General features: G+C 60.4%; 42 protein-coding genes, 8 tRNA genes, 2 pseudogenes and 1 riboswitch. Of the genes and pseudogenes, 40 read left to right on the top strand and 12 right to left on the bottom strand.

The genetic code is table 11. The features are described 5' to 3' along the window. Positions 1 to 78 precede the first annotated feature (78 nt). The 4 genes from chrA (at position 79) to DK870_RS24780 (ending at position 3,540) form a co-directional block, all read left to right on the top strand. Entirely contained in the window at positions 79 to 1,437 is a 1,359-nt protein-coding gene (chrA, locus tag DK870_RS24795) for a chromate efflux transporter (RefSeq protein ID WP_161549947.1), read from the top strand. Positions 1,438 to 1,492: 55 nt separating this feature from the next. Beyond that, a complete protein-coding gene (locus tag DK870_RS24790) occupies positions 1,493 to 2,056 on the top strand; it encodes a nucleotidyltransferase family protein (protein ID WP_161550025.1) in 564 nt (187 codons plus the stop codon). A 72-nt stretch (positions 2,057 to 2,128) separates the two neighbouring features. Continuing rightward, complete coding sequence (locus tag DK870_RS24785; protein WP_060755810.1) at positions 2,129 to 2,569, top strand: TspO/MBR family protein; 441 nt, start codon at positions 2,129 to 2,131, stop codon at positions 2,567 to 2,569. After that, positions 2,569 to 3,540, top strand: a complete 972-nt coding sequence (locus DK870_RS24780; protein WP_161549946.1) for an alpha/beta hydrolase — start codon at positions 2,569 to 2,571, stop codon at positions 3,538 to 3,540. The genes DK870_RS24785 and DK870_RS24780 overlap by 1 nt, the downstream gene beginning before the upstream one ends. Here DK870_RS24780 and DK870_RS24775 read toward each other — a convergent pair. From DK870_RS24775 to DK870_RS24760, 4 genes are all read right to left on the bottom strand, one after another. Further along, the gene (locus tag DK870_RS24775) at positions 3,486 to 4,250 is read right to left on the bottom strand and encodes an ABC transporter ATP-binding protein (protein ID WP_104994341.1); all 765 of its coding nucleotides are present in this window, start codon (positions 4,248 to 4,250) and stop codon (positions 3,486 to 3,488) included. The two genes, DK870_RS24780 and DK870_RS24775, sit on opposite strands and share 55 nt — an antisense overlap. Further along, positions 4,247 to 5,251, bottom strand: a complete 1,005-nt coding sequence (locus tag DK870_RS24770) for an iron ABC transporter permease (protein WP_161549944.1) — start codon at positions 5,249 to 5,251, stop codon at positions 4,247 to 4,249. Before DK870_RS24770 ends, DK870_RS24775 begins: the two co-directional genes overlap by 4 nt. Next, a complete protein-coding gene (locus DK870_RS24765; protein ID WP_161549942.1) occupies positions 5,248 to 6,258 on the bottom strand; it encodes an ABC transporter substrate-binding protein in 1,011 nt (336 codons plus the stop codon). The genes DK870_RS24770 and DK870_RS24765 overlap by 4 nt, the downstream gene beginning before the upstream one ends. A 117-nt stretch (positions 6,259 to 6,375) precedes the next feature. After that, a riboswitch (cobalamin riboswitch) is annotated at positions 6,376 to 6,571 on the bottom strand. Between the two features lie 36 nt (positions 6,572 to 6,607). Continuing rightward, on the bottom strand, positions 6,608 to 7,552 hold the full coding sequence (locus tag DK870_RS24760) for a DNA/RNA non-specific endonuclease (RefSeq protein ID WP_161549940.1): 945 nt from the start codon (positions 7,550 to 7,552) through the stop codon (positions 6,608 to 6,610). A 130-nt stretch (positions 7,553 to 7,682) separates the two neighbouring features. On the opposite strand from DK870_RS24760, the gene DK870_RS24755 reads away from it, so the two are divergent. Both DK870_RS24755 and DK870_RS24750 read left to right on the top strand, forming a co-directional pair. Then, complete coding sequence (locus DK870_RS24755) at positions 7,683 to 8,744, top strand: M4 family metallopeptidase (RefSeq protein WP_060755804.1); 1,062 nt, start codon at positions 7,683 to 7,685, stop codon at positions 8,742 to 8,744. 14 nt (positions 8,745 to 8,758) lie between these two features. Beyond that, on the top strand, positions 8,759 to 9,064 hold the full coding sequence (locus DK870_RS24750) for a protealysin inhibitor emfourin (protein WP_060755803.1): 306 nt from the start codon (positions 8,759 to 8,761) through the stop codon (positions 9,062 to 9,064). Positions 9,065 to 9,145: 81 nt separating this feature from the next. Here the strand turns inward: DK870_RS24750 and DK870_RS24745 are convergent. Continuing rightward, positions 9,146 to 10,528, bottom strand: a pseudogene (locus DK870_RS24745) (aldehyde dehydrogenase family protein). A 103-nt stretch (positions 10,529 to 10,631) separates the two neighbouring features. Between DK870_RS24745 and DK870_RS24740 the strand changes: the two are divergent. Then, entirely contained in the window at positions 10,632 to 11,504 is an 873-nt protein-coding gene (locus DK870_RS24740; protein WP_161549938.1) for a LysR family transcriptional regulator, read from the top strand. A gap of 207 nt (positions 11,505 to 11,711) precedes the next feature. Here the strand turns inward: DK870_RS24740 and DK870_RS24735 are convergent, their stop codons facing one another. Both DK870_RS24735 and DK870_RS24730 read right to left on the bottom strand, forming a co-directional pair. Beyond that, on the bottom strand, positions 11,712 to 11,924 hold the full coding sequence (locus tag DK870_RS24735) for a hypothetical protein (RefSeq protein WP_060755801.1): 213 nt from the start codon (positions 11,922 to 11,924) through the stop codon (positions 11,712 to 11,714). A 101-nt stretch (positions 11,925 to 12,025) separates the two neighbouring features. Beyond that, complete coding sequence (locus DK870_RS24730) at positions 12,026 to 13,222, bottom strand: amino acid aminotransferase (protein WP_161549937.1); 1,197 nt, start codon at positions 13,220 to 13,222, stop codon at positions 12,026 to 12,028. Positions 13,223 to 13,566: 344 nt separating this feature from the next. On the opposite strand from DK870_RS24730, the gene uvrB reads away from it, so the two are divergent. The 11 genes from uvrB to DK870_RS24675 all read left to right on the top strand — a co-directional run bounded on the left by uvrB (position 13,567) and on the right by DK870_RS24675 (position 22,367). Beyond that, a complete protein-coding gene (uvrB, locus tag DK870_RS24725; protein ID WP_060755799.1) occupies positions 13,567 to 15,582 on the top strand; it encodes an excinuclease ABC subunit UvrB in 2,016 nt (671 codons plus the stop codon). Between the two features lie 194 nt (positions 15,583 to 15,776). Then, positions 15,777 to 17,258 carry a glutamate--tRNA ligase gene (gene gltX / locus DK870_RS24720; RefSeq protein WP_060755798.1) on the top strand — a complete coding sequence of 494 codons (1,482 nt, stop codon included), beginning with the start codon at positions 15,777 to 15,779 and terminating at the stop codon, positions 17,256 to 17,258. Between the two features lie 147 nt (positions 17,259 to 17,405). Beyond that, positions 17,406 to 17,481, top strand: a tRNA-Ala gene (locus tag DK870_RS24715). A 77-nt stretch (positions 17,482 to 17,558) separates the two neighbouring features. Next, positions 17,559 to 17,634, top strand: a tRNA-Glu gene (locus DK870_RS24710). 50 nt (positions 17,635 to 17,684) lie between these two features. After that, positions 17,685 to 17,760, top strand: a tRNA-Ala gene (locus DK870_RS24705). Positions 17,761 to 17,838: 78 nt separating this feature from the next. After that, a tRNA-Glu gene (locus DK870_RS24700) sits at positions 17,839 to 17,914 on the top strand. Between the two features lie 182 nt (positions 17,915 to 18,096). After that, a complete protein-coding gene (locus tag DK870_RS24695; protein WP_060755797.1) occupies positions 18,097 to 18,636 on the top strand; it encodes a TetR/AcrR family transcriptional regulator in 540 nt (179 codons plus the stop codon). A gap of 20 nt (positions 18,637 to 18,656) precedes the next feature. Beyond that, a complete protein-coding gene (locus DK870_RS24690) occupies positions 18,657 to 19,490 on the top strand; it encodes an alpha/beta fold hydrolase (protein ID WP_161549934.1) in 834 nt (277 codons plus the stop codon). Between the two features lie 40 nt (positions 19,491 to 19,530). Further along, entirely contained in the window at positions 19,531 to 19,965 is a 435-nt protein-coding gene (locus DK870_RS24685; RefSeq protein ID WP_060755795.1) for a thioesterase family protein, read from the top strand. A gap of 55 nt (positions 19,966 to 20,020) precedes the next feature. Continuing rightward, a complete protein-coding gene (locus DK870_RS24680; protein WP_060755794.1) occupies positions 20,021 to 20,983 on the top strand; it encodes a tRNA-dihydrouridine synthase in 963 nt (320 codons plus the stop codon). A gap of 214 nt (positions 20,984 to 21,197) precedes the next feature. Further along, a complete protein-coding gene (locus tag DK870_RS24675) occupies positions 21,198 to 22,367 on the top strand; it encodes a hypothetical protein (RefSeq protein ID WP_372241707.1) in 1,170 nt (389 codons plus the stop codon). 12 nt (positions 22,368 to 22,379) lie between these two features. On the opposite strand, the gene DK870_RS24670 is transcribed toward DK870_RS24675, so the two are convergent. Both DK870_RS24670 and DK870_RS24665 read right to left on the bottom strand, forming a co-directional pair. Next, positions 22,380 to 25,658: an EAL domain-containing protein gene (locus DK870_RS24670; RefSeq protein WP_161549931.1), complete on the bottom strand. Its 3,279-nt coding sequence runs from the start codon at positions 25,656 to 25,658 to the stop codon at positions 22,380 to 22,382. Between the two features lie 66 nt (positions 25,659 to 25,724). Further along, on the bottom strand, positions 25,725 to 26,615 hold the full coding sequence (locus DK870_RS24665; protein WP_104994330.1) for a LysR family transcriptional regulator: 891 nt from the start codon (positions 26,613 to 26,615) through the stop codon (positions 25,725 to 25,727). 147 nt (positions 26,616 to 26,762) lie between these two features. On the opposite strand from DK870_RS24665, the gene leuC reads away from it, so the two are divergent. The 19 genes from leuC (at position 26,763) to DK870_RS24570 (ending at position 45,745) form a co-directional block, all read left to right on the top strand. Further along, positions 26,763 to 28,181 (top strand): 3-isopropylmalate dehydratase large subunit, encoded by a 1,419-nt coding sequence (gene leuC, locus DK870_RS24660; protein ID WP_161549929.1) that lies wholly within the window; start codon positions 26,763 to 26,765, stop codon positions 28,179 to 28,181. Between the two features lie 10 nt (positions 28,182 to 28,191). Next, positions 28,192 to 28,836, top strand: a complete 645-nt coding sequence (gene leuD, locus DK870_RS24655) for a 3-isopropylmalate dehydratase small subunit (protein ID WP_090369791.1) — start codon at positions 28,192 to 28,194, stop codon at positions 28,834 to 28,836. A gap of 139 nt (positions 28,837 to 28,975) precedes the next feature. Beyond that, positions 28,976 to 29,740 carry a class I SAM-dependent methyltransferase gene (locus DK870_RS24650; RefSeq protein ID WP_104994328.1) on the top strand — a complete coding sequence of 255 codons (765 nt, stop codon included), beginning with the start codon at positions 28,976 to 28,978 and terminating at the stop codon, positions 29,738 to 29,740. A gap of 53 nt (positions 29,741 to 29,793) precedes the next feature. Then, the gene (gene leuB, locus DK870_RS24645) at positions 29,794 to 30,876 is read left to right on the top strand and encodes a 3-isopropylmalate dehydrogenase (protein ID WP_060755787.1); all 1,083 of its coding nucleotides are present in this window, start codon (positions 29,794 to 29,796) and stop codon (positions 30,874 to 30,876) included. Between the two features lie 64 nt (positions 30,877 to 30,940). Next, positions 30,941 to 32,053, top strand: coding sequence for an aspartate-semialdehyde dehydrogenase (gene asd, locus DK870_RS24640; RefSeq protein ID WP_025856452.1), 1,113 nt, complete (start codon positions 30,941 to 30,943; stop codon positions 32,051 to 32,053). 238 nt (positions 32,054 to 32,291) lie between these two features. After that, on the top strand, positions 32,292 to 33,302 hold the full coding sequence (locus DK870_RS24635) for an aspartate-semialdehyde dehydrogenase (RefSeq protein WP_161549927.1): 1,011 nt from the start codon (positions 32,292 to 32,294) through the stop codon (positions 33,300 to 33,302). Between the two features lie 162 nt (positions 33,303 to 33,464). Beyond that, entirely contained in the window at positions 33,465 to 36,041 is a 2,577-nt protein-coding gene (locus DK870_RS24630) for a FimV/HubP family polar landmark protein (protein ID WP_161549925.1), read from the top strand. A gap of 148 nt (positions 36,042 to 36,189) precedes the next feature. Next, positions 36,190 to 37,014: a tRNA pseudouridine(38-40) synthase TruA gene (gene truA, locus DK870_RS24625; protein WP_060755784.1), complete on the top strand. Its 825-nt coding sequence runs from the start codon at positions 36,190 to 36,192 to the stop codon at positions 37,012 to 37,014. A gap of 63 nt (positions 37,015 to 37,077) precedes the next feature. Next, complete coding sequence (locus DK870_RS24620) at positions 37,078 to 37,710, top strand: phosphoribosylanthranilate isomerase (protein ID WP_161549923.1); 633 nt, start codon at positions 37,078 to 37,080, stop codon at positions 37,708 to 37,710. 244 nt (positions 37,711 to 37,954) lie between these two features. After that, positions 37,955 to 38,875: an acetyl-CoA carboxylase, carboxyltransferase subunit beta gene (gene accD, locus DK870_RS24615; RefSeq protein WP_161549921.1), complete on the top strand. Its 921-nt coding sequence runs from the start codon at positions 37,955 to 37,957 to the stop codon at positions 38,873 to 38,875. Then, the gene (gene folC, locus DK870_RS24610; protein WP_161549920.1) at positions 38,872 to 40,179 is read left to right on the top strand and encodes a bifunctional tetrahydrofolate synthase/dihydrofolate synthase; all 1,308 of its coding nucleotides are present in this window, start codon (positions 38,872 to 38,874) and stop codon (positions 40,177 to 40,179) included. Before accD ends, folC begins: the two co-directional genes overlap by 4 nt. Further along, positions 40,163 to 40,846 (top strand): SPOR domain-containing protein, encoded by a 684-nt coding sequence (locus DK870_RS24605; protein ID WP_104994322.1) that lies wholly within the window; start codon positions 40,163 to 40,165, stop codon positions 40,844 to 40,846. Before folC ends, DK870_RS24605 begins: the two co-directional genes overlap by 17 nt. A 245-nt stretch (positions 40,847 to 41,091) precedes the next feature. Further along, positions 41,092 to 41,649 (top strand): CvpA family protein, encoded by a 558-nt coding sequence (locus DK870_RS24600; RefSeq protein ID WP_060755779.1) that lies wholly within the window; start codon positions 41,092 to 41,094, stop codon positions 41,647 to 41,649. A 41-nt stretch (positions 41,650 to 41,690) separates the two neighbouring features. Continuing rightward, entirely contained in the window at positions 41,691 to 43,196 is a 1,506-nt protein-coding gene (gene purF / locus DK870_RS24595; protein WP_017737850.1) for an amidophosphoribosyltransferase, read from the top strand. A gap of 65 nt (positions 43,197 to 43,261) precedes the next feature. Continuing rightward, a complete protein-coding gene (locus tag DK870_RS24590; protein ID WP_060755778.1) occupies positions 43,262 to 44,473 on the top strand; it encodes an O-succinylhomoserine sulfhydrylase in 1,212 nt (403 codons plus the stop codon). 11 nt (positions 44,474 to 44,484) lie between these two features. After that, entirely contained in the window at positions 44,485 to 45,249 is a 765-nt protein-coding gene (locus DK870_RS24585) for an SDR family oxidoreductase (protein ID WP_161549918.1), read from the top strand. 107 nt (positions 45,250 to 45,356) lie between these two features. Then, positions 45,357 to 45,432: transfer RNA gene (locus tag DK870_RS24580), tRNA-Val, on the top strand. Positions 45,433 to 45,487: 55 nt separating this feature from the next. After that, positions 45,488 to 45,564 (top strand) — tRNA-Asp (locus DK870_RS24575). A 104-nt stretch (positions 45,565 to 45,668) separates the two neighbouring features. Beyond that, positions 45,669 to 45,745: transfer RNA gene (locus DK870_RS24570), tRNA-Asp, on the top strand. A 156-nt stretch (positions 45,746 to 45,901) separates the two neighbouring features. On the opposite strand, the gene DK870_RS24565 is transcribed toward DK870_RS24570, so the two are convergent. Then, complete coding sequence (locus DK870_RS24565) at positions 45,902 to 47,185, bottom strand: FAD-binding oxidoreductase (RefSeq protein ID WP_060755776.1); 1,284 nt, start codon at positions 47,183 to 47,185, stop codon at positions 45,902 to 45,904. 184 nt (positions 47,186 to 47,369) lie between these two features. On the opposite strand from DK870_RS24565, the gene DK870_RS24560 reads away from it, so the two are divergent. Beyond that, positions 47,370 to 47,446, top strand: a tRNA-Val gene (locus DK870_RS24560). 1,135 nt (positions 47,447 to 48,581) lie between these two features. On the opposite strand, the pseudogene DK870_RS24555 reads toward DK870_RS24560, so the two are convergent. Beyond that, a pseudogene (locus tag DK870_RS24555) lies at positions 48,582 to 48,770 on the bottom strand (IS3 family transposase); the annotation flags it as partial. A gap of 936 nt (positions 48,771 to 49,706) precedes the next feature. Next, positions 49,707 to 50,402, bottom strand: coding sequence for a class I SAM-dependent methyltransferase (locus DK870_RS24550; RefSeq protein ID WP_256679913.1), 696 nt, complete (start codon positions 50,400 to 50,402; stop codon positions 49,707 to 49,709). A gap of 459 nt (positions 50,403 to 50,861) precedes the next feature. On the opposite strand from DK870_RS24550, the gene DK870_RS24545 reads away from it, so the two are divergent. Continuing rightward, complete coding sequence (locus tag DK870_RS24545; protein WP_218580638.1) at positions 50,862 to 52,163, top strand: NtaA/DmoA family FMN-dependent monooxygenase; 1,302 nt, start codon at positions 50,862 to 50,864, stop codon at positions 52,161 to 52,163. 5 nt (positions 52,164 to 52,168) lie between these two features. Further along, positions 52,169 to 57,671, top strand: a 5,503-nt coding sequence (locus tag DK870_RS24540; RefSeq protein WP_161549913.1) for a non-ribosomal peptide synthetase, incomplete at its 3' end; no start/stop codon positions are given.

The following is a 57,671-nucleotide window of genomic DNA, read 5'->3' as shown; positions in this document are numbered from 1 at the left end:
GTTTCTTGCTCTGTCACGTATCATTTCAGGACTGCCCCTATATTCCCCTCGACGGTTTTGTGAAAGAGGAACAGCGCAATGAGCAAGGTAGCGGGACCCGTGGGTGAAGAAGCGTTGTCGAGGCCGCAGGCGGTCAGTTTGCGGGAGTCTTTCTGGTTCTGGTTGAAGTTGGGCTTCATCAGTTTCGGCGGGCCTGCGGGGCAGATCTCGATCATGCATCAGGAACTGGTCGAGCGGCGCCGTTGGATATCCGAGCGCAGGTTCTTGCATGCGCTCAACTATTGCATGTTGCTGCCTGGGCCGGAGGCTCAGCAGTTGGCGACTTACATCGGCTGGCTGATGCATCGAACCTGGGGCGGGGTGGTCGCGGGTGGGCTGTTCGTGCTGCCTTCGCTGGTTATCCTGATCGCTTTGTCATGGCTATATGTTGCGTTCGGCGAAGTGCCGGTGGTAGCGGGCCTCTTTTATGGCATCAAGCCTGCCGTGACCGCCATCGTTGTGCAGGCAGCCCACAGGATCGGCTCGCGAGCGCTGAAGAACCATTGGCTATGGGCGATAGCGGCCGCTTCATTCAGCGCAATTTTCGCGTTTAATGTCCCATTCCCGTTGATTGTCCTGGGGGCGGCATTGATCGGTTATGTCGGGGGACGCCTGGCACCCGAGAAATTCAGAACAGGGGGGCATAGTGCCGCCAAGAGAACGTTTGGCCCGGCCTTGATCGATGACGACACCCCGTCCCCAGAGCATGCCCGGTTCAGTTGGTTGAAATTGGCATCGCTCGCTCTGCTTGGCGTTGCACTGTGGGCATTGCCAATGGCTGTTTTGATCCTGTCGTTTGGCTGGCAGGGCACGTTGACCCAGATGGGCTGGTTCTTTACCAAGGCTGCGCTGTTAACGTTTGGCGGTGCCTACGCGGTGCTCCCTTATGTCTACCAAGGAGCGGTGGGGCACTATGGCTGGCTGACCCCGACACAGATGATTGACGGGCTGGCGCTAGGGGAAACCACGCCCGGGCCGCTGATCATGGTGGTGGCCTTCGTCGGCTTCGTCGGCGCCTACGTCTCGCAGGTGTTTGGCGCCGATCAAATGTTTCTGGCTGGGGCTGTCGCCGCGTCTCTGGTGACATGGTTCACCTTTCTGCCCTCATTTCTGTTCATTCTTGCCGGTGGCCCGCTGGTGGAGTCGACCCACAACGAACTCAGGTTCACCGCACCATTGACCGCCATTACCGCTGCCGTGGTTGGCGTGATCCTGAACCTGGCGTGCTTCTTCGGGTATCACGTGCTGTGGCCAAAGGGTTTCAGCGCTAGCCTTGATTGGCCTTCCGCGTTGATCGCACTGATGGCGGCGGTCGCACTGTTTTATTTCAAGCGCGGAGTGATTCAGGTGTTGATCGCTTGCGCGCTGGTCGGTTTGGCTGTGCATCTGTTGCGCTAAGAGTCGTGGCCCTGTTGTACAGTTGGCCGCTGGAAAACGATTGAAAGGGATGACCATGACATTGACCGTCAAAACCCTGCTCGACCTGGCCATGGCCAACCCTATCAACGCCGAAATCACCGCGCGCCTGCCTGACCTCGGGGTGGACCAGTGTTTCCTCACGGCGGGCTGTCTGTTCCAGGCGGTGTGGAATCATCAGGCGAAGCTGCCTGCTGACAAGGGCGTCAAGGACTACGACGTTTTTTATTTCGATACGGACTTGTCCTACGAGGCCGAGGATGCGGTGATCCGTTCGGCCGAAGTGCTGTTCCAGGACCTGGGCGTCAACGTTGAGGTGAAGAATCAGGCGCGGGTGCACCTTTGGTACGCGCAGCGGTTCGGTCGGCCTTATCCGCAGTTGCACACGGCCAGGCAGGGGATTGATCGTTACCTGGTGGCGGGCACGTGCATCGGCCTGGAGATTGCGACGGGCGAGGTGTATGCGCCGTACGGGTTGGAGGATGTGGCGCAGGGGGTGTTGCGTATCAACCCGCGGCATCCGGAGCCGGCATTGTTTGCGCAGAAGGCCAGGAGTTACCAGGCGCGTTGGCCTTGGTTGAGGATTGTGGCGCCTGCTTAGCTTGGGTACGCCAGTGAACTTTTACCCGAGTGCGGTACGTCCAAGCATGAAATGCCCAGCCAAGGACCGACCATGACTTTTTTCATCTTCCTGCTCGCCTGCATCGCCGCTGCCAGTACCGGCTTACTTTTCAAGCCCGGCGCCTGGTACGAATCCCTGGTCAAACCCAGCTTCACGCCGCCCAATTGGCTGTTTCCGGTCGCGTGGACCCTTATCTACCTGCTGCTGGCCTGGGCCGGTTATCGTCTCAGCCTGATTCCCGGCAGCCAAATCGTCCTGGCCTTGTGGGCGGCGCAGATTGCCTTGAATACGCTGTGGACGCCGGTGTTCTTCGGTGCCCATCGGATCCTCGCCGGGATGCTGATTATCGCGGTGCTGTGGGTGACCGTGGCGGCGATGGTGGTGTTGGCGGTGCGCCTGGACCTGATCACCGGCCTGATGCTGTTCCCTTACCTGGCGTGGCTGTGTGTGGCGGCGGCGCTGAACTTCTCGATCCTGCGCAATAACCGCTGATGGCGCCTAAACCCTGGTCCGCCAGTGAGCCTGAACTGGCCCAGATGCGCCGCTTCAACCAGAAACTCGCCTGGATGCCACGCTTTAAAATCCGCAATCGCGTGACGCCGCGTTTGATCCAGGCGTTGTTGCGGGTCAGTCAAAAGCTCAAGCAGGCCCCCGAGGCTGAAACCCGGCTCATCGGGACGGTGCCCGTGCGTATCCTGCGCCCACGCGGCCAACCCAAGGGCGTGGTGCTGGATATCCACGGCGGCGGCTGGGTCATCGGCAATGCGCAGATGGATGACGACCTCAACCTGGGCATGGTCAACGCCTGCGACGTGGCAGTGGTGTCGGTGGACTATCGGCTGGCGCTGGACACGCCGCTCGAGGGCCTGCTGGACGACTGCCTGGCGGCTGCCCGTTGGTTGTTGGAGGACTGCGCGGAGTTCGCCGGCTTGCCGGTGATCGTCGTCGGTGAGTCGGCGGGTGGGCACCTGGCGGCAGCGACGTTACTGGCGCTCAAGCAGTGGCCGCACTTGCTCCCGCGGGTCAGCGGGGCGGTGTTGTATTACGGCGTTTATGATTTGACCGGTACGCCGAGCGTGCGCACGGCGGGGCCGCAGACCTTGTTGCTGGACGGGCCGGGGATGGTTGCAGCGCTGCGTATGCTGACGCCGGGGTTGACTGATGATGAGCGCCGCCAGCCGCGATGGTCGCCGTTATATGGCGATTTCGCAGGGTTGCCGCCGGCGTTGATGTTTGTCGGCGAGTTGGACCCGCTCAAAGATGACACCTTATTGATCGCCGAGCGATGGCCTGGCGCTGAGGCGTATCTGCTGCCGGAGGCGGCGCATGGGTTTATCCATTTTCCCGTGGATATGGCGCGGGACGTGCTCGGCTACGCTCGCCAATGGATAGTCAACCGAATGGGCCATCAACTGGGGCGCAACCGCAGTATCTGCGCGCCATCGAACGGGTCTGTCAGGTAATGCGCCTGCACCCCGAAGGTCTGCTGTAACCGTTGCGGCGTCAGCACTTGCAGCGGTTTGCCCAACGCCACCAATCGGCCGTGATCCAGCACGGCCAGGCGATCACAGGTCAGTGCCTGATTAAGATCATGCAATGCAATCAAGGTGGTCACGGGCAGCGCCTGCACGCCTTTGAGGATCGCCAGTTGATGCTGGATATCCAGGTGGTTGGTGGGCTCGTCCAGCAACAGGATCTGCGGCCGTTGCGCCAGGGCGCGGGCGATGTGCACGCGCTGGCGTTCACCGCCCGAGAGGCTGCGCCAGGCACGCTGGCTGAGGTGCGTGGCGTCGACGTCATGCAAGGCTTGGGTGACGATGGCGTGGTCTTCGCTGGACCATGGGCTCAACGCCGACAGCCACGGCGTGCGGCCCAGGGCCACAGCGTCGAACACGCGGATCGCGTCGTCGGTGTCGGCCTGTTGCTCCACCACCGCCAGCTGTTGGGCGATGGCACGGCGCGACAGTTCATTCAGGCGTTGGCCGCCCAAGCGTACTTCGCCGCTGGCCGGCGTGCGCAAACCGGCAAGCAGTTTGAGCAAGGTGGATTTGCCGGAACCGTTCGGCCCGACGATGCCCAGGGTTTCGCCCCGTTGAACATCCAGATGGATATCGCGCAGCAACTCGGCATCACGCACCTTGAAGCCCAGGCCGTTGCAGCTCAGCACACTCATCGCGCGTTCCTCCGACCGATCAGGATCAGCGCAAACACAGGCGCGCCGACCAGCGCAGTGACCACGCCGACCGGAATCACCTGGCCCTTGATCAAGGTCCGCGACAGCACATCGGCGGCGATCAGAAACAGCGCGCCTCCCAGCGCACTGGCCGGCAGCAGACGCGAATGCCCGGTGCCGAGCAGCAGGCGCACCGCATGGGGAATTACCAGCCCCACAAAACCGATGGAGCCGACAATCGACACCATCACCGCCGTCACCAGTGCCGCACAGCCCACCAACAGGAACTGCACACGCCGTACCGGGATGCCGAGGGATGCCGCCGAGTCGGTGCCGAAGGTAAACGCATCCAGCGCACGGCGATGCCACAGGCACACCGCCAGGCCCAGGACCGCCACCGGCACCGCCAGCCCTACCGAGGGCCAGCGTACGCCGCTGAGGTTGCCCAGCAGCCAGAACAGGATGCCCCGGGCCTGTTCGGAGCTGGCCGACTTGGTGATCAGGAAGGCGGTGAGGGCATTGAACAGCTGCGAACCGGCAATGCCGGCGAGGATGATCTGCCCGGTACCGCTGGCCGCACCGCTGGCGCGCGCCAGCAGAATCACCAGGGCAAACGCCGCCATGGCGCCGGCAAAGGCGCCGGCCGACAGCGAAATCAACCCGCCGCCCACGCCGATCAACGCCACCAGCACGGCACCGGTCGAGGCGCCGGCGCTGATGCCCAGCAGGTATGGGTCGGCCAATGGGTTACGCAGCAATGACTGCAAGATTACCCCGCACGTCGCCAGCCCCGCACCGCAGGCGGCGGCGACCAGGGTGCGGGTCAGGCGGTAGTTCCACACCACGCCTTCATCGATCGGGTCCAGTGCGTAGCCGGCCGCCCACAGTTTGTTGGCGAGTACCTGCAACACCACTTGCGGTTCGATGGCGGTTTCACCAATGGCCACGCCGGCGAGGATCGCGAGCAGTAGCAGGATGAGGGCGAGCAAGGGACGGATCATTTCGGCAGGTCGTAGCCGTCGATGGCACCGGCCAGTTGTTCCAGGCCATCGAACGTGCGCAGGCTGGCTTGCAGGGCCAGGGCGTCAATAATGATGATGCGGTTGTTTTTCACCGCGTCCATGTTGCGGGTCACCGGGTCGGTGCGCAGGAACGCGAGTTTCTTTTCATGGTCGTCGGCCGGGTAGCGGCGGCGGTCCATGCGGGCGATCACCAGGAAGGTCGGGTTGGCCTTGGCCAGGGTTTCCCAGCCGACAGCAGGCCACTCTTCATCGGACTGCACCACGTTGGTCAGGCCCAGGGTGTCCAGCATGAATTGCGGAACGCCCTTATGCCCGGCCACGTAGGGGTCGCTGGCCATTTCGGCGCTGGAGAACCAGACCAATGCACTGGCCTGTTTGAGCCCTTTGCTTTGCGCGGTGGCAACGGATTTTGCCAGGCGTGCCTTGAGCTCATCGTTCACTTGTTGGCCGCGCGCCTGCACGTCGAAGATCTCGGCCAGTTGGCGGATGCTTTTATACACGGTGTCGATACGGAAAGGCTCCAGCCGCGTCCCGTCGGCGCCCACCAGGTTGTCCTTGCCTTCGCAATCGGAGGGCAGCACGTAGGTGGGAATCTTCAGTTCAGCAAATTGCTCGCGGGTGCCGACCACACCTTGCGAGCCGACCACCCATTCCAGCTCAGCGGCCACCAGTTGCGGGCGCTTGGCGATCACGGCTTCGAAACTCGGCTCGTTGTTGGCCAGGCGCTCGACCTTGTCGTTCTGCACCTTGAACCGGGGCAGCACATCGTTGAACCACAGCGAGGTGCCGACCACTTTATCCGCCACACCCAGGGTGTAGAGCATTTCGGTGGCGGCCTGGCCGATGGTCACACTGCGCGCGGGGGCCTGTTGAAAGGTGACGGGGTTGCCACAGTTTTCCACGGTCAGTGGGTACTGGGTGGGGGCGGCTTGGGCCAGGGCACAGAAGCCAAGACTGGTGAGCAGTGCGCTAAAGCGTGGCAGCATGGGGCAATCTCCGTTTTAACCGTACAAGTAGCTGGGGAGGTACGGTCGTGGAAATACAGCCATTAACGCTGCCGATGGGGCAGGGCAAGGATGTCCTTCCCGGACACCCCGCCGGTTAGTGATCGAGCTTGGGCCGGCAGGTCTCCTGACTGATGCGTCGTCGCCAGGCTCCGGCCTTCCCGGACAAGGTCCAGTGGCATCCAGGAGCAGGCTCAGCACCTACAGTTGCGGGGGCAGTTCCGATTGACGCGGGTGGACCGCGCTTCGGATTCCCTATTAGTCCCGTTTGGGAACCGGCGCGGTATGGTAGTTGATTAGAGCGAGGTGAAATAGCCCAAGGTGGGCCTGCTCACAGACGAATGTCCTCAGGGCCCTGGATCAGCGCTTCGATACGCGTGCCGGTGGCGCGTTCTTCGTTGCTGAAACCGTCGTAGTCGGCCAGGTTGGCGAAGCGGATGCCGGTCAGGCGTTCTATCTGGATCACGCTGCGCTGGTAGGTCCTGAGCTGGCCGAACACCAGGTCGAGCTGCCCCAGTTCGCGGATTTGGTCGATCATGTAGGCGCTGGCGGACGGTTTGCCGTCGTCGTTGAGGTAGGCGACCACTTTCCAGAAGGCCTTGGGGATTTGCACGCCGCGGTATACGCGGTCATCGTCGGCGTACACCGGGCCGGTAAATACCGTGGCCCTGGCTTTCCAGCGTTGCGTGTTGTCCAGAATGTAGTCTTCGAGTTCCAGCCAGGTTTTCTGGTTGAACCCGCTCATCTGCGGCGAGCAGTTGGTGAAATGGAAGGTGTCGAGGTTGGCGGTTTGCGCCACGTCACCCCAATTGGGATCTTGGCGGCGGACCAGATGGCCGCGATCCAGGCCATTGTTGGCATAAAGCGCGTCGCCTACCTGTGCTTCGATAGGCAAGCGACCGTCATAGGCCCAGCTGTCGTTGCTGCGAATAATCTCCACGTGCTGGTTGCCGTCAATGTTGACGCCGACATACAGCGCGAGCCGTTTCGAGCGCGACATGGTAATCGAGAAGTGCGTGTAGTCCAGGCGCTCACCACCCCCCTTCAAGACCTGTACATCTTCCGCCAAGGCCCCTTCAGCCGTGGGCCAGGGCACCACGAAACTGCCGAGGAAATCCTCTGCGTAGCCGTGTCGGTCCTTCAGGTCGTTGGCCGAGGTGACGCGGGGCGTCGCCGCCCGTGCCTCCAGCAGCGTGGGGCTCGCAGTGATCAATGGGCGCAGGTCAGCGAGCCGTGGGCGGTACGACAGGTCAATCTTGGCTTTACGTGCGGGCATCGGTAAGTCCTCCTTGGATAAACACGACTGCAACATAGGTTAATGACAATTGATGACACGCGTTAACCCCTGGGGGCTATCCTGAAACGGTTACCCGGACGTTCACCCCATGCCAACAAGGAGCCAGTTCATGTGTGATCACCCTTTGCGTAACCCGGTTTTTTGCCTGATCCCGCCCTATATGCTCGACCAGATCGCGCGCAACGGCGACAAGGCGCAGCGGGACGTCGCGTTGCGTACCCGTGCCAAGGACAGCACGTTCCGCTCGCTGCGCATGGTCGCGGTGCCCGCCAAGGGGCCGGCCCGCTTGGCCTTGGCCATGGGCGCCGAGAAACAGCGCTCGATCTACAGCGCCGAGGGCAGCGACAGCCTGCCAGGAAAACTGATCCGTGGCGAAGGGCAGCCCGTGAGTGGCGATGCGGCGGTGGACGAAGCCTATGATGGCCTGGGCGCCACCTTCGATTTTTTTGAACAGGTCTTCGACCGCAACTCCATCGACGACGCGGGCATGGCGTTGGACGCGACCGTGCATTTTGGCCAGAACTACAACAACGCGTTCTGGAACTCGACCCAGATGGTGTTCGGGGATGGGGACGGCGAGTTGTTCAACCGCTTCACCGTGGCCCTCGATGTGATTGGCCATGAGTTGGCCCATGGCGTCACGGAGGATGAGGCCAAGCTGATGTATTTCAATCAGTCCGGGGCGTTGAACGAGTCGTTGTCGGACGTGTTCGGCTCACTGATCAAGCAATATGCCTTGAAACAAAAGGCTGAAGATGCCGATTGGTTGATCGGCAAAGGGTTGTTTACCAAAAAGATCAAAGGCACTGCACTGCGCTCGATGAAAGCGCCCGGCACCGCCTTTGACGACAAGTTGTTGGGTAAGGACCCGCAACCGGGGCACATGGATGATTTTGTCCAGACCTACGAGGACAATGGTGGGGTGCATATCAATTCCGGTATTCCCAACCATGCGTTCTACCAGGTGGCGACCAGGTTGGGTGGGTTTGCCTGGGAGCGCGCGGGGCGCATCTGGTATGACGCGCTGCGTGATGCGCGGCTGCGGCCTAATTCGGGGTTTGTGCGCTTTGCGCGTATTACTTACGATGTTGCGGGGCGCCTGTACGGCGTGAACAAGGACGAACAGAAGGCGGTCAAGGACGGTTGGCAAGCGGTCGGTATTGCTGTTTGACGTGAGGAGCAGCCATGCACATCTCAATCAAGGAAAACGGCGGGCCGGGTTTTTTTCCGGGCCTGGCCAAGCCGCGCACGGTGGAGCTGGACACACTCCCTGAGCAAGACCAGCAGGAATTGCGGCAACTGATCAAGGCTTCAGACTTCTTTGAGTTGCCGCCAAACAACCCGCCCGCGCCCGGTAACCCGGGCCAGGTGCACTACACCCTGACCGTGACCGAGGGCCAGCGCGAACACACGGTCTGTGTGCTGGCGCCGGTGAAGTCCCAGGCGCTGGATGGGTTGGTGCAGTGCGTGCGCCGGCATGTGCGTGGCTGAGGCTGTTGAGGGCTGCTGCGCAGCCCCACGGGAGCGAGCTCCCTCGCCACAGGTAAGGTGTCGTAAGGGGACTGGCCGGGTTTACCTGCGATCCAGCCACACGGTCTGCGCATTGCAGAATTCCCGCACGCCGAAGTGCGACAGCTCGCGCCCGAAACCACTTTTCTTCACGCCACCAAACGCCACTCGCGGGTCCGAGACGCTGAATGCGTTGACGAAGATGCCGCCGGTTTCCAGTTGGTTGGCGATATCACGGGCCTTTGCCGCATCGGTGGTGAAGAGGCTCGCAGTCAGGCCGAATTCACTGTCGTTGGCCAGGGCCACCGCGTGCTCGGCGTCACGGGCGGTGATGATCGAGGCCACAGGGCCAAACAACTCCTGCTTGAATGAGGTCATCTGGTCGGTGACGTTCGCCAATACGGTCGGCTCGTAGTAGTTGCCGGCACCTGCGACTTTGTTGCCGCCCAGCAGCAGGGTCGCGCCTTCTTCCAATGTGGCCTGCACTTGACCGTGCAACTCGTCGCGCAGGTCAAAGCGTGCCATCGGGCCGATGTAGGTCTGGGACGAGGTCGGGTCACCCATTACCAGTTTGCGGCTGGCTTCGAGGAATTTGGCGGTGAAAGCTTCCACGACGCCTGCTTCGATGATCAGGCGCTTGGCGGCGGCGCAGACTTGGCCGCTGTTCTGGAAACGGCCAATCACGGCGGCCTGCACGGCGGCGTCGAGGTCGGCGTCGTTGAGTACGATGAACGGGTCGGAGCCGCCCAGTTCCAGCACGCATTTTTTCAGCGCGGCACCCGCCTGGGAGCCAATGGCAATACCTGCACGCACGCTGCCGGTGAGGGTGACGGCGGCGATGCGTGGGTCGGCAATCGCCTTGGAAACGCCCTCGTTCGTCACGTTGACCACTTAAAAAAGCCCGTCGGCGAAGCCGGCTTTCTGCAGCGCTTGCTGGATCAGGTAGGCGCTGCCCATGACGTTCGGCGCATGTTTGAGCACGTAGGTGTTACCGGCCAGCAAGGTCGGCACGGCGCCGCGCAGTACTTGCCACACCGGGAAATTCCACGGCATCACGGCGAAGATCGGGCCCAGTGGGCGATATTCGATCCGGGCGCTGCCGTTGTCCACGAGGGTCGGTTCCGGGGCGAGCATGGCTGGGCCGTGGGCGGCATACCATTCGCTGAGCTGGGCGCATTTTTCGATTTCAGCGCGGGCCTGGGCGATAGGTTTGCCCATTTCCAGGGTAATCATCTGCGCCATGGTTTCGGCCTGTTCGCGCAGGGTGGCGGCCAGGGCCAGCAGCAACTCGGCACGCTGGCTGACCGGCTGGCGGCGCCAGGTACGAAAGGCGTGGGTGGCGCGCTGGAGGGCTGCGTCCAGTTGCTGCTCGGTTTCGTAGGGATAGCTGCCGACCGTTTCGCCATTGGCCGGGTTGATCGAGAGGGCGTGGGTCGTCGGGTTCATGGCACCGTCCTGCTGAATGAGTGGAATGGGTTCAGCGTACGGGGCTGTATGTTTTCTGGAAACTGAATAATATTGAGCAATACATTCACGTTTGGAGAATGATTTGGACCTGGTGCAGCTGGAAATCTTCAAGGCGGTTGCCGAGCAGGGCAGCATCAGCGCCGCCGCACAGTTGATTCATCGCGTGCCGTCGAACCTGACCACGCGCATCAAGCAACTGGAGCAGGACTTGGGCGTCGAGTTGTTTATCCGCGAGAAGAGCCGTCTGCGCCTGTCACCGGCCGGCTGGAATTTCCTCGGCTATGCGCGGCGCATTCTCGACTTGGTCCAGGAGGCCCGGGCGACGGTAGCGGGAGAGGAGCCCCAGGGCACGTTTGCCCTTGGCTCCCTGGAAAGTACAGCCGCGGTGCGTATCCCGACGTTGCTGGCGGCGTATAACCAGCAGTACACCAAGGTCGAGCTGGACCTGAGCGCGGGGCCGTCGGGCACGATGATCGAGGGGGTGCTGTCAGGTCGGCTGACCGCGGCATTTGTCGATGGGCCGGTGCTGCATGCCACGCTGGAAGGCGTGCCGGTATTCGAGGAGGAGATGGTGGTGATTGCGCCGTTGCATCACGCGCCGATCAACCGGGGGCAGGACGTGAACGGGGAGAGCATCTATACGTTTCGCTCGAACTGCTCTTACCGGCACCACTTGGAGCGCTGGTTTTCCCAGGACGGTGCGGTGCCAGGCAAGATCTTCGAGATCGAGTCTTACCACGGCATGCTCGCCTGCGTCAGCGCCGGGGCCGGCCTGGCATTGATGCCGCGCAGCATGCTGGAAAGCATGCCGGGATTTGCCGCCGTGAGTGTGTGGCCGTTGGCGGACAATTTCCGCATTTTGCACACCTGGTTGATCTGGCGGCGGGGCACGGTGTCGCAGAGTTTGAACAGCTTCGTAAGACTTCTGGAAGAACGCGGGCTGGAAATTTCGTAGATCAATGGGGGAGCCACTCATGCCAGTCAGTTAAGCGATAGATCGGACAACAAGTAACCTGTGGCGAGGGAGCTTGCTCCCGTTGGACTGCGTAGCAGGCCCAGCCTTTTCAAGCCCAAAGCTGGGGCCGCTTCGCGACCCAGCGGGAGCAAGCTCCCTCGCCACAGTGACTGTGCTCCTCCTTGACTGACTGGAATTTCGTTTTCATCAGCCGCCGAACTGCAAGGTGCCCATGGCTAGCTTTGCCATCAGCGCCGTGGCGCCCAGTTGCACCAGCCACAGGGCCAACCCACCCAGAAACACCCCCAGCGCAACTTGCAGCACGAGGCTCTTCTGGCGCTTGGCGCGTGGTGCGCGCGGGGTGTAATCGTCGTCCAGTTCATCGCGGTCGGCGCGCAGGTCCAGGTCATCGTTTCTCATGAGGCTCTCACAGCAAAGGGGCAGTTGGGGTTCAGTCTAGGAGCTGCAGACGAAAAAGGGGAAGCCATCGGCTTCCCCCTTCGCGTGCAATGGCTACAGGCTTACAGCACCTGAACGATTGCCTTTGTGACGGCATCAATGTTCGATTGGTTCAACGCCGCCACACAGATACGCCCGGTATCCAGCGCGTAGATACCAAACTCGCTGCGCAGGCGGGTGACTTGTTCAACGGTCAGGCCCGAGTAGGAGAACATCCCACGCTGGCGGCCGACGAAGCTGAAGTCATGGCCTGGAGCCGCTTTGGCCAGGTCGGCGACCATCTGCTCACGCATGCCACGGATGCGCAGGCGCATTTCGGCCAATTCGGCTTCCCACTGGGCGCGCAGCTCAGGGTTGTTCAACACCGCTGCCACGATTGCCGCGCCGTGGGTTGGCGGGTTGGAGTAGTTGGTACGGATCACGCGCTTGACCTGGGACAGGATGCGCGCGCTTTCTTCTTTGGATTCGCCGACGATGGACAACGCGCCGACACGTTCGCCGTACAGGGAGAACGACTTGGAGAACGAGCTGGACACAAAGAAGGTCAGGCCCGATTCAGCAAACAGGCGCACCGCCGCGGCGTCTTCGTGGATGCCGTCGCCAAAGCCCTGGTAGGCCATGTCGAGGAACGGCACCAGGTTCCTGGCCTTGACCACGTCCAGCACGTTCTGCCAGTCGGCCGGGCTCAGGTCGACGCCGGTCGGGTTGTGGCAGCAGGCGTGCAGCACGACGATCGACTGTGGCGGCAGGGTGTTGAGGTCTTCCAGCAGGCCGGCACGGTTCACATCGTGGGTGGCGGCGTCGTAGTAGCGGTAGTTCTGCACTGGGAAGCCGGCGGTTTCGAACAGCGCGAGGTGGTTTTCCCAGCTCGGGTCGCTGATGGCGACGACGGCGTTGGGCAGCAGTTGCTTGAGGAAGTCGGCGCCAATCTTCAGGGCACCGGTGCCGCCCACGGCCTGGACAGTGACGACGCGGCCGGCGCTCAGCAGTGGCGACTCGGCGCCGAACAGCAAGGTTTGTACGGCCTTGTCATAGGCGGCGATGCCGTCGATCGGCAAGTAGCCACGGGCAGCGTGTTGCGCCACGCGAATGGCTTCCGCTTCGGCAACGGCACGCAAGAGTGGAATCTTCCCCTCCTCGTTGCAGTAAACGCCTACGCCAAGGTTGACCTTGGTGGTACGTGTATCGGCGTTGAATGCTTCGTTGAGGCCCAGGATAGGATCGCGTGGTGCCATTTCGACAGCGGAGAACAGGCTCATTTTTGCGGCAGCTCTATGGGGGAAAGGAGGGACGTGTCGCGCTCCGGCCGAAGGCACTAGAGCGGTGCACAAACGGGGAGCTAGTATAGAGGCCATCACCGCTTGAGGCGACAACCGAAACGGCTTTTCGGCCAAGTTTTTCGGTTTATTTGCTGACCGTTAGTCTTATTGCAACATTGATTCCGAACGGCAAGTAGGACGATTGCCTTGAAACCCGTCACATTCGCCACCAGTTCTATGGCTATCATGATCTTTTCCTACTCCCCGCGCTGAATCTTCGCGGAGGGTGGTCTATTTCGTCCTCGACGGGTTTACAGTCTGGGGGTGACTTCACGAGGTACGTTATGTCGGATTTCCAACTCGTCACCCGCTTTGAACCCGCCGGCGATCAGCCGGAAGCCATTCGCCAGATGGTCGAGGGTATCGAGGCCGGCCTGGCGCACCAGACGCTGCTCGGGGTAACCGGTTCGGGCAAGACCTTCAGCATCGCCAACGTCATCGCCCAGATCAATCGCCCGACCTTGGTGCTGGCACCGAACAAGACCCTGGCCGCGCAGTTGTACGGCGAGTTCAAGGCATTCTTCCCGAACAATGCGGTGGAGTACTTCGTTTCCTACTACGACTATTACCAGCCCGAGGCCTACGTACCGTCGTCCGACACCTTTATCGAAAAGGATGCGTCGATCAACGACCACATCGAACAGATGCGGCTGTCGGCGACCAAGGCGTTGCTCGAGCGCAAGGACGCGATCATCGTCACCACGGTGTCGTGCATCTATGGCCTGGGCAGCCCGGAAACCTATTTGAAGATGGTGCTGCACGTCGACCGCGGCGACAAACTCGACCAGCGCGAACTGCTGCGCCGCCTGGCCAGCTTGCAGTACACCCGTAACGATATGGACTTTGCCCGCGCCACATTCCGCGTGCGTGGCGACGTGATCGACATCTACCCGGCCGAATCCGACCTGGAAGCGATCCGCATCGAGCTGTTTGACGATGAAGTCGAGAGCCTGTCGGCTTTCGACCCGTTGACCGGCGAGGTGATCCGCAAGTTGCCGCGCTTTACCTTCTATCCGAAAAGCCACTACGTGACGCCCCGTGAAACCCTGATGGGCGCCATCGAGGGGATCAAGGTGGAGCTGGCTGAGCGCCTGGAATACTTGCGCGCCAATAACAAGCTGGTAGAGGCCCAGCGCCTGGAGCAGCGCACCCGCTTCGACCTGGAGATGATCCTGGAGCTGGGCTACTGCAACGGGATCGAAAACTACTCGCGCTACTTGTCGGGCCGTGAAGCCGGTGCGCCGCCGCCGACCCTCTACGATTATCTGCCGCCCGACGCTTTGCTGGTGATCGACGAATCCCACGTCAGCGTGCCGCAGGTCGGCGCCATGTATAAGGGCGACCGTTCGCGTAAAGAAACGCTGGTGGAATACGGCTTCCGCCTGCCTTCGGCGCTGGATAACCGGCCGATGCGCTTTGATGAATGGGAAGCCATCAGCCCGCAGACCATTTTCGTCTCCGCTACGCCGGGCAACTACGAAGCCGAGCATGCCGGACGCGTGATCGAACAGGTGGTCAGGCCGACGGGCCTGGTCGACCCACAGGTGGAAATCCGCCCGGCGTTGACCCAGGTGGACGACCTGCTGTCGGAGATCAACAAGCGCGTGGCGGTGGAGGAGCGGGTGCTGGTGACCACGCTGACCAAGCGCATGGCCGAAGACCTCACCGACTACCTGGCCGACCACGGCGTGCGCGTGCGCTACCTGCACTCGGACATCGACACCGTGGAGCGCGTGGAAATCATCCGCGACCTGCGCCTGGGCACCTTTGATGTGCTGGTGGGCATCAACCTGTTGCGTGAAGGCCTGGATATGCCGGAAGTGTCACTGGTGGCAATCCTGGATGCGGACAAGGAGGGCTTCCTGCGTTCGGAGCGCTCGTTGATCCAGACCATTGGCCGAGCTGCGCGTAATCTCAATGGGCGTGCGATTCTCTACGCCGACCGCATGACGGGCTCCATGGAGCGGGCGATTGGCGAGACCGAGCGGCGTCGCGATAAGCAGATTGCCTTCAACCTCGCCAATGGCATTACGCCCAAGGGCGTGTTCAAGGACGTCGCCGATATTATGGAAGGCGCCACTGTGCCCGGCTCGCGCAGCAAGAAACGCAAGGGGATGGCCAAGGCGGCCGAGGAGAGCGCCAAGTACGAGAACGAACTGCGTTCGCCGAGTGAGATCACCAAGCGTATTCGGCAGTTGGAAGAGAAGATGTACCAATTGGCGCGGGATCTGGAGTTTGAGGCGGCGGCGCAGACACGCGATGAGATTGGCAAGTTGCGTGAGCGGCTGTTGGCTGTCTGATTTGCGCTGAGTCCGCCGGCCTCATCGGGGGCAAGCCCCCTCCCACCTTGACCGCATTCTCATGTTGGAAATCGGTCGGAGTGGGAGGGGGCTTGCCCCCGATGGCATCCCCTCGGTTTTCCAGAAATCACCCAGGCTGTTACCATTCGCCCCTTGTTTGAATTTTCAGTTTTATCGCCCATTCGAGACCTGCCATGACCACCGTCCGCACGCGCATTGCGCCATCGCCTACTGGGGATCCCCACGTCGGCACTGCTTACATCGCCTTGTTCAACTACTGCTTTGCCAAGCAGCACGGTGGTGAATTCATCCTGCGGATCGAAGACACCGACCAACTGCGTTCTACCCGCGAGTCGGAACAGCAGATTTTCGATGCCCTGCGCTGGCTGGGCATTACCTGGGCGGAAGGCCCGGACGTCGGCGGCCCGCACGGTCCGTATCGCCAGAGCGAGCGTAGCGACATCTACAAGCAGTACACCCAGCAATTGGTCGACATGGGGCACGCGTTCCCCTGCTTCTGCACCGCAGAGGAACTGGACCAGATGCGTGCCGAGCAAATGGCACGCGGTGAAACCCCGCGCTACGATGGCCGTGCGCTGTTGTTGTCGAAAGAAGAAGTGGCTCGGCGCCTGGCCGCAGGCGAGCCGCACGTCATCCGCATGAAAGTGCCGAGCGAAGGCGTGTGCGTAGTGCCGGACATGCTGCGCGGTGACGTCGAGATCCCGTGGGACCGCATGGACATGCAGGTGCTGATGAAGACCGACGGCCTGCCGACGTACTTCCTGGCCAACGTGGTCGACGACCACCTGATGGGCATCACCCACGTGCTGCGTGGCGAAGAATGGCTGCCGTCGGCGCCGAAGCTGATCCTGCTCTATGAGTACTTCGGCTGGGAGCAGCCGCAGTTGTGCTACATGCCGCTGCTGCGTAACCCGGACAAGAGCAAGTTGTCCAAGCGCAAGAACCCGACCTCGGTGACCTTCTACGAGCGTATGGGCTTCATGCCGGAGGCGATGCTCAACTACCTGGGCCGCATGGGCTGGTCGATGCCGGACGAGCGTGAGAAGTTCTCGCTGCAGGAAATGGTCGACAACTTCGACCTGTCCCGGGTGTCGCTGGGTGGGCCGATCTTCGATATCGAGAAACTGTCGTGGCTCAATGGCCAGTGGCTGCGTGATCTGCCGGTGGAAGAGTTCGCCAGTCGTGTGCAGCAATGGGCGTTGAACCCCGAGTACATGATGAAGATCGCACCGTTGGTGCAGGGCAGGGTGGAGACGTTCAGCCAGGTCGCACCGCTGGCCAGCTTCTTCTTTGCCGGTGGCGTGAACCCGGATGCCAAGCTGTTCGAGTCCAAGAAACTTTCGGGCGATCAGGTTCGCCAGTTGATGCAGCTGATCCTGTGGAAGCTCGAAAGCCTGCGTCAGTGGGAGAAAGAGGCGATTACCGCAACGATCCAGGCGGTGGTTGAATCCCTTGAACTGAAATTGCGTGATGCCATGCCGCTGATGTTTGCCGCGATCACCGGGCAGGCCAGTTCGGTGTCGGTGCTCGATGCGATGGAAATCCTCGGCCCGGACCTCACGCGTTTCCGTCTGCGCCAAGCCCTTGATTTGCTTGGTGGTGTGTCGAAGAAAGAAAACAAAGAGTGGGAAAAGCTGCTGGTCGCGATTGCTTAAGCAGGCTGTGGTAACGGCGAAACCCAGGTTTTCCGGGGTTTCGCCGGTAAGTGGTTGTTATCCCGGCAAAAAATTTTGGAAATTGTTGAAAATAAATTTGACACACTTCCAAACCGCCATTAAGATTCGCCCCGTCCTCACCGATGAGGGGCTATAGCTCAGCTGGGAGAGCGCTTGCATGGCATGCAAGAGGTCAACGGTTCGATCCCGTTTAGCTCCACCAATTACAGGTTCAAGGTCTGGCCACACCGTCCTTGAATCGATCAGTTCTCAGCACTGATCAGTTGTTCAGAAGGTTTTGTCCCCTTCGTCTAGTGGCCTAGGACACCGCCCTTTCACGGCGGTAACAGGGGTTCGAGTCCCCTAGGGGACGCCAGTTTCAACAAGCAGTTCGAAAGGTCTGCTGCGCCGCGAGGCGAAAAATCCGGGGCTATAGCTCAGCTGGGAGAGCGCTTGCATGGCATGCAAGAGGTCAACGGTTCGATCCCGTTTAGCTCCACCAATTTACAGGTTAAAGGTCTGGCCACACCGTCCTTGAATCGATCAGTTCTCAGCACTGATCAATGTACAGAAGGTTTGTGTCCCCTTCGTCTAGTGGCCTAGGACACCGCCCTTTCACGGCGGTAACAGGGGTTCGAGTCCCCTAGGGGACGCCACGATTACCCGCTATGCGGGATTTTAAAGGGTCATTCAATTATTGAATGGCCCTTTTGTTTGTCTGGCGTTCAGCCAACTCTCTCCTTTATTTCAATCTTCTCTTCTGACCAGCGGTCATGCCTGTCGCTTGCGCAATATTATTATGGTAATAATATTCAACTCATGAGAGAGGGAGGCAACGATGAGTGATAAAAAAGCGCAAACCCGCGAACGCATTCTGCAAGCTGCCAGCGCTGCATTGATCCAGCGCGGCCCTGCCGAGCCTAGTGTGGGTGAAGTCATGGGCGCCGCCGGGCTTACGGTTGGCGGTTTCTATGCGCACTTTGAAAGCAAGGACGCGCTGATGCTGGAGGCATTCACCCAGTTATTGGCGAGGCGGCGTGCATCGATTGACGATATGGATGCGCAGCTCACGGGTGAGGAGCGCAGAAGTTTGGTGGCGGCGTTTTATCTGTCGCGCAAACACCGCGACTCCACCGCCCAGGCGTGCCCCATACCGGCGACCGTCGGTGAGATGAGCCGCCTGCCGGACGAATTTCGCCATGCCTTGAATGAGCACGTGGAGCTGATGGCCGCGCAGCTGGCCGCCAGTCCTGAAGACACCGACAAAGCCCTGGCTGACATGGCGTTGATGATCGGTGGCCTGGCCTTGGCGCGTGCCCTGGGCCCGGGCGAGCTGTCTGACCGTGTGTTACGCGCAGCCAAGTCGGCGGTGCGCTAAATAAGGAGAGGAGTTCCAACATGGGCGCACTGACCTGGGTTCGTGGCTTCAACCGCACTGTCGGCCGCTTGGCGCCGCATACGGTGGCAAGCAAGATGCGTCGCATCTTCATGACCCCGCGTGACCTGCCTGCGCGTGATTGGGAACTGCCGCTGCTGGCCGAATCTGAGCGCATTACTTTGCGTTTCGGCCTGTCTGCGCTGCGATGGGGGCAAGGGCCCGCCGTTTTGCTGATGCACGGCTGGGAAGGGCGCCCCACGCAGTTCGCCAGCTTGATCACGGCGTTGGTGCGCGAGGGGTATTCGGTCATCGCGCTGGAAGGGCCTGCCCACGGACGTTCGCCGGGGCGTGAAGCGCATGTGTTGCTGTTTGCCCGCGCCATGCTGGAAGCCGCAGCCGAATTGCCACCGCTGCATGCGGTGATCGGCCATTCCATGGGCGGCGCCAGTGCCATGCTGGCTGTTCAATTGGGCCTGCGGACCGAGGCGTTGGTCAGTATCGCTGCGCCGTCGCGTTTCCTGGATGTGCTGCGCGGGTTCGCCGGCATGGTCGGTTTGCCGCCACGGGCGCGTTCAGCCTTTATCCAGGAGGTCGAATGGGCCTTCGGCATGCCGATCAAGCACCTGGATGTCGCTCACTACCAAATGAATATGCCCGGTCTGATCGTGCATGCCGAAGACGATACGTTCGTGCCGGTCAGGGCTTCTCAGGCCATCCACGAGGCGTGGTTCGACAGCCGGCTGTTGCGCCTGGAAAGTGGGGGGCACCAGAAAGTGCTGGCCGATCCCCGAGTGATCGACGGCGTACTGAGCCTGCTCGCCGGTTGTCATCTACAGGCACGGCAAACCGCCTGATACACTGCTCCCGCCGACATTAATCGACTGGAGCAAGGCCATGGGCTGGGATTTGGCAACGCCGTTTATCATCGATCTGCAGGTTGCCCCTGAGGACATTGATGGCCTGGGGCACGCCAACAATGCGGTGTATGTGTCCTGGTTGGAACGTTGCGCCTGGCGTCATTCCCAGCGCCTGGGGCTGGACCTCACCGAGTACCGTCGCCTGGATCGTGCCATGGCCGTGGTCCGCCATGAGATCGATTACCTGGCGGCGGGTTATGAAGGTGACGAGCTTCAACTGGCCACCTGGATCGTCGATTGGGACCAGCGCCTGAAAATGACCCGTCGTTTCCAACTGGTGCGCCCCCGCGACGGCGTGACACTGCTGCGTGCGCAAACCACCTTTGTCTGTATCGAGCTGTCCAGCGGCAAGCCCAAGCGCATGCCCGTCGAGTTTCTTGAAGGTTATGGCCCCGCCCTGACAGGGGGTTAACGGTTGCCGCAGGAAACCCAGTAAACTGCGCGACGATTTTTGTTGAGTGTTTCCCATGCAAATTGCTTTGGCGCCCATGGAGGGGTTGGTCGACAACATCCTGCGGGACGTATTGACCCGCGTGGGCGGTATTGATTGGTGCGTGACCGAGTTCATCCGCGTTAACGACCGCCTGCTCACGCCTGCCTATTTCCATAAACTTGCCCCGGAACTGCTGCACGGTGCCCACACCGCAGCCGGTGTGCCGTTGCGCGTGCAATTGCTTGGCTCCGACCCGGTCTGCCTGGCGGAAAACGCTGCCCTGGCCTGCGAACTGGGCTCCGAGGTGATCGACCTGAACTTCGGCTGCCCGGCCAAGACCGTCAACAAGTCCCGTGGCGGCGCGGTACTGCTCAAGGAGCCGGAACTGCTCAACCAGATCGTCGAACACGTACGCCGTGCAGTTCCGGCGCATATCCCGGTCACCGCCAAGATGCGCCTGGGCTTCGACAGCCCGGACGGCGCGCTGGTCTGCGCCACGGCCCTGGCCGAAGGTGGCGCGGCGCATATCGTGGTGCATGCGCGCACCAAGACCGACGGTTACAAGCCACCGGCCCACTGGGAATGGATCCCGCGAGTACAGGACGTGGTCAAGGTGCCGGTGTTCGCCAACGGCGATATCTGGAGCGTGGAAGACTGGCGGCGTTGTCGCGAAGTCAGTGGCGCCGAGGACATCATGCTCGGCCGCGGCCTGGTAGCACGCCCAGACTTGGCACGGCAGATCGCCGCCGCGCGGGCCGGCGAAGAAGTCGTGGAAATGACCTGGGCGCAGATGCAGCCCATGCTCCAGGACTTCTGGAGCCAATCGGTGGCGCAACTGACCGAGCGCCAGGCGCCGGGCCGTTTGAAGCAGTGGCTGGCAATGTTGACGCGCAATTATCCGCAAGCGGTGGAACTATTCACCGCGATGCGTCGCGAGACGGAGCTGGTGGCGATCAGCCGGTTGTTGGGCATGCCGCATCCTGCCGCGGCCGCGTAACGCACAGACACCTCTAGCAAGGGCGCCATTGGCGCCCTTTTTTATGGTGAAACGTAACTGTTGGAACCGAACAGCGCGTCACTCCACGAACATCAGGGCATACACCTCAGGAATCTGGCCCATGAATGCTTCAAGCCTAAACCCCGCTGTTTCTTCAGCCCATCCTCAATTGATGTCCTGCACTGGGCCGGCTGCCGGGAAGACGCAGCCTGTCGTGAACACCTTCAAAGTCGCCGAGCGGCGGTTTGGTGAGCACTTCGACGGCAGCACCCACGCCGCCGTGATCCAGCTGATGATGGCGATACTGGGCCCCACGCCTGCCGATATGTTCGAGCACGTGACGCCTTCGGGTAACGGCTATGACGTCACGATGAAGGATGAATTCAAGGTTCATGTCACGCAGGATGAACTGAGGCAGGCAGCGCAGGCATCCAGGTTCAGCGGTGATGACAGTGAGGCGGTCAGGGCGGCCAACTTCGCATTGGCGGTGTTTGTGAAGCGCAAGCAGCAAGTCGGCGATTACCCCGGTTTCGAGGTTGCACTGGCCAAGACACTCCAGGGCGAAACCACCCTGCGGTGCTTGCAGGGCATGGGCGTGTATGGCCTGTCCCAGTCGGTATCGCCGAGCGAAATGATGGGCGAGGGGGTAGTGGCAGTGATGGGCACCCGACAGTTCGGCAGTGCGCTGGTGGTGAGCGGGGTGGGGTACGACCACGGTCGCCCGTGCCAGGTGGGGGACCGTTATGGTTACAGGTTGTTTGCCGACAAGCCCCGCACGGGTGCAGCAGCGCATAAGGTGTTGGCGGGCCAGAAACCGAAAGATGTGTGGAGCGGCTTCTTCCAGGGGGCGCCGGGTAATTGCGTGACGGTGTCGGCGATCAAGGCTGCAATGATGCGGTTCGGACAAAGCCCCCAAACTATTTTCCGACAGGTCACTGTCATTCCTGGGGGGTATGAAGTGGTCATGCGCGATAGCTTCAGCCTGCGGCTCACCCATGAAGAGATCAACCAAGCCAGGGCCGCCTCAGGGCTGGCCGGCAGTGACCAGCGTCTGCTCGACGACGCCAACTTCCTGTACGCCGTAAGTGCCAAGCGTGCGCAGTTGAAGAACAACGATTTCCGTGCCGGCCAGAGCTATGCAGCCGCCTTGGAGACGCTCAACGATGGCGAATTTCCAGGGCAGGCCCTGCGCCGACTGGGGCTGTTTGGTTATCTACGGGAAAGTGATGTGAGTGAATTGGCCAAAGGCGCCATCGGCACGCTGGCGGACGGTCACCATTCGGTGGTCGTCATTGACGGTGTGCTCGACTTTTACGGGCAAAAACATGACCTGGCTTCGTCCGAATGGATGAACACGGGGTTCCGTGCGTTGAAGCTGGTTTGACAGGCGCCGGGCTCATTCCAGCAACCGCCGGAACTCGTCGATCGGCAACGGCCGGCTATGCAGATACCCTTGGAACACGTGACACCCCAGCAGTTGCAGGAATGCCAGCTGTTCCGGGGTTTCCACGCCTTCGGCAATCACCTTCAGGTTCAGGCTGCGCGCCATGGCCACAATGGCGCGGATGATTTCCGCGTCGTTGGGGTCATGGGTTGCGTCGCGCACAAAGGATTGATCGATCTTCAGCGTGTCCACCGGCAAGCGTTTGAGGTAAGTCAGCGATGAATAGCCGGTGCCAAAGTCGTCCATCGCAAAACTGATCCCGAGTTTTTTCAGGCGACGCATCTTGGCGACGGTGTCGTCCAGGTTCTGGATCACGATGCCTTCCGTGATTTCCAGCTTCAGCAGGCTGTAGGGCAGTTGGTGTTGCCTGAGGCTGTACTCAACCTGCTCAACGAAGTCGTTCTGGCGAAACTGTCGAGGGCTGATGTTGACGCACAGGCTGAAGTTGAGCGGGTCGATCAGGCCCTCGGCAATCAACTGCGCAAAGGCGGCGCACGCCTCATCGAGAATCCAGGTGCCGACCTCCAGGATCAGGCCGCTGTCCTCCAGCACCTTGATAAATTCGCTGGGAGACTGTGCGCCCAGTTGTGGATGCTGCCAGCGTACCAGGGCTTCAGCGCCGACAAGCACATTGCCCCGTGCATCCACTTGGGGTTGGTAATGCATGCTGAACTCGCCGCGTGACAGCGCCAGGCGCAGGTCAGTCTCCATGCGCTGGCGTTCACTGGCGGTTTTTTGCATGCTGTTATGGAACATCTGGGTGGTATTGCGCCCCGAATCTTTGGCCCGATACAGGGCAATGTCGGCGCGCTTGAGCAGGTCGGCCGGCGTGGAGCCGTGATCGGGAATCAGCGCCACGCCGATGCTCGGCGTGACCTGCAAGCGGTGACCATCGAGGAACATCGGCTCCGAAAGCAATTCGCGCAAGGTATCGGCCAGCTCCTGTACCTGAGCGCTGACCTCCATTCGCGTGCCGTCCAGGCCACTGAGCAGCACCACGAACTCATCGCCGCCCAGGCGCGCCACCGTATCCTCCATGCGCACGCTGGCTTCCAGGCGCGCCGTGACGATTTTCAACACGGTGTCGCCCACAGGGTGGCCGAGGGAGTCGTTGATGTGTTTGAAGTGGTCAAGGTCCAGGAACAGCAAGGCGCCCCGCAGGTTATGGCGCTTGAGCAGGGCGATCTGCTGGCTCAGGCGGTCCATCAACAGTGCGCGATTGGGCAGGTTGGTCAGCGGGTCGTGATAGGCCAGGTGACGAATCTGTGCCTGGGCGTTTTTCAGCAGGCTCACGTCCCGGGCCGTCAACAGCAGGCACGGGGTTTCATTCAAGGTGATGGGCTCGACCGAGACTTCTACGGCCAGTAAATCGCCACGCTTGTTGTGCCAGAGCATTTCCAGGTGATGAATACGGCCTTTGATCTGCAGCTCGGCCAGCAACGCCGTGCGCTGGTTTTCGTCGGCCCAGATGCCGATCTGGTACAGCGTCAAACCAATGGCTTCTTCGGCGCGGTAACCGGTCAGACGGCAGAAACCGTCGTTGACCTCGACGTAGCGGCCGGTATCGCGCTCGGTGATGGAAATGGCGTCAGGGCTGGAGTGAAAGGCTTTGGCGAACTTCTCTTCACTGGCCTTGAGGGCGGCTTCCGAGCGTTGCTGCTGGGTGATGTCGCGCAAGGTGGTGACGATGCAGGGTTGGTCGCCGACTGTGATCAGCCGGCTGGAAATCATGCAGGTCAGGCTTTGGCCATCTTTGTGGTGGACCACGATGGCTACATTGTTTAACGACTGTTCGCGGATCACCTGTTCGATGCGTTGCAAGCGCTTGCTGGAGTCGTCCCACAGGCCGATCTGTTCGGCGCTTCTGTCGATCACCTCGGCAGCGGTCCAGCCAAAGGTTTGGGTAAAGGCCGGGTTGATTTCGATAAAGGCGCCGCTGTCCAGGTAAGTGACACAGATCGGGTCGGGGCTGGCCTGGAACAGGCTGGCAAACTTTTCTTCGGAGGCCGTCAGGCGTTGTTCGCGTTCCACCTGATCGGTGATGTCGAGCAAGGTGCCGGCCATGCGCAGGGGCTTGCCGGCTTCATCGCGATAGAGACGGGCGCGGCTTTCCAGGTAGCGCGGGCTGCCGTCCTCCATCAGCACGCGATAGGTCATCTGGTAGTTGCCTTCCGGACCTTCGCGCAAGCTGCGGTAGGCGTTGCGCATGCCCTCGCGGTCTTCATCGGTCATCCCTTCAAAAAACGCGTCGAAAGACTCGTGAAAAGGCTTGGGCGGCAGGCCGTGCAGTTGGGCGGCGCGGGCCGAGCCGTAGAGCATGCCGCTGGGGATGTGCCAGTCCCAAGTGCCCAGTTGTGCCGAGTCCAGCGCCAGGTCAAGGCGTTCCTGGCTGTCCTTGAGCGCTTGTTCGGCGTTTTTGCGTTCGGTGGTGTCCAGAAAGGTGCTGATCAGGTAGGCCTCGCCCTCCAGCTCGACCTTTTGCGCGCTGAGGGTGCCGTCATGGATCTGCCCGTTGCTGGCGCAGAACTGCACTTCCATGGTGATCTGTTCACCTTTGCGCTGGGTAGCCTTGACCAGCGTTTCACGTTGTTCCGGGTCACGCCACAGGCCCAGTTCCAGGGTGGTGCGGCCGATGGCATCGGCTACCGGCCAGCCGAACAGCATTTCGAAATACTGGTTGGCCTCGCTGATCAGCCCGTCGGCCTGGCGGGTCAACAAGACCATGTTGGGGCACAGGTGAAACAGCGTGGCGAAACGTTTTTCGGAATGGCTCAGGGCGGTTTCCCGCTCGCGCTGTTGGGTGATTTCGCGGATCACCCCGATCATTCGGCGTCGGCCGGTTTTGTCCGGGGCCAGGCTGCCGCTGATTTCCAGCCAGTGCAGGCTGCCGTCCGGCCACTGGATACGGTGATGCATGGCCTGCTCGAATGGCTCGCCCGCCACCACGGCATGGAAGGCCCGTATCACCCGGGTGCGATCGGACGGTGCAAGCAGGTCCAGGTAATCCAGGTCCTGGGGCAGCGGTTGCCTGGGGTCAAAGCCGAACAGCGCCTGGGTGCCCCGCGACCAACTGATGCGGCCGGTGTCGATCTCCCAGCACCACGCACCCAGCCGCGCCGCGTTGAGCGCTGCCAGCAGTTGGGGCGCACTGTCCCAGCTTTGCTCGGCGTCCTTGGGGTCCAAGGCGTAGATGCGGGGCAGGGGTGGCACGGAATCGACGGGGTTGCGCATTATTCGAGGGCCTTGGCTCAATGGGCGTTCGGCGCGGTTTGGTTCAGGCCTTGAGGCCGCACGGTTTCATGCCGGTATCCCTGGCAGATCGACCTGTGCATCCAATAGGCTCATGAAAGCCCGCGCAGCGTTCGACAGCGTCCTTTCGGTGTGCACGATATAGCCTAGCTGGCGACTGAGCTGTATGCCCGGTAAAGCGATACTTGCCACCTGATCATCCAGCATAGTCCGTGGCAGCACGCTCCAGGCCAAGCCGATGGAGACCATCATCTTGATAGTTTCCAGGTAGTTAGTGCTCATCGCGATGTTCGGCGTCAGGCCCTGGGCCTCGAACAGACGGCTGACGATATGGTGGGTGAAGGTATTGCCGCCGGGAAAGACGGCCGGGTGGCGGGCGATGTCGGCCAGGTTGACGCTGCCGTTACTGATGAGGCTGTGCTCCGGCGCCACCACAAAATCCAGCGGGTCATCCCACACCGGCGTGGCCTTGACCACGTGGTGCGGGTCGGGCGCCAGGGTGATCACCGCCACTTCGGCACGCCCATGCAGGATTTCTTCGTAGGCCACTTCTGAATCGAGAAACTGGATATCCAGCGCGACATTGGGATATTCACGGGTGAACGTGCGCAGGATCGGCGGCAAACGGTGCAGGCCAATATGATGGCTGGTGGCCAGGGTCAGCCGTCCGCTCACCTCGCCGGTCAGGTTGGTGAGGGCGCGACGCGTATCATCCAGTACGTTGAGAATCTGATAAGCGCGCGGCAGCAAGGCCCGCCCGGCTTCGGTCAAACCCACTTCGCGGCCCAGGCGATCGAACAGGCGCACCTTCAATTGTTGTTCCAGCCCGGCGATACGTTTGCTGATGGCCGGTTGCGTCAGGTGCAGGCGTTCACCGGCGCCGGAGAAACTGCCGGTTTCGGCGATGGCAATAAAGGCATTGAGGTTGGCCAAGTCCATTTATGTATTCCAGTTGGTAATCCAAAGCATAAAAAATATGAATTTGAGTTATTTAATGTAGCGCCATACCATCAGCCTCACAAGCCAAAGGGTTATTGAATGTCTCAAGACCCGGGGCATAGAAAGACCGCTGATGAGGACCGACTGATGGCCGGCAAAACGCTTTACGACAAGCTTTGGGATTCCCATGAAGTGAAACGGCGCGACGATGGCTCGTCGCTGATCTATATCGACCGTCACATCATCCATGAAGTGACCTCGCCCCAAGCGTTCGAAGGCCTGCGGCTGGCCGGGCGCAAGCCTTGGCGCGTCGATTCCATCATTGCCACCCCGGATCACAACGTGCCGACCACCCCTGAGCGCAAGGGCGGTATCGACGCTATTGCCGACCAGGTCTCGCGTTTGCAGGTGCAGACCCTCGACGACTATTGCGACGAATATGGCATCACCGAATTCAAGATGAATGACGTGCGTCAAGGCATCGTGCATGTGATCGGCCCGGAGCAGGGCGCCACCTTGCCCGGCATGACCGTGGTCTGCGGCGACTCCCACACCTCCACCCACGGCGCCTTCGGCGCTCTGGCCCATGGCATCGGCACTTCCGAGGTGGAGCATGTGTTCGCCACCCAGTGCCTGGTCGCCAAGAAAATGAAGAACATGCTGGTGCGGGTCGAAGGCAAGCTGCCGTTCGGCGTGACCGCCAAGGACATCGTACTGGCCGTGATCGGCAAGATCGGCACCGCCGGCGGTAACGGCCATGCCATCGAATTCGCCGGCAGCGCCATTCGTGATCTGTCCATCGAAGGCCGCATGACCATCTGCAACATGTCCATCGAAGCCGGTGCCCGCGTGGGCATGGTGGCAGCGGACGAAAAGACCGTTGAATACGTAAAAGGCCGTCCATTCGCTCCGCAAGGTGCCGATTGGGATGCCGCTGTCGAAGCCTGGAAAGACCTGGTCTCCGACGCCGATGCGGTGTTCGACACTGTGGTCGAGCTCGATGCGGCCCAGATCAAGCCGCAAGTCAGCTGGGGTACCTCGCCGGAAATGGTGCTGGCCGTCGACCAGAACGTGCCGGACCCGGCCCAGGAAGCCGATTTGGTCAAGCGCGGCTCCATCGAACGGGCCTTGAAATACATGGGCTTGCAGGCCAACCAGGCGATCACCGATATCCAGTTGGACCGTGTGTTCATCGGCTCCTGCACCAATTCGCGGATCGAAGACCTGCGTGCTGCGGCCGTGATCGCCAAGGGCCGCAAAGTGGCCTCGACCATCAAGCAGGCCATCGTGGTGCCGGGCTCGGGCCTGGTCAAAGCGCAAGCCGAGGCGGAAGGCCTGGACAAGATTTTCCTCGAAGCCGGTTTTGAATGGCGTGAGCCGGGGTGCTCCATGTGCCTGGCGATGAACCCGGACCGCCTGGAGTCGGGCGAGCATTGCGCGTCGACCTCCAACCGTAACTTCGAAGGGCGTCAGGGCGCCGGTGGGCGTACCCACCTGGTCAGCCCGGCCATGGCTGCTGCGGCCGCCGTCAACGGTCGTTTCATCGACGTTCGCGAATTGATCTGAGGAATACCCGATGCGTGCTTTTACCCAACACACCGGCCTTGTCGCCCCTTTGGATCGTGCCAACGTCGACACCGACCAGATCATCCCCAAGCAATTCCTGAAGTCGATCAAGCGTACCGGCTTCGGCCCCAACCTGTTCGACGAGTGGCGCTACCTGGACGTGGGCTACGCCTACCAGGACAACTCCAAGCGCCCGCTGAACAAGGATTTCGTGCTCAACGCCCAGCGCTACCAAGGCGCCAGCGTGTTGTTGGCCCGGGAAAACTTCGGTTGCGGCTCCAGTCGTGAACACGCGCCTTGGGCCCTGGAAGAATACGGCTTTCGCAGCATCATCGCGCCGAGTTACGCCGACATCTTCTTCAACAACAGCTTCAAGAACGGCCTGTTGCCGATCATCTTGAGCGATGCCGAAGTGGATGAGCTGTTCAAGCAGGTGGAGGCCGAGGAGGGCTACCAGCTGACCGTCGACCTGGCCGCGCAAACCGTGACCCGTCCGGATGGCAAGGTTTACCACTTCGAGGTCGATGCCTTCCGCAAGCATTGCCTACTCAACGGCCTGGATGACATCGGCCTGACCTTGCAGGACGGCGACGCGATTGCAGCGTTTGAGGCCAAGCACCGGGCCAGCCAGCCTTGGTTGTTTCGCGACGCGTAAACCGCTGTAGGCAGGACCGCCGCCATCGGGAGCAAGCCCCCTCCCACATTTTGAAGGTGTTCACAAAACAAAATGTGGGAGGGGGCTTGCTCCCGATGAGGCCAGAACCAACACCCCAAGGTCCATTGAGGAACCCCCCATGACCACCACCGCCCACACCCAAGTCGTGCAAAAACAATTCGGCGAGCAAGCCTCGGCCTACCTGAGCAGTGCCGTGCACGCCCAAGGCACCGAGTTCGCGCTGCTGCAGGCCGAACTGGCCGGGCAGGGCAGTGCACGCCTGCTGGACCTGGGGTGTGGCGCCGGTCATGTGAGCTTCAACGTGGCACCGCTGGTCCAGGAAGTGGTGGCCTACGACCTGTCCCAGCCGATGCTCGAGGTGGTCGCCGCCGCTGCGAAAGACCGGGGCCTGGCCAATATCCGTACCGTACACGGCGCCGCTGAACGCTTGCCGTTTGCCGACGGCGAGTTCGACTTCGTGTTCAGTCGTTACTCGGCGCACCACTGGAGCGACCTGGGCCTGGCCCTGCGTGAAGTGCGTCGGGTGCTCAAGCCGGGCGGCGTGGCGGCGTTTGTCGACGTCTTGTCACCGGGCAGCCCGCTGTTGGACACTTACCTGCAAACCGTCGAAGTGCTGCGCGACACCAGCCACGTGCGCGATTACTCCGCCGCCGAATGGATGCGCCAGCTCAGCGAAGCCGGTTTGCATGTGCGCAACAGCAGTCGCCAGCGCCTGCGACTGGAATACACCTCCTGGGTTGAGCGCATGCGCACGCCGCAGGCCTTGCGCGCCGCGATCCTTGAGCTGCAGCAGGCAATGGGCCAGGAAGTGCGCGATTACTTCGAAATTCAAGCCGACGGCACCTTCAGCACCGATGTGCTGGTGGTGTGGGCCGAACGCTGATCAATTTTCCCCGACCTGCCTGCGGGCGGGTCGCTTGATGAAATGAGGAACCCATGAGCAAGCAGATTCTGATTCTCCCTGGCGACGGTATTGGTCCGGAAATCATGGCCGAAGCGGTCAAGGTTCTGGAACTGGCCAACACCAAGTACAGCCTGGGCTTCGAATTGAGCCACGACGTGATCGGCGGTGCCGCCATCGACAAGCACGGCGTGCCGCTGGCTGACGAGACCCTGGAGCGTGCTCGCGCTGCCGACGCCGTGTTGCTCGGCGCCGTCGGTGGCCCGAAGTGGGACAAGATCGAGCGTGACATCCGCCCTGAGCGCGGCCTGCTGAAAATCCGCGCGCAACTGGGCCTGTTCGGCAACCTGCGCCCGGCGATCCTCTACCCACAACTGGCCGATGCGTCGAGCCTGAAGCCGGAAGTGGTATCGGGCCTGGATATCCTGATCGTGCGTGAGCTGACTGGCGGTATCTACTTTGGCTCGCCACGCGGCGTGCGCGAACTGGACAATGGTGAGCGCCAGGCCTACGACACGCTGCCGTACAGCGAGAGCGAAATCCGCCGTATCGCCCGCGTCGGCTTCGACATGGCCCGCGTGCGCGGCAAGAAGGTCTGCTCGGTGGACAAGGCCAACGTCCTGGCGTCCAGCCAGCTGTGGCGTGAGATCGTCGAAGAAGTGGCCAAGGACTACCCGGATGTCGAGCTGAGCCACATGTACGTCGACAACGCCGCCATGCAACTGGTGCGCGCACCCAAGCAGTTCGACGTGATCGTCACCGACAACCTGTTCGGCGACATCCTGTCCGACCAGGCGTCGATGCTCACCGGTTCCATCGGCATGCTGCCGTCGGCGTCCCTGGACACCCATAACAAGGGCATGTATGAGCCGTGCCACGGTTCGGCGCCGGACATCGCGGGCCAGGGCATTGCCAACCCGCTGGCAACCATTTTGTCGGTGTCGATGATGCTGCGTTACAGCTTCAACCTGGCTGATGCGGCAGACGCAATCGAGAAAGCCGTGAGCCTGGTGCTGGATCAGGGCTTGCGTACCGGCGACATCTGGTCGCAGGGTTGCACCAAGGTCGGCACGCAAGAAATGGGCGACGCAGTAGTCGCCGCGCTGCGGAATCTGTAATCTCTCGGGCCCACTTGCAGTTGTTGCTGCAAGGCGGCCCACTTTTTAACAAGGTGTAGTTGCGATGAAACGTGTAGGTCTGATCGGTTGGCGCGGTATGGTCGGTTCCGTGCTCATGCAGCGGATGCTGGAAGAGCAGGATTTCGATCTTATTGAGCCGGTGTTTTTCACCACGTCGAACGTGGGTGGCCAAGGGCCGTCCGTGGGCAAGGATATTGCCCCGCTCAAGGACGCCTACAGCATTGAAGAGCTGAAGACCCTCGACGTGATTTTGACCTGCCAAGGCGGCGACTACACCAGTGAAGTCTTCCCCAAGCTGCGCGAAGCCGGCTGGCAGGGTTACTGGATCGACGCCGCGTCGAGCCTGCGCATGCAGGACGACGCCGTGATCATCCTGGATCCGGTGAACCGCAAGGTCATCGACCAGCAGTTGGATGCCGGCACCAAGAACTACGTCGGTGGCAACTGCACCGTCAGCCTGATGCTGATGGGCCTGGGTGGCTTGTTCGAAGCGGGCCTGGTCGAGTGGATGAGCGCCATGACCTATCAGGCGGCCTCCGGTGCCGGCGCGCAGAACATGCGTGAACTGATCAAGCAGATGGGCGCCACCCACGCTGCGGTCGCCGATCAACTGGCAGACCCTGCCAGTGCGATTCTCGACATTGACCGTCGCGTCGCCGAAGCCATGCGCAGCGATGCCTACCCGACCGAGAATTTCGGCGTGCCGCTGGCCGGTAGCCTGATCCCGTGGATCGACAAGGAACTGCCGAACGGCCAGAGCCGTGAAGAGTGGAAGGCCCAGGCCGAAACCAACAAGATCCTGGGTCGCTTCAAGAGCCCGATCCCGGTGGATGGCATCTGCGTGCGCATCGGCGCCATGCGTTGCCACAGCCAGGCGCTGACCATCAAGCTGAACAAAGACGTGCCGATCGCGGATATCGAAGCGCTGATCAGCCAGCACAACCCATGGGTCAAGCTGGTGCCGAACAACCGCGATATCAGCATGCAGGAGCTGAGCCCGACCAAAGTGACCGGCACCCTGAATGTACCGGTGGGGCGTCTGCGCAAGCTGAACATGGGCAGCCAGTTCCTTGGTGCGTTCACCGTCGGCGACCAACTGCTGTGGGGCGCGGCCGAACCGCTGCGTCGCATGCTGCGGATCCTGTTGGAGCGTTGATCGTTTGCTGCTGTTGAAGAACCCCGCGCTGGCGACAGTCGCGGGGTTTTTTATGGTTCTTGCGGGCCTTATCGGGAGCGAGCCCCCTCCCACAATTTTGATGGGTGAGCACACTCACTGTGGGAGGGGGCTTGCCCCCGATAGGGCCATCAGCCACACCGCAACCCCCAGTTTAATTGCCTCACCCCAAGCCACCCGGTAAAGTGCGGCTCCCCCCGCAATGCCCGAGGCAGCCCCTATGACCCAGACCTTTGAAATTGCCGTGATCGGCGCCACCGGCATCGTCGGTGAAGCCTTGGTGCAGATTCTCGAGGAGCTGGATTTTCCGGTAGGCACCTTGTATCTGCTGGCGGGCAGCAACTCCGCCGGCGCATCGGTACCGTTTCGCGGCAAGAACGTGCGGGTCAGGGAGGTCGATGAGTTCGATTTCAACAAGGCGCAGCTGGCGTTCTTTGCGGCCGGCCCGGCAGTCACCCTGAGTTTCGCTCCGCGCGCCACGGCGGCAGGCTGCGCGGTGATCGACCTGTCCGGGGCCTTGCCGGCCGATCAGGCGCCTCAAGTCGTGCCGCAAGCGAATGCGCATGTCCTGGAGGGTTTGAAAAAGCCCTTCCAGCTCGGCAGCCCGAGCCCGTCGGCGACGAACCTGGCGGTAGTGCTCGCACCGTTGCGCGACGTGCTGGACATTCAGCGCGTCAGCGTTACCGCCAGCCTGGCCGTATCTGCCCTGGGCCGCGAGGCCGTCAGCGAGCTGGCCCGGCAGACCGCCGAGCTGCTGAATGTGCGTCCGCTGGAGCCGCAGTTTTTTGATCGACAAATGGCCTTCAACCTGTTGGCGCAAGTCGGCACCCCGGATACCCAAGGTCATACCGCTCTGGAGAAACGCCTCGTACACGAGCTGCGAGCGGTACTGGAAACCCCTTTGCTGAAGATTTCCGCAACCTGCGTTCAAGCCCCGGTGTTTTTTGGCGATAGCCTGACTGTGTCGTTGCAGCTGGGCGCACCGGTCGACCTGGCCGTCGTCAATCGTGTACTGGACGCAGCGTCTGGAATCGAGCTGGTGGAGGAGGGTGACTACCCGACGGCGGTAGGCGATGCCGTCGGCCAGGATGTGGTGTACGTAGGACGGGTTCGCGCAGGCGTGGACGACCCTGCGGAACTAAATCTGTGGCTGACGTCAGATAACGTACGCAAGGGCTCGGCCCTCAACGCCGTAGAACTGGCGCAGTTGTTGATAAAACGCCTTGTGTAAAAGATACTTGGCGGCAATTTGTAGATTGATTCTAACTAAGCGCTATGCTTGGCCCGAAGCGCAATAGAAGTGCGTCGGTGACCTATCGGCTCGCCATGCCTTATGGCAGCGGTTACCAACCTTCTCGCAGGCCGGGGAGTGTTCAAAACAAAGGATGAGGCTATGGTTCAAGTTCGCAAACTGGTGTTAGCAATAGCGGCCGCCTCGGCGCTGTCCTCCGGTATGGCGCAGGCGCTGCAGCTTGGGGAGATGACCCTCAAGTCGAAGTTGAACCAGCCGTTGTCGGTGGAAATCGAATTGCTCGATGTCGGTGGCCTCACGGCTTCCGAGATCACGCCGAGCCTGGCATCGTCCCAGGCGTTTGTGGATGCCGGCGTGGATCGCCAGGCGTTTCTCGATGACCTGACGTTCACCCCGGTGGTCAACCCTAGCGGTCGCAGTGTCGTGCGTGTCACGTCCAGCAAGCCGCTGCCGGACTCCTACATCCGTTTCCTGTTGCAGGTGCAATGGCCTAACGGCCGCTTGATGCGTGACTACAGTGTGCTGCTCGACCCGGCCAAGTTTGATCAGCCGGCGCCTGTCGCCAGTGCACCCGCCCCGCGCTTGAGCGCACCGGCAGGCGCTGCGCCCGCTGCCAGCAAGCCCGCCCAGTACACGACCACGTCCCGCGACACTTTGTGGGAAATCGCCGAGAAGAGCCGTAATGGCGCGTCGGTCCAGCAAACGATGCTGGCGATCCAGGCGCTCAACCCCGATGCCTTTATCGATGGCAATATCAACCGCCTGAAAACCGGCCAGGTCCTGCGCCTGCCTGATCGTGTGCAAGCGACCAGCCTGCCGCAACCCAAAGCCATCGCAGAAGTGCGTGCGCAAAACGCGGCGTGGCGGGAGGGGCGTCGTACCGCGAGCCGTCAAGCCACCGGCAAGCCCCAGCTGGACGCCACCAAGCGCACCCAGGCGGGCAACGCGCCATCGAGCACCACAGGCAAGGACAACTTGAGCCTGGTCTCGGCCGAGTCCGCGAAAAAAGGTGCCAAGGGTAAAGCGGGTGACAGTCGCGGCCTGAGCGACAAGCTGGCGATGACCCAGGAAGAACTGGATACCACCCGCCGTGACAATGCCGAGCTGAAAAGCCGTGCGGCGGACCTGCAAAGCCAGTTGGACAAGCTGCAAAAGCTGATTCAACTGAAAAATGATCAATTGGCGCGTTTGCAGGCTGAAAAGGCTGACCCGGCCGCGCCTGCGCCGGCGGCAATCTCGGCACAGTTGCCCGGCGAGCCCGCCGCTGCTCCGGCGCAGCCTGTGGCGCCCGTGGCCACCGTGACCCCGGCGCCTGAAGCGGCCAAGCCTGAAGCCAGCAAGCCTGGCGCGGCCCCCGCCAGCGCCGATGGACCGTTCAACGAACTGCTGACCAACCCGATTGTGCTTGGCGTAATAGGGGGGGCGGCGGGTTTGCTGGTGTTGCTGCTCCTGCTGCTGTGGGCACGTCATCGCAATGCCCGGCGCGAAGAAGAAAAGCACCTGCGCATGGCGCGGGCCTTGGCGGAAGAGCCGGTGTTCGCCTCGAATATCGACCAAGACCTGCCGCCTGACAGCTTTGAAGGTCTGGAAGTACCACCGCCGAGCGTCAAGCTGGCTCCAGCTCCAGCTCCAGCTCCAGCTCCAGCCCACGTGGTTGAGCCCGTTGTCGCGCCGACGGTGGCGTCCGTGCTGGCCCCGCTGGCCGTGGCCGTGGCCCCGGAAAACTCCAGCGATGCGTTGGCCCAGGCCCAATCCCATATCGATCGCGGCCATCTGAACCAGGCCGCCGACATACTGGAGCAGGCGATCAAGCATGAGCCCAAGCGCAGCGATCTGCGTTTGAAACTGATGGAAGTCTACGGCCTGCAGGGTGACAAGGACGGTTTCGTCACCCAAGAGCGTCAACTGGTGGCCAATGGTCAAAACCACGCCCAGGTCGAGCAGCTCAAGAGCCGCTTCCCGGCCATGGCCGTGCTGGCGGCGGGCGTCAGTGCTGCCGTCGCGGCGGCGGCCCTGGATGCCCAGTACGTCAAGGATCTGCTGGAAGACAAGCCAACCCCAGCTCCCGAGCCAGAGCCGTTCGATACGGATTTTGACTTGAGCCTGGACGACCTGGAAGCGGCATCGCCGGCCGAGGTCAAGGCTGATCAACAGACGTTCGAGGCGCTGCTGCAACAGCAGACTGAAGCCAAGAGCAATGCAGACGATCTGTCGGACTTCGACCTGGATCTGCAGCTTGATCCGCCAGCCTCGCAGGCCGATGAAGATTTCCTTTCCGGCCTTGAAGACTCCATGAAGGACGTGCCGGCGGTCGAGCCGCCGACCCTCACGGCCGGCGCATTGGACGATTTCGAGCTGCCGGAAGACTTCGACCTGTCCCTGGAGAATGAACCTGCTGGCGCTGCGGCGACCAAGCCCGATGCCTTTGCAACTGAGCTGGGCGACGTCAACGCCGAGCTTGATCGCCTGTCCCAGACCCTGGAGCATCCGCCGATCGAGCCGTCCTTCACGGAGCAGGATGCGGCTTTGGGCAGTGATGAGCCTGAGTATGACTTCCTCTCCGGCACCAACGAGGTCGCGACCAAGCTGGACTTGGCCCAGGCATATATCGACATGGGCGATGCGGACGGCGCACGGGACATTCTGTCCGAAGTGCTCACCGAAGGTGATGAAGCCCAACGCGGTGAAGCCAAGGAAATGCTCGGGCGACTGGCCTGATCCGATCGCTGGCTTTTGCGGCTGAAGGCACTCGTTCCTTGATCGCAAAAAAAGCGCCTGGCGCGGGCCTGCTTCCTTATAATGGCGGCCTTTGCGCAACTCATCGGGCTCTCAGTTCTTGGCAAATATAGATAACGCGGCCGCCGAAATGGCGGCCGCAGGCTTTCATCGCATCGCCCTGGGCGTGGAATACAAAGGTTCGCGTTATCGCGGCTGGCAGCGCCAGGCCTCCGGTGTGCTGACCGTGCAGGAAACCTTGGAAAACGCTTTGTCGAAGGTTGCCGACTCGCCGGTGTCGCTGATGTGCGCCGGGCGTACCGACGCCGGTGTACACGCTTGCGGCCAGGTGGTGCACTTCGACACCCAGGCCGAGCGCTCGATGAAGGCGTGGGTAATGGGCGCCAATATCAATTTGCCCCATGACATCAGTGTCAGTTGGGCCAAGGTCATGCCTGCGCACTTCCATGCGCGCTTCAAGGCCATCGCTCGGCGCTACCGTTATGTGATCTACAACGATCAGATCCGCCCGGCGCACCTCAACGAAGAAATTACCTGGAACCATCGCCCGCTCGATACCGAGCGTATGGCCGAGGCCGCGCAACATCTGGTCGGCGTGCATGATTTCAGCGCTTTCCGGGCGGGGCAGTGCCAGGCCAAGTCGCCGATCAAGGAAGTCCATCACCTGCGGGTGACGCGGCACGGCAAGATGATCGTGCTGGATATCCGTGCCGGCGCCTTTCTGCACCATATGGTGCGCAACATTGCCGGCGTGCTGATGACCATTGGTGCCGGTGAGCGCCCGGTGGAGTGGGCCAAGGAAGTGCTGGACAGTCGTATTCGTCGCACCGGAGGGGTAACCGCGCATCCGTTCGGCCTGTACCTGGTGGGGGTCGAGTACCGTGACGAGTTCGAACTGCCGGAGCGTTTCATCGGGCCGCACTTCCTCACAGGCTTCAGCGAACTTGGCGGCTGACGCCCGGAAAAGCTTTTGTTAACATCCGGGACTTTCTCGGTCCAACCCTGAGGTTTCCACGACATGTCAGCCGTTCGCAGCAAGATTTGCGGGATTACCCGCATAGAAGACGCGCTGGCGGCAGTCGAGGCGGGGGCCGATGCCATCGGTTTTGTGTTTTACGCCAAGAGCCCGAGGGCAGTGAATGTACTGCAGGCGCGGGCGATCATCGCTGCGCTGCCGCCATTTGTGACCACGGTGGGGTTGTTCGTCAACGCCAGCCGTTGCGAACTCAACGAGACCCTGGATGCCGTGCCGCTGGACATGCTGCAGTTTCACGGTGACGAAAGCCCGGACGAATGCGAGAGCTACCAGCGCCCTTATATCAAGGCGCTGCGCGTCAAGGCCGGGGATGACATCGCAGCTGCGTGTGCCGCCTATATCGGCGCGCGCGGGATTCTCCTGGACACCTATGTTGAAGGCGTGCCCGGCGGGACCGGTGAAGCATTCGACTGGTCGCTGATTCCTGAAGGGCTGGGCAAGCCGATTATCCTGGCCGGAGGGCTCAATCCCGCGAATGTCGGGGCGGCAATCGAGCAGGTTCGGCCCTATGCCGTGGATGTCAGTGGCGGCGTGGAGCAGGGCAAGGGCATCAAGGATCACAGCAAGATTCGCGCATTCATGCAGGCTGTGCGCAACAGCAGTGGCGGGATGTGACGGCTGGCAGTCTGCCGCCGTCCATAACTACCACTGTGTAAAACAGCCCGGCGCCGCCTGTGGGTGGCCCGGAAATGAAGTGGCAACCCTGCACTGGCAGGTTGTCTGGAAGGCTGAGGATACAGGCCGGAAATGGCAGGTCGAACGTCTGACCCCGTCCAGTCTGTGTCATCGCCACATATGAATTTAGCTCAAGGGCATACGCGGGGCTGTGTTCAAGCCACCGGTACTGGAGAAAGAAAGCATGAGCAACTGGTTAGTAGACAAACTGATCCCTTCGATCATGCGTTCCGAGGTGAAGAAAAGCTCGGTTCCTGAAGGTCTGTGGCACAAATGCCCGTCCTGCGACGCGGTGTTGTACCGTCCCGAGCTGGAAAAGACCCTGGACGTTTGCCCCAAGTGCAACCACCACATGCGTATTGGCGCTCGCGCCCGCATCGATATCTTCCTGGACACCGATGGTCGTGCCGAGCTGGGTGCAGACCTGGAGCCGGTTGACCGTCTCAAGTTCCGCGACGGCAAGAAGTACAAGGACCGCCTGACCGCTGCGCAGAAGCAGGCCGGTGAGAAAGACGCATTGGTTTCCGTCAGCGGTAAGCTGCTGGGCATGCCGGTGGTCGTTTCGGCCTTCGAATTCTCCTTCATGGGCGGCTCCATGGGCGCCATCGTTGGCGAGCGCTTCGTTCGTGCCGCCAACTATGCCCTGGAAAATCGCTGCCCGATGATCTGCTTCGCCGCCTCGGGTGGTGCGCGTATGCAGGAAGCCCTGATTTCCCTGATGCAAATGGCCAAGACCTCGGCGGTGCTGGCGCGTCTGCGTGAAGAAGGTCTCCCGTTCATCTCCGTGCTGACCGACCCGGTCTACGGCGGTGTATCCGCCAGCCTGGCAATGCTGGGTGACGTGATCGTCGCAGAACCCAAGGCCCTGATCGGGTTTGCCGGCCCGCGCGTTATCGAGCAGACCGTGCGCGAAAAACTGCCGGAAGGCTTCCAGCGCAGTGAGTTCCTGCTTGAGCACGGTGCGATCGACCTGATCATCCCGCGCGGTGAACTGCGTCCACGCCTGGGCAACCTGCTGGCACAAATGATGGGCCTGCCGACGCCAGTGTACGTTGCGCCTAAAGTCGAAGCTGTCGTGGTTCCGCCGGTACCGGCAAACCTATGACCCAGCGTACCCTGGGCGAATGGCTCGCCTACCTTGAGCAGTTGCATCCGTCCGCCATCGACATGGGCCTGGAGCGCTCGCAACAGGTAGCGGCCCGCCTGGGGTTGGGCCGGCCGGCACCGCGTGTCATCACGGTGACCGGCACCAACGGCAAAGGCTCTACCTGTGCCTTTGTCGCGGCGTTGCTGCAAGCTCAAGGGCTGAAGGTCGGCGTGTACAGTTCGCCACACTTGCTGCGTTACAACGAGCGGGTGCAGATCGAGGGTGTCGAAGCCACTGATGAGCAGCTCTGCGAAGCGTTCGCTGCGCTGGATGCGGGGCGTGGCGAGATTTCCCTGACCTATTTCGAGATGGGCACCCTGGCGGCGTTCTGGCTGTTCGAGCGTGCGCAGTTGGATGTGGTGGTCCTCGAGGTTGGCCTGGGTGGGCGTCTGGACACGGTCAACGTGGTGGATGCCGACCTGGCGCTGGTGACCAGCATTGGCGTGGATCACGCCGATTACCTGGGTAACACCCGCGAGTCCGTGGCCTTTGAGAAGGCCGGGATCTTCCGCCAGGGCAAACCTGCCCTGTGCGGTGACCTGGACCCACCGCATACCTTGCTGGACAAGGTGCGTGAGCTGGATTGTCCGTTTTTCCTGCGTGGCCGTGAATTCAATCTCGAAGTAGGTGCTGAGCATTGGCAGTGGCGCGGGCGTGATGCGCGGGGTCAAGCCGTCGAGCTGCGCGACCTGCCGCTGCTGAACTTGCCGATGGAAAACGCAGCCCTCGCGCTGCAGGCCTATCTCTTGCTGGATCTGCCCTGGGATGCCCGGCAGATCGCCGAGACCTTGCGGGCGACCCGTGTGGTCGGGCGTCTGGATCGTCGTGCGTTCGACTGGGAGGGTAAGCGCCTTAACCTGTTGCTGGATGTGGGGCATAACCCGCATGCGGCGCAATACCTGGCGCAGCGTCTGTCGCGTGATCTGCCTGTCGGTCGTCGCCTGGCGGTGTTCGGGCTGTTGGCCGACAAGGATCTGGACGGTGTGGTTGCGCCTTTGTTGGGCAGCATCCAGGCTTGGGCGGTAGCGCCGCTGGATACCCCGCGCAGCCGTCCGGCCAACGAATTGGCGGTCGAGTTGCAGAACCTTGGCGCGCCAGTGGCGTCGTATGCAAGCGTCACTGCCGCGCTCGAAGCGCAATGTGCGGTGGCTACGGCCGAGGACGAGATTCTGTTGTTCGGATCATTTTATTGTGTTGCCGAGGCGCTCGAGTGGTTGTCCCGGCGCTCCACGGAGGAAGCTGCACATGGCATTACTGGATAGCGCATACAAGCAGCGAATGGTTGGAGCCCTGGTGCTGGTGGCGTTGGCGGTGATTTTCCTGCCGATGCTGTTTTCCCGTCAGGATGAAGAGCGTCAGGTGGTTGTCGAGGCGCCCGCTGCGCCGCAGGCGCCGGTGATGCCGCAGGTTCAGGTCGAGCCGGTGGTGGTGCCGGAGCCGCAGGCGTTGCCTGAAGAAGAGCCCGTGCCGAGCGACGCTGAGGTGGCGGCGCAGCAGGCACCGACACAGCAGGCACCGACCATGCCGGTACAGCCAAGCGTGCCCGTGGCCAAGCCGGCACCGGCTCCAGCAGCGCCCGTGGTGGCGGCCAAGCCTGCCGCGCCTGCGCCGGCACCCAAGCCGGTTGTGCCGCAGCCTGCCGCACCCGGCAAACCGGATGTGGGCCAGAGCCGTATCGATCCGAATGGCTTGCCGGTCAGTTGGTCGATTCAAGTGGCCAGCCTGGGCAATCGTGAAGGCGCCGACGCCTTGCAGAAGAAGCTGCGCAGCCAAGGCTATAACGCCTATATCCGTAGCGCCGACGGCAAGAATCGTGTGTTTATCGGCCCGCTGATCGAGCGCGCCGAGGCGGATCGCCTGCGCGACCTGCTGGATCGTCAGCAGAACCTCAAGGGTTTCGTCACCCGTTTTCAGCCTGAGCGCGGCTGATTACGGCTGGAAATGCAGTCAAGTGTGGGAGGGGGCTTGTTCCCGATAGTGGTGTGTCAGTTCAGATTTTTTGACTGACCCAGCGCCATCGGGAGCAAGCCCCCTCCCACAGTGCTTTTGGGGTGGGGTTGAAATGCGGCCTTTGCATCACCAACTATTGTTTTGCAAAGCACGCGCAATCACCGCTTACCGATAGCCCGACGCTCTGCTAAAATGCGCCGCCTTATCCGTATGTAGGCTGCACTGTGGCATTTACCTGGGTTGATTGGGCGATCGTTGCAATCGTCGCCATCTCCGCTTTGATCAGTCTGAGCCGCGGCTTCGTAAAAGAAGCATTGTCGTTGCTGACCTGGATCATCGCAGGAGTCGTAGCCTGGATGTTCGGCGGTTCATTGTCGGTCTACCTGGCCGGATACATCGAGACACCTTCGGCTCGCGTCATCGCGGGCTGCGCCATCATGTTCATCGCCACGCTGCTGGTGGGAGCAATGGTCAATTATCTTATTGGCGAGTTGATACGTGTCACCGGCCTCTCCGGGACCGATCGATTTCTCGGCATGGCCTTCGGTGCCGCGCGTGGCGCGTTGCTGGTGGTCGTGGCGGTCGGGCTGTTGAGCCTGGGGCCGGTACAGCAGGATTCGTGGTGGCAGGAGTCGGTACTCGTGCCAAAATTTCTATTGGTTGCAGATTGGTCCAAGAACCTCATATTGGGGTGGAGCAGTCAGTGGCTGGCCAGCGGAATCAGCGTACCCGCTGATCTTCCGTTCAAGGAGCACCTCTTACCGGCCAAAACGCCTCAGTAAGTTGTGTTCAGTCAAGATTCATTAAGTAGGGGTTGCGTCGCATGTGTGGCATCGTCGGTATCGTCGGTAAGTCGAACGTCAATCAGGCGCTGTATGACGCGCTAACCGTCCTCCAGCACCGCGGCCAGGACGCTGCCGGTATTGTGACCAGCCATGACGGCCGGTTATTCCTGCGCAAGGACAATGGCCTGGTGCGTGACGTGTTTCACCAGCGTCACATGCAGCGCCTCGTTGGGCACATGGGCATTGGCCATGTGCGTTACCCGACGGCCGGTAGCTCGACTTCGGCCGAAGCTCAACCGTTCTACGTCAACTCGCCATACGGCATTACGCTGGCGCACAACGGTAACCTGACCAACGTCGAGCAACTGGCCAAGGAGATCTACGAATCTGACCTGCGCCACGTCAACACCAGCTCTGACTCGGAAGTGTTGCTCAACGTGTTCGCTCACGAGCTGGCCCAGCGCGGCAAGCTGCAGCCGACCGAAGAAGACGTGTTCGCCGCCGTCACCGACGTGCATAACCGTTGTGTCGGTGGTTATGCGGTCGTGGCCATGGTCACAGGTTATGGCATCGTCGGTTTCCGCGACCCCCATGGTATCCGTCCGATCGTATTCGGCCAGCGTCATACCGACGAAGGCGTCGAGTACATGATCGCTTCCGAAAGCGTGTCCCTGGACGTGCTGGGCTTCACCCTGATCCGCGACCTGGCACCGGGCGAAGCGGTGTACATCACCGAAGATGGCAAGCTGCACACCCGCCAGTGCGCGGTTGCCCCGAAACTCACCCCGTGCATCTTCGAACACGTCTACCTGGCGCGCCCGGATTCGATCATCGATGGCGTTTCGGTTTACAAGGCACGCCTGCGCATGGGCGAGAAGCTGGCCGAGAAGATCCTGCGCGAGCGTCCTGAGCACGACATCGACGTGGTCATCCCGATTCCCGATACCAGCCGTACCGCTGCGCTGGAGTTGGCCAACCACCTGGGCGTCAAGTTCCGCGAAGGCTTTGTGAAGAACCGCTACATCGGCCGTACCTTCATCATGCCGGGGCAGGCGGCGCGCAAGAAGTCGGTGCGTCAGAAGCTCAACGCCATCGAGCTGGAGTTCCGCGGCAAGAACGTCATGCTGGTGGATGACTCCATCGTGCGTGGCACCACCTGCAAGCAGATCATCCAGATGGCCCGCGAAGCCGGTGCGAAGAACGTGTACTTCTGTTCCGCTGCGCCAGCCGTGCGTTACCCGAACGTGTACGGTATCGACATGCCGAGCGCTCACGAGTTGATCGCCCATAACCGCACCACCCAGGATGTGGCTGACCTGATCGGCGCCGACTGGCTGATCTACCAGGACCTGCCGGACCTGATCGAAGCGGTTGGCGGTGGCAAGATCAAGATCGAGCAGTTCGACTGTGCCGTGTTCGACGGCAAGTACGTGACCGGTGATGTCGACGAGGCTTACCTGAACAAGATCGAGCAGGCGCGTAACGACTCCTCGAAGATCAAGACCCAGGCGGTCAGTGCGATCATCGATCTGTACAACAACTGAGTAGACACCGGCCCTGAGGGGCCGGTTTTGTATCTTAAATAAAGCATTGAGTAAGGAGTCGCAGCATGAGTCAGGAATGGGATGCCGGTCGGTTGGACAGCGACCTCGATGGCGTAGCTTTCGATACCCTGGCTGTGCGCGCCGGTCAGCACCGCACCCCGGAAGGTGAGCACGGTGATCCGATGTTCTTTACCTCCAGCTACGTGTTCCGCACGGCTGCCGACGCGGCTGCGCGTTTTGCCGGTGAAGTGCCGGGCAATGTGTATTCGCGTTATACCAACCCGACCGTCCGTGCGTTCGAAGAGCGTATCGCGGCGCTGGAAGGTGCCGAGCAGGCGGTGGCCACGGCAACTGGCATGGCCGCCATCCTGGCGGTGGTGATGAGCCTGTGCAGTGCCGGCGACCACGTGCTGGTATCACGCAGTGTGTTTGGTTCGACCATCAGCCTGTTCGAAAAGTACTTCAAGCGCTTCGGTATCGAAGTGGACTACGTGCCTCTGGCGGACCTGTCCGGTTGGGATGCGGCGATCAAACCCAATACCAAGCTGCTGTTCGTCGAGTCGCCATCCAACCCGCTGGCCGAGTTGGTGGACATTGCCGCGCTGTCCGAGGTGGCGCATGCAAAGGGCGCGATGCTGGTAGTCGACAACTGCTTCTGTACCCCGGCGTTGCAGCAGCCGTTGAAACTGGGCGCGGACATCGTCGTACATTCGGCCACCAAGTTTATCGATGGCCAAGGCCGTTGCATGGGTGGCGTAGTAGCGGGGCGCAGTGAGCAGATGAAAGAAGTGGTGGGCTTCTTGCGCACCGCTGGCCCGACCCTGAGTCCTTTCAACGCCTGGATCTTCCTCAAGGGCCTGGAAACCCTCAACCTGCGCATGAAGGCCCATTGTGCCAACGCCCAGGCCCTGGCCGAGTGGCTGGAGCAGCAGGCAGGGATCGAGAAGGTGCATTACGCCGGCCTCAAGAGCCACCCGCAGCACGAGTTGGCCCAGCGCCAGCAGCGTGGTTTCGGCGCCGTGGTGAGTTTCGAAGTGAAGGGCGGCAAAGAGGGCGCCTGGCGCTTTATCGATGCCACGCGCCTGATCTCCATCACTGCGAACCTGGGTGACAGCAAAACGACTATCACTCATCCGAGCACCACCTCCCACGGCCGCCTGGCGCCGCAGGAACGTGAAGCGGCGGGCATCCGTGACAGCCTGATTCGCATCGCGGTGGGCCTGGAAGACGTGGCCGACCTGCAGGCGGACCTGGCTCGCGGGCTGGCAGCCTTGTGATCGAGTGGTCCATGGAAGCCGCGGTCGCCAGTAATGGGCGTGTCGCGCTGGTCACCGGCGCGGCGCGGGGGATCGGCCTCGGGATCGCCGCCTGGCTGATCAGCGAAGGCTGGCAGGTGGTCTTGACCGATCTGGACCGCGAGCGTGGGTCCAAGGTATCCAAGGTGCTGGGCGAAAATGCCTGGTTTATCAGCATGGACGTGGCTGACGAGAAACAGGTCGCCCAGGGTGTCGCCGAGGTCTTGGGGCAGTTTGGTCGCCTGGACGCGTTGGTGTGCAACGCGGCGGTCGCCGACCCGCGCAATAGCACGCTGGAAAGCCTGGATCTGGCGTATTGGAATCGTGTGCTCGCGGTAAACCTCAGTGGGCCGATGTTGCTGGCCAAGCATTGCGCTCCCTACCTGCGTGCCCATGGTGGCGCCATCGTCAACCTGGCATCGACCCGGGCGCGTCAATCCGAACCGGACACCGAGGCCTATGCGGCGAGCAAGGGTGGCCTGCTGGCGCTGACTCACGCTTTGGCGATGAGCCTGGGGCCGGAAGTGCGAGTCAATGCCGTCAGCCCAGGCTGGATCGATGCGCGTGATCCTGCCGCGCGGCGTGCCGAGCCCCTGACCGATGCCGACCATGCTCAACATCCGGCGGGCCGGGTCGGTACGGTGGAGGATGTGGCAGCGATGGTCGCGTGGTTGCTGTCGCGCCAGGCGGGGTTCGTTACCGGGCAGGAGTTTGTGGTGGATGGCGGTATGAGCAAGAAGATGATTTATAGCGAGTAGGGTAGGTGGCCGGCTTGAAGTAATTTTGTCTTTTTCAGAAAAACTTCAAGCAGGCTATTGACTTAGGTCCGTTACCTGCGTAAATTTCGCGGCCTCAACGAAGCAAAGGGTGATTAGCTCAGCTGGGAGAGCATCTGCCTTACAAGCAGAGGGTCGGCGGTTCGATCCCGTCATCACCCACCACTTCTTGAGAGTTTTGCCTTGGGGCAAGACGCAACGTTAAAGGTTGCACCGACGCGCAGCGGTAGTTCAGTCGGTTAGAATACCGGCCTGTCACGCCGGGGGTCGCGGGTTCGAGTCCCGTCCGCTGCGCCATATTTTCCAGGTCCGATGTGTCGGGCTTGAGATCGAACAGCCAAGGCTGATTGATCAGATGTTCCAAGACAGTTGAGGTTTTGCCTTGGCTGGTCAAGCGATACGCAGCGGTAGTTCAGTCGGTTAGAATACCGGCCTGTCACGCCGGGGGTCGCGGGTTCGAGTCCCGTCCGCTGCGCCATATCTGTCTCAAGGTCCACTGAACGCCTTGAAGCACAAAGAAAGCCTCTGGCTACTTTGATCCGATAGCAAAGACCCTGGTCGAAAGACCGGGGTTTTTTGTTTCTGCGATTTGGAAAACTCCAGAAGAGCCGGCGAGCCGGCTCTCACTGTGCTGTCAGAACCCCAGCTTATCCCGCAGCCCGTAGTACCAGGCCCCAAGTGCCGCAAACGGCGTGCGCAGTAGTTGTCCGCCCGGAAATGGGTAGTGCGGCAGGTCGGCAAACGCATCAAAACGCTCTGCCTGGCCTTTCAGTGCCTCGGCCAATACCTTGCCTGCCAGGTGCGTGTACGTCACGCCATGGCCGCTGCAGCCCTGGGAATAGTAGATGTTGTCGCCCAGGCGCCCGACCTGCGGCAGTCGGGAGAGTGTCAGCAGGAAATTGCCGGTCCAGGCGTAGTCGATTTTCACATCCTTGAGCTGCGGAAAGGCCTTGAGCATCTTCGGTCGGATGATCGCTTCGATGTTCGCCGGATCGCGTGCTCCATACACCACACCGCCGCCGAAGATCAGGCGCTTGTCGCGGGTGAGACGGTAATAGTCGAGCAGGTAGTTGCAGTCTTCTACGCAGTAGTCCTGCGGCAGCAGTGTCTTCGCCAGCTCATCGCCCAGTGGTGCCGTGGTGATGACTTGAGTGCCGCAGGGCATCGACTTGGCCGCCAGCTCCGGCACCAGATTCCCCAGATAGGCGTTACCCGCGACAATGATGAATTTGGCCCTGACCTTGCCCTCGGCGGTATGCACTACCGGGTTGGCGCCGCGCTCGATGCGCACCGCCGCCGACTGTTCATAAATGACGCCCCCCAGGGACTCGACGGCCGCAGCTTCTCCCAATGCAAGGTTGAGTGGGTGGATATGCCCGCCACTCATGTCCAGCATGCCACCCACATAGTTGTCACAGGCCACCACGTCGCGAATGCGGCGTTCGTCCAGCAATTCCAGCTGAGTGTGGCCGAAGCGTTCCCACAGGCGCTTCTGCGACTCCAGATGAGCCATGTGCTTGCTGTTGAGTGCGGCGAACACGCCGCCGTCCTTCAAGTCGCATTGGATTTGATACTTGGCCACGCGCTCGCGAATGATCTTGCCGCCTTCGAATGCCATTTGTCCCAGCAACTGGGCTTGCCTGGGACCGACACTGCGCTCGATCACATCGATGTCACGGCTGTAGCTGTTGACGATTTGCCCGCCATTACGGCCCGAGGCACCGAACCCCACTTTGGCGGCCTCCAGCACCGTCACGCGAAAACCGTTTTCCAGCAGGAACAGCGCGCTGGAAAGACCGGTGTAGCCGGCGCCGATCACGCACACATCGGTTTCGACTTCGCCTTGCAATGTCGGGCGAGGCGGGACCGCATTGGCGGACGCTGCGTAATACGACTGGGGGTAGGGGGTGTTCGCCATCCTGGAACCTCTGTTTTATATTTTTTACGAGTGCTCCGATCCTACCTGAGTTGAAAATTGCCTGCCAGCTACCCAAAAATCACGGGCATACCCGCCGCAAATAAAAAATTCGCATATTCATAGGGTTAGCTGCAAAAAAGATGTTGACACCCCTCCGGAATTCCGTAGAATGCCGCCTCACAGCAGGCACGTAGCTCAGTTGGTTAGAGCACCACCTTGACATGGTGGGGGTCGTTGGTTCGAGTCCAATCGCGCCTACCAAACAAAATCCGCTCTGCTGGGCGGTCTGGAAGGGCTCACCGAAAGGTGAGCCCTTTTTTGTTGTCTTGGATTTATGCAGAGCGTTCACAATTCATGGGCTTCGTTCACGCTGGGCAATGTGAATGCCGGAGTACGCTCAAACGCTGAAAGGATTTGGAGGCGGGGTATCGGTACGGTTGCGGACCTTCTGGACAGCAACTGCATCATCGGTACGCCGTTAGCGAGCGCCCCTTTTGGCCAAATCGGACGGGTTCGAAATCCGTTGTATCTTCATCGGTATCTGGGATTCGAACAGCTATTTCTGCGCCGTACAAAAAAGCCCCGTAGATCAAGGTCTCGAGGCTTTTTGCATCTCAGGATTCTACGTAAAGATGCTACGTAAAATATGTCTCCTTTAGCGCTCCACCTAACATGCCTGAAGGTTGGCGGGTTAAGTTATCTCAAATGATGTACTGCTTTGGGCAGGCCAAAGCTCAAGTGATTTAATCTATATTCAGGGAGAGTAAAAAATGCGTGAAGTTACCATCGAGGAAGCGGAAGCCGTGGTTGGCGCTTACGGTGTCCCGGGGGCCATTGGGGGCGCAGCTGCCGGTGCTACAGCTTATGTTGGAGGGCTTATTGGCGGGGCCTCGTTCAGTGCAGGTGAGTTAATGGCAGCCGTTGGGTCGGGAGCATTGGGTGGGGCGATTATGGGGCCCGCCAGTATTGGCCGCACCTTGGCTTCTGCGGGTGTCGCTTTTACGGGAGGTGTTATCGTCGGAAATGCGGGGCGGCTAACCAATGGCTCTTAGCCAAAGTGGTGTTAAATAGTAAATTTGATCTTTCGATTTTATGATGGAGTGTCGTGGGATGCTGTATTGTATTGATCAAATTTTCATATTGTTTTTACGGTGCTTCTGCAGGTTGGTGGGGATATGTCAATCATTCTTTCGCTGTTGCTCGTTTTTGTTTTTGGCACTTGCAGTAAAGGGGGGCGTCAATAATAAACTCGAAATTTGGGGGTGATATTCAGCGCAAGCACTTGCAGGTGTTTATGTTGCCACTAATAATTTGCGTCGTTATCTTCATTGTTCCAAAGTTAATGGTTTGCTTGGGCCTGAATCAATCGTAATGTCCCTGGTTTGGCGTCGCCGTTCGTACCGCCAGCGCTTCGACGTTGCGTAAACAGTTCGTTGACCCGGCTGCGCAACCGAAGCCGTTCAACGTGCAGAGTTCGGTGCCTGAGGCGGTGGGCTTAGTAACACGAGCGCGAAAGCCAATTGACCAGCTCTCGGGCACTCAACTGATTAATCAGCGTGTGCGCTCGTGCTCTTATGACATCAAGAGGACTAGACACTGCGATTTGCAAAACTTTTGCAAAACGCCCTCCTCAGATCGCCAATTCGGTGCCAGCCTCCAAGTACTCGATCTTCTTTTCGTCGTGCCCCTCCTGATAGTGTCTGGTTATCTTCCTGCGTGACGGGTCTCGATACTGAATACGATAGACGGCTTAACCCCATAGCGTGCAATGCCATATACGCCGCTGCGTTTTGCTCGATTTCGGAATTTTGGTAACGGTAACCCCGCGACGCCTTGCGGCGCACGTCGATGTATCAAGGATGATCAGCAGAAGAGTGTAGCCACCGACAGTAGGCAGATAATTTGTACGACCATCTGGCAGCGTATCTCGCCATTGGTTGTCGCCATACTTTTCATTTGTCCGGCATACATGGCAGGAACCTCATTATCGGCAATAGCGCCATGCAGGATGGGTAGAGCACACGGCTGCATAATTGAGTATAGATCCCATTTTAGAGTTTTCACGGCTGCAGCGATTCAATTGAAGACCCTGGCCAGGACAGGGCGCAGCCCAAGCCGAAGTACGCCCAACAGACATGTGCGGCGATTGAGCTCAGCCCAAGCAGGTCCGATGCAGTGGATAAACGAGATGTTGTTCGACGTGACGGCGCAAGAGGAGGGGCCAGGATTGGGCGGGTGAGTACACGCATCTGAATGTTTCCAATATAAAAAATCGTGAAATATTTGATAAGGTTTGTGGAAGTGCCGTATAGGTGCGTAGAGAGTGTCGTTATAGTTTTTTGAAAATGTTCAGTAATAAGCTTGATGTTGAAGTTTTGGTTTGATGTTGGGGGGTGATATTTTTTGCATGCCGCCTGTATGAGATGTGTGGGGTTGAATTTTTTTATACGCTTTTATGTGTCCCGCCTTGTCCGTCTGATACGGCAAAATAATGAACAGCATCGGTAGAGTGCGTACGTCGTCACTCCAGCGGACGCTTGAATATCCTGAGTTCGTTACCGTAAACCAGCCTTGGAATATAGGCATCATGCTGCAGTTCGAGGCCGGCCGTATTTGCCCATTGTTCGACTTCTTCGCATTTGACAGGCACAACCCATTCCCGCGTGAATATCCAGTCATCCAGCTGATGAGCAAACTGGCGCGCGCGTGAGCGAGTTGTCATGTCTTTAAAGATAAACACTCCGCCGGGAGTAACTCGGCTTGCTGCGCAGTGGATAAAAGCTTCCCGCTCAGCGACGGGAACATGATGCAGTACGTCAACCATCGATACCACGTCAAACGGTCCCTGGGGCACTTCATCAATGGTGTGGACCGGTAGGAATGTCAGTGTATCTTCCAAGCCCAGGCGCCGTGCTGCTGCGCGCGCTGCGGCGAGTGCCGGGACTGCAATATCGCAGCCGATGCCTTTGGATATGCGCGAAATCGCACCCATCATGACAAGCAATGCCCCATGACCACAGCCAAAATCGATCACTGAAGCACCTGCTGGCACAAAAGGCAGTAACCGGTCGAATGGGCACACATAAGGCCTAAGTGATCCCAGTACCCGCAGTAGTTTCGGGGTGTCAGCGTAGGTGTCGTATAGAAACTCTCGCAAGGCGGCGGGTTGGATCGCGCTCGAGGAGGGTGTTATGGGGGGGGATGAAAATCTGTTCATTGTGAAATACCTGGAAGCTAATATATAGGCGGTTATATATTAAAGATTAACGATATTTTTATGAGGGCTGAAGAAGGGTGAGTCTTTAGTGCTGAATGAATGGCGTGGTTGATTGAATTTTTAGCACGTCAACTGTGCTGCCTGCAAAATCAAAATCATTAAATATATTTTAGTGACGTTTAGTTCTGAGTTTCCGTAGTTTGGCTAGCGTTGTAGCTGGCGGCATCCTGCAGTTTTGATTGTGAGGATTGTCTGTCGTGAGCGTTCTTGGATTCGAATGGAAACTCATCTGTTTAATTCGCTGATTGACAGTGTTGTCGGCGCATCATTATTGCTGTGACGAGATTGTCCAGGTAATAGCTCAAGGGTTCGCCAGCCACTTAAACAGCAGGTTTATTCTGCGGTGGCCAGTGTTTGTAGGCCTGCCATATGCAAAGACTCTCAGTAAGGAAGAACGGCATGACTGAAAGACATATGCTTTTGTCCGCCTATGTATTGGTACCCGGTAGTCATTTCGGTGCCATGTGGCGCCATCCCTATAGTGAAGTCGATTACTGCCGCCGGGAGTTATTCGAAAGCTTGGCGTTGTCGTTGGAGCGGGGCGGTTTTGACTATGCCTTTATTCCTGAATCGTTGGCGCTACCAATGGGCGCTGATGGTCACTACGAAACCATGGTGAAGGCCGGTGGGGTGGGCACTGTGCGTCATGATCCGGTGGCGCTCGTATCTGCGATGCTATCAGTGACACGCCAGTTGAAGTTCACCGTGACCCTGTCTACGACATTCAACGAACCCTATCACTTGGCGCGTACCTTGAGCACGCTTGACCATTTCAGTAATGGGCGAATGGCATGGAATGTGGTGACCTCGGCCGGCCCCAGCAATCACCTCAATTTTGCTCACTTGCCCCCGCTCAGCCACGAGGATCTCTTTACCCGTGCAGACGAAGTGCTCCAGGTATGTCGGGGACTTTGGGGGGGGTGGGAGAAGAACGCGGTCGTGGCAGATAAGGCTAGCGGGGTGTACGCCGACACGGGGCGCATCCATCCCATTGCGCACAACGGACGGTTTTTCGATGTGCAGGGACCCTTGACCCTGCCGCGCGGACCAGGGGCGGAGCCAGGGCCGGTGTTGATGATGGCGGGCACCTCAGCGCGCTTTTGTGATTTTGCCGCCCGCTGGGGTGAGGTCGTTTTTGCGATCCAGAGTGATGGCGCCGGAATGCGTAAGTTGCGTGCCGATATCCGGGCCAGTGCCGCCCGGTATGGTCGGGACCCTGAAGCTATCCGCTTGATGGCGGCTGTGCAGCCTGTGATCGGCGAGACAATGGACATCGCCAAGGCAAGAGCGGCGTATCTGGACTCGCTGATCACCGATGACGCCGCGATGTCGTTCTTCGCCGTCATGTTTGGCGGCGATTTGTCCTCCGTAAAAAAGCAGATGACGCTTCAGTCTTTCCTGGACATGCGTGGGTATTCACGCACGGTCGATGCCGGCGGATTGATGCCGTGGCTGGCACAGCTGATGGATGAGGACCCGAACATGCCGGTCATTGAGGCCGCACGAAGGTTTTCTGGCAGTACCGGCACCCCGCGGCTGGTGGGTACCGGGGCCGATATCGCCGACCAGTTAGAAGCGTTGTTTGCCGATAGCTGCGACGGTTTTGTCATCACCCCTACCCATTTCCCTGGAACGTTCGATGAATTTGCGCATGCCGTGATGCCTGAGTTGCGTGCTCGCGGCCTAATTGCAGTGGGATGATGTGTATGGATCAGTATTTTGCAACAACATCAGCGGCACAACAGTCTTGGGCTCGCTCTGATCAAATCGTAGATCCTGGGGTAGAGACCGTTACAGCGCTTTTTGAACGGCAGGTCGCAAGAACACCGCAAGCGACTGCACTGATCCAGGATAATGTTTGCCTGAATTATGCCCAGTTGGAGGCAGCGGCCAACCGGCTGGCTCACTATCTGCTTGGGCAGCGCGTTGGTCCGGAAGCAATCGTGGCGCTGGCTCTGCCGCGCTCGGAAGAAATGGTCATCGCGCTATTGGCCGTCCTGAAAGTGGGTGCTGCCTATCTGCCGCTCGACCCCAGCTATCCCCAGGAGCATCTTCGCTTTATGGTGGCGGATGCCGAGGCGACGTGTTTACTGACTACCAACGCACTGCGTGTCAGCCTGGCCGAGGTTGTCGGCTGTGTGCCGGCCGTATGCTTGGATGATTCGGCATTCAGAGACAACCTTGCGCACTATCCCGACTACCCGCTGACTCAAGCGCAGCGAACGATTGCATCCAGTCGACTTCACCCCGCCTACATCATCTATACCTCCGGTTCGACCGGTCGGCCTAAGGGCGTGATAGGGCTACACGACGGCCTGATTAATCGCTTGGCCTGGATGGCCAGTCACTACCCCTTCGGTGCGGGAGAAGTGGTCTTCGCTAAAAGCTCCCTCAGTTTCATTGATGGCACCACGGAGTTGCTGGCACCGCTGGTGTCTGGTGCCACTGTCGTGCTTGCGTCGGCCAAATCCGGCCAGGATGCGGCACGGTTGGCACGGGAGCTGGCAGCTTTCAAGGCCGGGCGTATTACCGTCGTGCCTAGCCTGTTGGCAGCGCTGTTGGATGAGGGGAGTGTCCAGGATCTGCGAACGTGCCAATTGTGGTTCACCAGCGGTGAACGCCTGCCCAAGGCGCTGGCTGAGCGTTTTGTCCAATTGCTGCCGGATGCCCGTTTGGTCAATCTGTATGGATCGTCAGAGGTCAGTGGCGATTGCCTGTATTCGGTCTACAGCGGTGGTGAACCGCAGATCGGACAACCCGTGCCGAATAACCAAGTGTATGTGCTGGATGAGCAATTACGCCCCAGCCAGGCGGGTGAGGTCGGTGAGTTGTATGTGGGTGGGCGCCATCTTGCCCGAGGGTATCTACGGCGCGCGGCCTTGACGGCCGAGCGGTTTGTCGCCAATCCATTTGGCCCGATCGGGTCGTGCCTCTTTCGTACGGGTGATCGGGTGCGCAAGGGCGCCGAGGGCGAGTTCGAGTTCATTGGGCGCGAAGACCAGCAGGTCAAAATTCGTGGCTTTCGTATCGAACTGGGCGAGATCGAGTCTGCCTTAATGGAGGCTCCGGGGGTGACCCAAGCAGTGGTCACCGTGGGTGAGCACCGTTCAGGCGAAATGGCATTAATCGCTTACCTGGTTCCTGGGGCGGATTATGACCGCCATGAAGTGAGGGCCTGGTTGGCCAGTCGTGTTGTGGACTACATGCTTCCAGCGACGTTTATCGAGCTGGCCGCACTGCCACATACGCCAAACGGCAAAATCGATCGACTTGCCTTGCCGGCAGCAACAAGGCAAGTCGGGACAAAAATGGCTAGCACTCGGCAGCAACAGATGTTGGTGGATCTGTTTGCGCAGATACTCGATTTGGACCAGGTCGGTATCGATGACAACTTCTTCGAGCTCGGCGGGCATTCGCTGCTGGCTAGCCGGTTGGTTAACCGGGTTCGCCGAGTGTTTGGCGTGGAGTTGACCGTCAGTGCGCTCTTTGACGCGCCAACCGTAGCGCAGTTCACGTGTCTACTGGATCAGGCCGAAAGCGGTCGACCGGCTTTGGCACCGCGCCAGGCGCGGGCTCAGGTGCCACTGTCCTTCGGGCAAGAAGCGTTGTGGTTATTGTCGCGGTTGGAGGAGGACGCGTTAACTAGCTACCACCTTCCTTACGCGTTCGATATGCAAGGCTGTGTCGATATCCCCGCACTTGATCAAGCCATGAGTGATCTGGTTGCAAGGCACGAAGTGCTGCGTACGCTGTTCAAGCCCTCCGCGACCGTCAGCTATCAATCCGTGCTTGCGCAGGATTCTCTGTCTGGCCTGTTGATGACCCAGGATGTCACTGACGCGCAACTGGTACCGTCAATGGCACAAGCACTACGTCAGCCATTTGATCTTGAGCATGACTTGCCGTTACGTGCCTGGCTGTTCTGTATGGGCAGGGAACGCAGTGTGTTGTTGTTCAATCTTCACCATGCTGCCGCCGATGGCGCGTCGATACCGGTGTTCTTCGGGGATTTGGCCAAGGCTTATACCTCCAGGTGTGCAGGTCACAAACCCGTTCTTGCTGCACTGCCCGTTCAGTATCGTGACTTTTCCCAATGGCAATGCGAGGTACTGGGTTCGCCCAATGACCCCGCCAGCCTGGCTTACCGCCAGCTCGCGTTCTGGCGTGACACGCTGGCCAACTTGCCGCAGGAATTGGCGTTGCCCACGGATCGCACGCGCCCGGCCGGTGCCTTGCGCGCAGCAGGAAGCATCGACTTTCGGCTCGGTTCGGCGCTGTTGCAACGGCTGCAGGCGCTTGCGCTAGCCTGTCGAGCCAGCTTATTCATGATCTTGCATGCCGCCCTGGCGGCCTTGCTTGAGCGCTTGGGGGTTGGGCACGATTTGCCGATTGGTACCCCGACTGATGGTCGCACCGACGATCAGTTAAAAAACCTCGTCGGTTATTTTGTCAATAGTGTTCTGCTGCGTACTGACACCTCAGGTAATCCCCGTTTTGTCGAATTGGTACAGCGGGTCCGTGAAGTTGATCTTCGCGCATTTGCACACCAGGACGTTCCGTTTGGCTGGGTGGTCGAAATGCTCAATCCTGAGCGCATGCCCAGCCGCCACCCGCTGTTCCAGGTGATGCTCAATGTCGAGTATGCCGACCCCGAGGTCTTGAGTCTTCCCGGCCTGAGTGTAGCGCCACGCCCCGTGAACGCCGACCAGGCGAAATTTGATCTGGTATTTGAGTTCAGCGTGGGTCAGCACGACGCCAGCGCACGTTTGGAATACGCCAAGGAACTCTTTGATCAGGCGACGGCGCAACGCATTGCTGATTACTTTCTGTATTTGCTGGAACAGGTGGTCGCTGACCCGGATCGCAAACTCAGCGATTTTCAGATCATGTCGCCACAAGAGCTTGGCCGCGTGAGTGCCTGGAGTCGAGGGGCAGAGTCAGAGCCATTCCAGGCGCAAAGTATTTATGCCTGTTTTGAGCAGCAGGTCCAGCGTCAACCCGAACACGTGGCGCTGCGCGATAACGCGCGAATGCTGACTTATGGTGAGCTTGACCGCCAAGCCAATCGCCTGGCGAATCGCCTTCGATCCCTTGGGGTCACACTCGAAACACGGGTAGCGGTTGCTATCGAACGCAGTATCGAGCAAGTGGTCGCGACACTGGCCGTGCTCAAAGCGGGGGGCTGTTATGTGCCGTTGTACGCCGGGCTACCGCTGGAGCGTCGTCAGCGCATTCTGGATGAAACCGCCTGTCATCTGGTACTGACCCATGATCCCGAGTTTGTCAGGGGCGATGGTCCCGCCGTGTTGCTCGTGAACGCGACCGTGCTTGCCGAAGGCGATGAGCGAGAGCGGCAGGTCGAGGTGCCACCGTCGGCGCTGGCCTACATCATGTACACCTCTGGTTCGACCGGTGAGCCCAAAGGTATCGAGGTGGCCCAGTCGGGGATTATCGCCATGGTTGCTGACCCCTGTTGGGGCGCGGGACGCCATCGGGTTGTATTGCATTCCCCGTATGCTTTCGACGCCAGCACCTTTGAGTTGTGGTTGCCGCTGCTTACCGGTGGAGAAGTGATCGTTGCGCCGCCAGGCCCCATGACGCCGGAGTCTCTGCGCGCACTCTGCAAGACGTACGGCGCCAGCACGATCTTCCTCACATCGAGTTTGCTGAATATGATCGTACAGGAGGATATCGACAGCCTCAGTCAGTTGCAGTACCTGGGTTCTGGCGGAGAGGCCGCGTCATTTTCCTCCTTTAGTCGTGTTGCCCGGCATTGCCCCTCCCTGAACTTGATCAATATGTACGGCCCTACCGAGATGACGGTCTATGCGACTCGCTACCTCTGCACGCCGGCGCAGGGGATGCGCAATCCCATACCCATTGGGAGTGCGCGTTTAAATACCAGCGTGTACGTATTGGATGAGCAACTGCGTTATTGCCCAATCGGGGTTACAGGCGAGTTGTATCTAGCGGGTAATGGTCTTGCCCGCGGTTATTTGGGGTTACCCGTCAAAACGGCCGAACGGTTTGTGGCGAACAAGTTCGCTTCGACGGGTGAGCGCATGATGCGTACCGGAGACCTGGCCCGCTGGCGCGAGGATGGGCAGTTGGAGTTCGTCGGTCGCGATGACGCGCAAGTCAAAATACGTGGTTTTCGCATTGAGCTCGGTGAGATAGAGACTGCGTTGCTAGGCGAGCCCGGTTTGCGGGCATGCACGGTCATGGTTCGCGAGGACGTGCCCGGCAAGAAGCGTTTGGTGGCGTATGTCGTTGTCAGCGACGGGTACAACGAGGCCGCGGTTCAGGCTTCGCTAGGCAAACGGTTGCCTGACTACATGGTGCCTGCTGCTTTTGTCACCCTGAGTGCTCTGCCTATCAATGCGAATGGCAAAATCGACCGCAAGCTGCTTCCCGCGCCGCAACGGTTGTCGGGTACTGGCCGGGCGCCGTCAACTCCGCGCGAGGCCGAGTTGGTGCGGTTGTTCGGTACGTTGCTAGGCATTGATGGCGTGTCAGTCGACGACTCGTTCTTTGCTTTGGGCGCAGACAGCATTCTGTCGATTCAACTGGTTAGCCGGGCTCGTTCGGCAGGTTTGGCCCTGACACTGGCGGAAGTTTTCCGGCACAAGACGCCAGCCGCCCTGGCAGCCATGGCGCGTGATGTGGAACCAGCCTTGACACCCTCGGATGCACCGCTGGGTGGGCTGACACAAGACGAGCTGGACCGGTTGTCCACGGCGCTGCCCGATATCCAAGAGGTACTTCCCCTGTCGCCGTTGCAGCAAGGTCTGCATTTTCACTCGCTGTACGAAACCCAAGGGCCGGACCCGTATCTGGTGCAACTGGTGTTGACGCTGGACGGGCCGTTGGATGTGGCCGTGCTGCGTGCGGCGGTGCAGGCGTTGTTCGCCCGGCACGAGGCGCTGCGCATTGCGATTCCGCAAGTCGAGGGGCTGGAGCCGCTGGTACAAGTGGTGTGCAAACATGTGAGCGTGCCCTGGTTTGAGGTTGATCTGTCAGCAGAAGCCGACCCCGAGGCTGCATGGCAAGCGCTCCTGGAGGCCGACCGAGGTGAGCGCCTGGACTTGGCGCTGGCACCGCTGGCGCGGTTCCGGGTGGTGCGGTTCGGGCCGACGCGCTACCGCCTGTTGATGACCAACCATCACATGTTGCTTGATGGCTGGTCGATGCCGATCCTGGTGCAGGACC

The sequence above is a fragment of the Pseudomonas sp. Q1 genome (assembly GCF_009935975.1).
Classification (GTDB): domain Bacteria; phylum Pseudomonadota; class Gammaproteobacteria; order Pseudomonadales; family Pseudomonadaceae; genus Aquipseudomonas; species Aquipseudomonas palleroniana.
Note: the sequence above shows the minus strand (reverse complement) of the source record. Positions and strands in the feature narration are given on the sequence as shown.

Bases quoted from the DNA above. Each gene is read 5' to 3' on its own strand.
- DK870_RS24635 (WP_161549927.1), top strand. From the start codon at position 32,292: ATGACCCAGACCTTTGAAATTGCCGTGATCGGCGCCACCGGCATCGTC.
- DK870_RS24630 (WP_161549925.1), top strand. From the start codon at position 33,465: ATGGTTCAAGTTCGCAAACTGGTGTTAGCAATAGCGGCCGCCTCGGCG.
- DK870_RS24690 (WP_161549934.1), top strand. From the start codon at position 18,657: ATGGGCGCACTGACCTGGGTTCGTGGCTTCAACCGCACTGTCGGCCGC.
- DK870_RS24755 (WP_060755804.1), top strand. From the start codon at position 7,683: ATGTGTGATCACCCTTTGCGTAACCCGGTTTTTTGCCTGATCCCGCCC.
- asd (WP_025856452.1), top strand. From the start codon at position 30,941: ATGAAACGTGTAGGTCTGATCGGTTGGCGCGGTATGGTCGGTTCCGTG.
- accD (WP_161549921.1), top strand. From the start codon at position 37,955: ATGAGCAACTGGTTAGTAGACAAACTGATCCCTTCGATCATGCGTTCC.
- DK870_RS24650 (WP_104994328.1), top strand. From the start codon at position 28,976: ATGACCACCACCGCCCACACCCAAGTCGTGCAAAAACAATTCGGCGAG.
- DK870_RS24565 (WP_060755776.1), bottom strand. From the start codon at position 47,185: ATGGCGAACACCCCCTACCCCCAGTCGTATTACGCAGCGTCCGCCAAT.
- DK870_RS24620 (WP_161549923.1), top strand. From the start codon at position 37,078: ATGTCAGCCGTTCGCAGCAAGATTTGCGGGATTACCCGCATAGAAGAC.
- DK870_RS24790 (WP_161550025.1), top strand. From the start codon at position 1,493: ATGACATTGACCGTCAAAACCCTGCTCGACCTGGCCATGGCCAACCCT.
- DK870_RS24765 (WP_161549942.1), bottom strand. From the start codon at position 6,258: ATGCTGCCACGCTTTAGCGCACTGCTCACCAGTCTTGGCTTCTGTGCC.
- DK870_RS24550 (WP_256679913.1), bottom strand. From the start codon at position 50,402: ATGAACAGATTTTCATCCCCCCCCATAACACCCTCCTCGAGCGCGATC.
- DK870_RS24770 (WP_161549944.1), bottom strand. From the start codon at position 5,251: ATGATCCGTCCCTTGCTCGCCCTCATCCTGCTACTGCTCGCGATCCTC.
- DK870_RS24735 (WP_060755801.1), bottom strand. From the start codon at position 11,924: ATGAGAAACGATGACCTGGACCTGCGCGCCGACCGCGATGAACTGGAC.
- DK870_RS24665 (WP_104994330.1), bottom strand. From the start codon at position 26,615: ATGGACTTGGCCAACCTCAATGCCTTTATTGCCATCGCCGAAACCGGC.
- DK870_RS24760 (WP_161549940.1), bottom strand. From the start codon at position 7,552: ATGCCCGCACGTAAAGCCAAGATTGACCTGTCGTACCGCCCACGGCTC.
- DK870_RS24785 (WP_060755810.1), top strand. From the start codon at position 2,129: ATGACTTTTTTCATCTTCCTGCTCGCCTGCATCGCCGCTGCCAGTACC.
- leuD (WP_090369791.1), top strand. From the start codon at position 28,192: ATGCGTGCTTTTACCCAACACACCGGCCTTGTCGCCCCTTTGGATCGT.
- truA (WP_060755784.1), top strand. From the start codon at position 36,190: ATGGCGGCCGCAGGCTTTCATCGCATCGCCCTGGGCGTGGAATACAAA.
- chrA (WP_161549947.1), top strand. From the start codon at position 79: ATGAGCAAGGTAGCGGGACCCGTGGGTGAAGAAGCGTTGTCGAGGCCG.
- uvrB (WP_060755799.1), top strand. From the start codon at position 13,567: ATGTCGGATTTCCAACTCGTCACCCGCTTTGAACCCGCCGGCGATCAG.
- DK870_RS24545 (WP_218580638.1), top strand. From the start codon at position 50,862: ATGACTGAAAGACATATGCTTTTGTCCGCCTATGTATTGGTACCCGGT.
- DK870_RS24685 (WP_060755795.1), top strand. From the start codon at position 19,531: ATGGGCTGGGATTTGGCAACGCCGTTTATCATCGATCTGCAGGTTGCC.
- gltX (WP_060755798.1), top strand. From the start codon at position 15,777: ATGACCACCGTCCGCACGCGCATTGCGCCATCGCCTACTGGGGATCCC.
- DK870_RS24750 (WP_060755803.1), top strand. From the start codon at position 8,759: ATGCACATCTCAATCAAGGAAAACGGCGGGCCGGGTTTTTTTCCGGGC.
- DK870_RS24775 (WP_104994341.1), bottom strand. From the start codon at position 4,250: ATGAGTGTGCTGAGCTGCAACGGCCTGGGCTTCAAGGTGCGTGATGCC.
- leuB (WP_060755787.1), top strand. From the start codon at position 29,794: ATGAGCAAGCAGATTCTGATTCTCCCTGGCGACGGTATTGGTCCGGAA.
- leuC (WP_161549929.1), top strand. From the start codon at position 26,763: ATGGCCGGCAAAACGCTTTACGACAAGCTTTGGGATTCCCATGAAGTG.
- DK870_RS24605 (WP_104994322.1), top strand. From the start codon at position 40,163: ATGGCATTACTGGATAGCGCATACAAGCAGCGAATGGTTGGAGCCCTG.
- DK870_RS24670 (WP_161549931.1), bottom strand. From the start codon at position 25,658: ATGCGCAACCCCGTCGATTCCGTGCCACCCCTGCCCCGCATCTACGCC.
- purF (WP_017737850.1), top strand. From the start codon at position 41,691: ATGTGTGGCATCGTCGGTATCGTCGGTAAGTCGAACGTCAATCAGGCG.
- DK870_RS24680 (WP_060755794.1), top strand. From the start codon at position 20,021: ATGCAAATTGCTTTGGCGCCCATGGAGGGGTTGGTCGACAACATCCTG.
- DK870_RS24695 (WP_060755797.1), top strand. From the start codon at position 18,097: ATGAGTGATAAAAAAGCGCAAACCCGCGAACGCATTCTGCAAGCTGCC.
- DK870_RS24590 (WP_060755778.1), top strand. From the start codon at position 43,262: ATGAGTCAGGAATGGGATGCCGGTCGGTTGGACAGCGACCTCGATGGC.
- DK870_RS24585 (WP_161549918.1), top strand. From the start codon at position 44,485: ATGGAAGCCGCGGTCGCCAGTAATGGGCGTGTCGCGCTGGTCACCGGC.
- DK870_RS24780 (WP_161549946.1), top strand. From the start codon at position 2,569: ATGGCGCCTAAACCCTGGTCCGCCAGTGAGCCTGAACTGGCCCAGATG.
- folC (WP_161549920.1), top strand. From the start codon at position 38,872: ATGACCCAGCGTACCCTGGGCGAATGGCTCGCCTACCTTGAGCAGTTG.
- DK870_RS24730 (WP_161549937.1), bottom strand. From the start codon at position 13,222: ATGAGCCTGTTCTCCGCTGTCGAAATGGCACCACGCGATCCTATCCTG.